Origin of the sequence: Mycobacterium sp. M23085, from assembly GCF_045343915.1 — a bacterium.
Classification (GTDB): Bacteria; Actinomycetota; Actinomycetes; order Mycobacteriales; family Mycobacteriaceae; genus Mycobacterium.
In genome coordinates this window covers 4096737-4152858 of sequence record NZ_CP174280.1, presented here as the reverse complement: position 1 = coordinate 4152858, position 56122 = coordinate 4096737, and the positions used below count along the sequence as shown (strand labels likewise).

54 protein-coding genes, 1 tRNA gene and 3 pseudogenes (2 of these 58 only partly in view) are annotated in these 56122 nt (G+C 67.2%); 30 read left to right on the top strand and 28 right to left on the bottom strand.

All coding sequences use genetic code 11. The features are described 5' to 3' along the window. Positions 1-204, top strand: partial view of an LLM class flavin-dependent oxidoreductase gene (locus ACIUM1_RS19640; RefSeq protein WP_406814261.1) — the final stretch only. 663 nt of this gene lie to the left of the window's left edge; 204 of the gene's 867 nt are visible here — the last part of the coding sequence; the start codon falls outside the window, past its left edge; it ends in the stop codon at positions 202-204. Positions 205-207: 3 nt separating this feature from the next. Here the strand turns inward: ACIUM1_RS19640 and ACIUM1_RS19635 are convergent, their stop codons facing one another. Then, positions 208-1014 (bottom strand): enoyl-CoA hydratase/isomerase family protein, encoded by an 807-nt coding sequence (locus tag ACIUM1_RS19635; RefSeq protein ID WP_406814260.1) that lies wholly within the window; start codon positions 1012-1014, stop codon positions 208-210. Positions 1015-1089: 75 nt separating this feature from the next. Here ACIUM1_RS19635 and ACIUM1_RS19630 point away from each other — a divergent pair, with 75 nt between their 5' ends. Further along, positions 1090-2007, top strand: coding sequence for a class I SAM-dependent methyltransferase (locus ACIUM1_RS19630; RefSeq protein WP_406814259.1), 918 nt, complete (start codon positions 1090-1092; stop codon positions 2005-2007). Between the two features lie 33 nt (positions 2008-2040). Here ACIUM1_RS19630 and ACIUM1_RS19625 read toward each other — a convergent pair whose 3' ends face one another. Together ACIUM1_RS19625 and ACIUM1_RS19620 are read right to left on the bottom strand one after the other, a co-directional pair. Beyond that, positions 2041-3990 (bottom strand): fumarylacetoacetate hydrolase family protein, encoded by a 1950-nt coding sequence (locus tag ACIUM1_RS19625; RefSeq protein ID WP_406814258.1) that lies wholly within the window; start codon positions 3988-3990, stop codon positions 2041-2043. Further along, a complete protein-coding gene (locus ACIUM1_RS19620; protein WP_406814257.1) occupies positions 3987-6254 on the bottom strand; it encodes an ATP-dependent DNA ligase in 2268 nt (755 codons plus the stop codon). The genes ACIUM1_RS19625 and ACIUM1_RS19620 overlap by 4 nt, the downstream gene beginning before the upstream one ends. Positions 6255-6382: 128 nt before the next feature. Here ACIUM1_RS19620 and ACIUM1_RS19615 point away from each other — a divergent pair, with 128 nt between their 5' ends. From ACIUM1_RS19615 to ACIUM1_RS19595, 5 genes are all read left to right on the top strand, one after another. Continuing rightward, complete coding sequence (locus ACIUM1_RS19615) at positions 6383-7909, top strand: mannitol dehydrogenase family protein (protein WP_406814256.1); 1527 nt, start codon at positions 6383-6385, stop codon at positions 7907-7909. Further along, complete coding sequence (locus ACIUM1_RS19610; RefSeq protein WP_406814255.1) at positions 7906-8763, top strand: HAD family hydrolase; 858 nt, start codon at positions 7906-7908, stop codon at positions 8761-8763. The genes ACIUM1_RS19615 and ACIUM1_RS19610 overlap by 4 nt, the downstream gene beginning before the upstream one ends. A 34-nt stretch (positions 8764-8797) precedes the next feature. Then, positions 8798-10210: a mannitol dehydrogenase family protein gene (locus tag ACIUM1_RS19605; RefSeq protein ID WP_406814254.1), complete on the top strand. Its 1413-nt coding sequence runs from the start codon at positions 8798-8800 to the stop codon at positions 10208-10210. Then, a complete protein-coding gene (locus ACIUM1_RS19600; RefSeq protein ID WP_406814253.1) occupies positions 10207-11115 on the top strand; it encodes a carbohydrate kinase family protein in 909 nt (302 codons plus the stop codon). Before ACIUM1_RS19605 ends, ACIUM1_RS19600 begins: the two co-directional genes overlap by 4 nt. Positions 11116-11211: 96 nt before the next feature. Beyond that, positions 11212-12117, top strand: a complete 906-nt coding sequence (locus ACIUM1_RS19595; protein WP_406814252.1) for a Ku protein — start codon at positions 11212-11214, stop codon at positions 12115-12117. Positions 12118-12123: 6 nt separating this feature from the next. Here ACIUM1_RS19595 and pstA read toward each other — a convergent pair whose 3' ends face one another. The 4 genes and pseudogenes from pstA to pstS form a co-directional block, all read right to left on the bottom strand. Next, a complete protein-coding gene (pstA, locus tag ACIUM1_RS19590) occupies positions 12124-13026 on the bottom strand; it encodes a phosphate ABC transporter permease PstA (protein WP_406814251.1) in 903 nt (300 codons plus the stop codon). Next, positions 13023-13097: pseudogene (locus tag ACIUM1_RS19585) on the bottom strand (16S rRNA (guanine(966)-N(2))-methyltransferase RsmD); the annotation flags it as partial. The gene pstA and the pseudogene ACIUM1_RS19585, both read right to left, overlap by 4 nt. Before the next feature lie 31 nt (positions 13098-13128). After that, positions 13129-14103 carry a phosphate ABC transporter permease subunit PstC gene (gene pstC / locus ACIUM1_RS19580; RefSeq protein WP_406817759.1) on the bottom strand — a complete coding sequence of 325 codons (975 nt, stop codon included), beginning with the start codon at positions 14101-14103 and terminating at the stop codon, positions 13129-13131. 30 nt (positions 14104-14133) lie between these two features. Beyond that, positions 14134-15246, bottom strand: a complete 1113-nt coding sequence (gene pstS / locus ACIUM1_RS19575; protein ID WP_406814250.1) for a phosphate ABC transporter substrate-binding protein PstS — start codon at positions 15244-15246, stop codon at positions 14134-14136. A 596-nt stretch (positions 15247-15842) separates the two neighbouring features. Here pstS and ACIUM1_RS19570 point away from each other — a divergent pair. The 6 genes from ACIUM1_RS19570 (at position 15843) to ACIUM1_RS19545 (ending at position 21088) form a co-directional block, all read left to right on the top strand. Continuing rightward, positions 15843-16634 carry an SDR family oxidoreductase gene (locus ACIUM1_RS19570; RefSeq protein ID WP_406814249.1) on the top strand — a complete coding sequence of 264 codons (792 nt, stop codon included), beginning with the start codon at positions 15843-15845 and terminating at the stop codon, positions 16632-16634. 24 nt (positions 16635-16658) lie between these two features. After that, positions 16659-17735, top strand: a complete 1077-nt coding sequence (locus tag ACIUM1_RS19565) for a diacylglycerol kinase (protein WP_406814248.1) — start codon at positions 16659-16661, stop codon at positions 17733-17735. 80 nt (positions 17736-17815) lie between these two features. After that, positions 17816-19057: an Nramp family divalent metal transporter gene (locus ACIUM1_RS19560; protein ID WP_406817758.1), complete on the top strand. Its 1242-nt coding sequence runs from the start codon at positions 17816-17818 to the stop codon at positions 19055-19057. After that, positions 19058-20134: a poly-gamma-glutamate hydrolase family protein gene (locus ACIUM1_RS19555; protein ID WP_406814247.1), complete on the top strand. Its 1077-nt coding sequence runs from the start codon at positions 19058-19060 to the stop codon at positions 20132-20134. A 7-nt stretch (positions 20135-20141) separates the two neighbouring features. Beyond that, positions 20142-20966, top strand: a complete 825-nt coding sequence (locus tag ACIUM1_RS19550; RefSeq protein WP_406814246.1) for an LLM class F420-dependent oxidoreductase — start codon at positions 20142-20144, stop codon at positions 20964-20966. A 49-nt stretch (positions 20967-21015) separates the two neighbouring features. After that, positions 21016-21088, top strand: a tRNA-Arg gene (locus tag ACIUM1_RS19545). Positions 21089-21369: 281 nt separating this feature from the next. Here the strand turns inward: ACIUM1_RS19545 and ACIUM1_RS19540 are convergent. Next, the gene (locus ACIUM1_RS19540) at positions 21370-21627 is read right to left on the bottom strand and encodes a hypothetical protein (RefSeq protein ID WP_406814245.1); all 258 of its coding nucleotides are present in this window, start codon (positions 21625-21627) and stop codon (positions 21370-21372) included. Positions 21628-21950: 323 nt separating this feature from the next. Here ACIUM1_RS19540 and ACIUM1_RS19535 point away from each other — a divergent pair, with 323 nt between their 5' ends. Beyond that, positions 21951-22142 carry a hypothetical protein gene (locus tag ACIUM1_RS19535; protein WP_406814244.1) on the top strand — a complete coding sequence of 64 codons (192 nt, stop codon included), beginning with the start codon at positions 21951-21953 and terminating at the stop codon, positions 22140-22142. 197 nt (positions 22143-22339) lie between these two features. Next, positions 22340-22558 (top strand): hypothetical protein, encoded by a 219-nt coding sequence (locus ACIUM1_RS19530; protein WP_406814243.1) that lies wholly within the window; start codon positions 22340-22342, stop codon positions 22556-22558. A 24-nt stretch (positions 22559-22582) separates the two neighbouring features. Here the strand turns inward: ACIUM1_RS19530 and ACIUM1_RS19525 are convergent, their stop codons facing one another. Together ACIUM1_RS19525 and ACIUM1_RS19520 are read right to left on the bottom strand one after the other, a co-directional pair. Further along, entirely contained in the window at positions 22583-22969 is a 387-nt protein-coding gene (locus ACIUM1_RS19525) for a hypothetical protein (RefSeq protein WP_406814242.1), read from the bottom strand. 44 nt (positions 22970-23013) lie between these two features. After that, positions 23014-24549 carry a DUF4185 domain-containing protein gene (locus ACIUM1_RS19520; protein WP_406814241.1) on the bottom strand — a complete coding sequence of 512 codons (1536 nt, stop codon included), beginning with the start codon at positions 24547-24549 and terminating at the stop codon, positions 23014-23016. 829 nt (positions 24550-25378) lie between these two features. Between ACIUM1_RS19520 and ACIUM1_RS19515 the strand changes: the two genes are divergently transcribed. Together ACIUM1_RS19515 and ACIUM1_RS19510 are read left to right on the top strand one after the other, a co-directional pair. Then, complete coding sequence (locus ACIUM1_RS19515) at positions 25379-26893, top strand: carotenoid oxygenase family protein (protein ID WP_406814240.1); 1515 nt, start codon at positions 25379-25381, stop codon at positions 26891-26893. Then, entirely contained in the window at positions 26893-27372 is a 480-nt protein-coding gene (locus ACIUM1_RS19510; RefSeq protein WP_406814239.1) for a VOC family protein, read from the top strand. Before ACIUM1_RS19515 ends, ACIUM1_RS19510 begins: the two co-directional genes overlap by 1 nt. 4 nt (positions 27373-27376) lie before the next feature. Here the strand turns inward: ACIUM1_RS19510 and ACIUM1_RS19505 are convergent, their stop codons facing one another. From ACIUM1_RS19505 to ACIUM1_RS19475, 7 genes are all read right to left on the bottom strand, one after another. Next, positions 27377-27811, bottom strand: coding sequence for a hypothetical protein (locus ACIUM1_RS19505; RefSeq protein ID WP_406814238.1), 435 nt, complete (start codon positions 27809-27811; stop codon positions 27377-27379). 81 nt (positions 27812-27892) lie between these two features. Further along, entirely contained in the window at positions 27893-28366 is a 474-nt protein-coding gene (locus ACIUM1_RS19500; RefSeq protein WP_406814237.1) for an SRPBCC family protein, read from the bottom strand. A 3-nt stretch (positions 28367-28369) separates the two neighbouring features. After that, complete coding sequence (locus tag ACIUM1_RS19495) at positions 28370-28558, bottom strand: antitoxin (RefSeq protein ID WP_406814236.1); 189 nt, start codon at positions 28556-28558, stop codon at positions 28370-28372. A 66-nt stretch (positions 28559-28624) separates the two neighbouring features. Beyond that, positions 28625-31012: a cation-translocating P-type ATPase gene (locus ACIUM1_RS19490; protein WP_406814235.1), complete on the bottom strand. Its 2388-nt coding sequence runs from the start codon at positions 31010-31012 to the stop codon at positions 28625-28627. Then, complete coding sequence (locus ACIUM1_RS19485; protein ID WP_406814234.1) at positions 31009-32592, bottom strand: serine hydrolase; 1584 nt, start codon at positions 32590-32592, stop codon at positions 31009-31011. The genes ACIUM1_RS19490 and ACIUM1_RS19485 overlap by 4 nt, the downstream gene beginning before the upstream one ends. A gap of 40 nt (positions 32593-32632) precedes the next feature. Beyond that, positions 32633-33742 (bottom strand): MBL fold metallo-hydrolase, encoded by a 1110-nt coding sequence (locus ACIUM1_RS19480; RefSeq protein WP_406814233.1) that lies wholly within the window; start codon positions 33740-33742, stop codon positions 32633-32635. 5 nt (positions 33743-33747) lie between these two features. Next, positions 33748-34479: an enoyl-CoA hydratase gene (locus ACIUM1_RS19475; protein WP_406814232.1), complete on the bottom strand. Its 732-nt coding sequence runs from the start codon at positions 34477-34479 to the stop codon at positions 33748-33750. A 27-nt stretch (positions 34480-34506) separates the two neighbouring features. Between ACIUM1_RS19475 and ACIUM1_RS19470 the strand changes: the two genes are divergently transcribed. The 3 genes from ACIUM1_RS19470 (at position 34507) to ACIUM1_RS19460 (ending at position 38141) form a co-directional block, all read left to right on the top strand. Further along, positions 34507-35979: a carboxyl transferase domain-containing protein gene (locus ACIUM1_RS19470; RefSeq protein ID WP_406814231.1), complete on the top strand. Its 1473-nt coding sequence runs from the start codon at positions 34507-34509 to the stop codon at positions 35977-35979. Positions 35980-36077: 98 nt separating this feature from the next. After that, entirely contained in the window at positions 36078-36788 is a 711-nt protein-coding gene (gene prrA, locus ACIUM1_RS19465; RefSeq protein WP_007777113.1) for a two-component system response regulator PrrA, read from the top strand. Between the two features lie 15 nt (positions 36789-36803). After that, positions 36804-38141: a sensor histidine kinase gene (locus tag ACIUM1_RS19460; RefSeq protein ID WP_406814230.1), complete on the top strand. Its 1338-nt coding sequence runs from the start codon at positions 36804-36806 to the stop codon at positions 38139-38141. A 4-nt stretch (positions 38142-38145) separates the two neighbouring features. On the opposite strand, the gene ACIUM1_RS19455 is transcribed toward ACIUM1_RS19460, so the two are convergent. The 3 genes and pseudogenes from ACIUM1_RS19455 to ACIUM1_RS19445 all read right to left on the bottom strand — a co-directional run bounded on the left by ACIUM1_RS19455 (position 38146) and on the right by ACIUM1_RS19445 (position 39638). After that, positions 38146-38616, bottom strand: coding sequence for a hypothetical protein (locus ACIUM1_RS19455; RefSeq protein ID WP_406814229.1), 471 nt, complete (start codon positions 38614-38616; stop codon positions 38146-38148). Positions 38617-38645: 29 nt separating this feature from the next. Next, positions 38646-38726 (bottom strand): annotated as a pseudogene (locus tag ACIUM1_RS19450) (hypothetical protein); the annotation flags it as partial. Between the two features lie 9 nt (positions 38727-38735). Continuing rightward, a complete protein-coding gene (locus ACIUM1_RS19445; protein ID WP_406814228.1) occupies positions 38736-39638 on the bottom strand; it encodes an OmpA family protein in 903 nt (300 codons plus the stop codon). 95 nt (positions 39639-39733) lie between these two features. Here ACIUM1_RS19445 and ACIUM1_RS19440 point away from each other — a divergent pair, with 95 nt between their 5' ends. Both ACIUM1_RS19440 and ACIUM1_RS19435 read left to right on the top strand, forming a co-directional pair. After that, the gene (locus ACIUM1_RS19440; protein WP_406814227.1) at positions 39734-39997 is read left to right on the top strand and encodes a DUF2630 family protein; all 264 of its coding nucleotides are present in this window, start codon (positions 39734-39736) and stop codon (positions 39995-39997) included. Further along, a complete protein-coding gene (locus tag ACIUM1_RS19435; RefSeq protein WP_406817757.1) occupies positions 39994-41568 on the top strand; it encodes a phytoene desaturase family protein in 1575 nt (524 codons plus the stop codon). The genes ACIUM1_RS19440 and ACIUM1_RS19435 overlap by 4 nt, the downstream gene beginning before the upstream one ends. 30 nt (positions 41569-41598) lie before the next feature. Here the strand turns inward: ACIUM1_RS19435 and ACIUM1_RS19430 are convergent, their stop codons facing one another. Together ACIUM1_RS19430 and pdxH are read right to left on the bottom strand one after the other, a co-directional pair. Then, a complete protein-coding gene (locus tag ACIUM1_RS19430) occupies positions 41599-42897 on the bottom strand; it encodes a citrate synthase (protein ID WP_406814226.1) in 1299 nt (432 codons plus the stop codon). A 157-nt stretch (positions 42898-43054) separates the two neighbouring features. After that, complete coding sequence (gene pdxH / locus ACIUM1_RS19425; RefSeq protein WP_406814225.1) at positions 43055-43717, bottom strand: pyridoxamine 5'-phosphate oxidase; 663 nt, start codon at positions 43715-43717, stop codon at positions 43055-43057. A gap of 71 nt (positions 43718-43788) precedes the next feature. On the opposite strand from pdxH, the gene ACIUM1_RS19420 reads away from it, so the two are divergent. Beyond that, positions 43789-44910 (top strand): citrate synthase 2, encoded by a 1122-nt coding sequence (locus ACIUM1_RS19420; protein WP_406814224.1) that lies wholly within the window; start codon positions 43789-43791, stop codon positions 44908-44910. A gap of 131 nt (positions 44911-45041) precedes the next feature. Continuing rightward, the gene (locus ACIUM1_RS19415; protein ID WP_406814223.1) at positions 45042-45500 is read left to right on the top strand and encodes a VOC family protein; all 459 of its coding nucleotides are present in this window, start codon (positions 45042-45044) and stop codon (positions 45498-45500) included. Positions 45501-45552: 52 nt separating this feature from the next. Here ACIUM1_RS19415 and ACIUM1_RS19410 read toward each other — a convergent pair whose 3' ends face one another. Further along, positions 45553-47241 carry an FAD-dependent oxidoreductase gene (locus ACIUM1_RS19410; protein ID WP_406814222.1) on the bottom strand — a complete coding sequence of 563 codons (1689 nt, stop codon included), beginning with the start codon at positions 47239-47241 and terminating at the stop codon, positions 45553-45555. A 17-nt stretch (positions 47242-47258) separates the two neighbouring features. Then, positions 47259-48284: a diiron oxygenase gene (locus ACIUM1_RS19405; protein WP_406814221.1), complete on the bottom strand. Its 1026-nt coding sequence runs from the start codon at positions 48282-48284 to the stop codon at positions 47259-47261. Positions 48285-48529: 245 nt separating this feature from the next. Here ACIUM1_RS19405 and serC point away from each other — a divergent pair, with 245 nt between their 5' ends. Together serC and sepH are read left to right on the top strand one after the other, a co-directional pair. Then, the gene (gene serC, locus ACIUM1_RS19400) at positions 48530-49648 is read left to right on the top strand and encodes a phosphoserine transaminase (protein WP_406814220.1); all 1119 of its coding nucleotides are present in this window, start codon (positions 48530-48532) and stop codon (positions 49646-49648) included. Between the two features lie 122 nt (positions 49649-49770). Continuing rightward, positions 49771-50544, top strand: a complete 774-nt coding sequence (sepH, locus tag ACIUM1_RS19395) for a septation protein SepH (RefSeq protein WP_406814219.1) — start codon at positions 49771-49773, stop codon at positions 50542-50544. Positions 50545-50694: 150 nt separating this feature from the next. Here the strand turns inward: sepH and ACIUM1_RS19390 are convergent, their stop codons facing one another. From ACIUM1_RS19390 to ACIUM1_RS19380, 3 genes are read right to left on the bottom strand one after another with little or no spacing between them, the layout of a single operon-like run. After that, positions 50695-50973 (bottom strand): DUF2537 domain-containing protein, encoded by a 279-nt coding sequence (locus ACIUM1_RS19390; RefSeq protein ID WP_406817756.1) that lies wholly within the window; start codon positions 50971-50973, stop codon positions 50695-50697. 10 nt (positions 50974-50983) lie between these two features. Continuing rightward, positions 50984-51841, bottom strand: coding sequence for a TrmH family RNA methyltransferase (locus tag ACIUM1_RS19385; RefSeq protein ID WP_406814218.1), 858 nt, complete (start codon positions 51839-51841; stop codon positions 50984-50986). Then, entirely contained in the window at positions 51838-52269 is a 432-nt protein-coding gene (locus ACIUM1_RS19380; RefSeq protein WP_406814217.1) for a MarR family transcriptional regulator, read from the bottom strand. The genes ACIUM1_RS19385 and ACIUM1_RS19380 overlap by 4 nt, the downstream gene beginning before the upstream one ends. 197 nt (positions 52270-52466) lie before the next feature. Between ACIUM1_RS19380 and ACIUM1_RS19375 the strand changes: the two genes are divergently transcribed. Together ACIUM1_RS19375 and ACIUM1_RS19370 are read left to right on the top strand one after the other, a co-directional pair. Beyond that, positions 52467-52742, top strand: a complete 276-nt coding sequence (locus tag ACIUM1_RS19375) for a DUF2530 domain-containing protein (protein ID WP_406814216.1) — start codon at positions 52467-52469, stop codon at positions 52740-52742. A 20-nt stretch (positions 52743-52762) separates the two neighbouring features. Beyond that, positions 52763-53218 carry an SRPBCC family protein gene (locus ACIUM1_RS19370; protein ID WP_406814215.1) on the top strand — a complete coding sequence of 152 codons (456 nt, stop codon included), beginning with the start codon at positions 52763-52765 and terminating at the stop codon, positions 53216-53218. Positions 53219-53481: 263 nt separating this feature from the next. Here the strand turns inward: ACIUM1_RS19370 and ACIUM1_RS19365 are convergent. Continuing rightward, positions 53482-54294, bottom strand: a pseudogene (locus ACIUM1_RS19365) (DUF3027 domain-containing protein); the annotation flags it as partial. 112 nt (positions 54295-54406) lie between these two features. Between ACIUM1_RS19365 and ACIUM1_RS19360 the strand changes: the two are divergent. Further along, positions 54407-56053, top strand: a complete 1647-nt coding sequence (locus ACIUM1_RS19360) for an MFS transporter (RefSeq protein ID WP_406814214.1) — start codon at positions 54407-54409, stop codon at positions 56051-56053. Beyond that, positions 56050-56122: the 5' portion of a DUF2771 domain-containing protein gene (locus tag ACIUM1_RS19355; protein ID WP_406814213.1), read on the top strand. It continues 428 nt past the right edge of the window; 73 of the gene's 501 nt are visible here — the first part of the coding sequence; it begins with the start codon at positions 56050-56052; the stop codon falls past the right edge of the window. The genes ACIUM1_RS19360 and ACIUM1_RS19355 overlap by 4 nt, the downstream gene beginning before the upstream one ends.

Sequence of the window (56122 nt, the reverse complement as noted above, 5' to 3'; positions counted from 1 at the left end):
GGCAAGACCGGGCCGTTCGAGATCCACGTCATCTCGGCCGACGCCTACACCGCGGACGGCATCAAGCGGCTGGAGGACAAGGGCGTCACCGACGTCATCGTCGGCTTCCGCATCCCCTACATCAAGGGCAAAGACACCGAGCCGCTGGACAGCAAGATCCGCAACCTGGAGATGTTCGCCGAGAACGTGATCGCGAAAGTCTAGCCGTTACAGCACATCCCATTTCGGGGCGCGTTTTTCGCGGTGCGCCATGGCGGCCTCGACCGGATTGTTCGTGAAGCCGCTGAGGATCTGGGTGCGGTTCTCGATCTCGATGGCATGGCGCAGGCTGGGCGCGTCCAGTGCGGCGTTGAGCCCGATCTTGGTCTGCCACACGCCATATGCGTTGTTCTCGGCGATCGAGCGGGCCAACTTGAGCGCGGCCGGCATCAGCTCATCGGGGGCGACGACCTCGTGCACCAGCTTGATCCGGTAGGCCTCGGCCGCGTCGATGATGCGACCGGTGAGCATAAGTTCGCGCGCCACCCCGGCGCCGACGATCTTCGGCAGCAGGTAGCTGGTGCCCATGTCCATCGACGAGAACCCCGCCTTGATGAACACTGAACCGAACCGGGCCCGCTCGGAAGCGACCCGGATGTCGCAGACCAATGAGAACGCCAGACCACCCCCGACGGCGACACCGTTGATGGCGCCGATCACCGGAAGGTCCATCTCGTAGATCCGGGTGTACAGGTTGGCCAACCGGACCTGGGCGTCGTAATTGACCTTGAACGCGGGAGTGGTCGGTTTGTTCTGCGTCCACGGCTGCCCGGTGCCGCTCAGATCGGCCCCGGCGCAAAATCCGCGCCCGGCACCGGTCAGGATCGCCACCCGGTAGTCCCCCTTGTCGAGCACGTCCAGCGCCTCGTGGACGCCGTCGATCAACGACCCGTCGATGGCGTTGAGGCGCTCGGGCCGGTTCAGGGTGATGCAGGCGATGTCGTCTTCGAGCGGTTCCAGGGTCACTGCAGGCATAGGGGAACCGTAGGCGACGGCGGTGTTTACCGATGAGGCATACCGTGGTTCTGCCACCACATCGAAGGAGCAGCCATGGCACGAACCGAGGGCGACAGCTGGGACCTGGCCAACAGCGTGGGCGCCACCGCCACCATGGTCGCCGCGGCCCGCGCAGCCGCCACCAAACGCCCGCAACCGGTCATCACCGACGAGTTCGCCGAGCCGCTGGTGCGCGCCGTCGGGCTGGACGTGTTCACCAAGCTGGCGGCCGGCGAGCTCGATTCACAAGACCTGGAGGAGGGCGTCGGATTCTCCCGGATGGTGGACACCTTCGCCGCCCGGGCCCGGTTCTACGACGACTATTTCGCCGCGGCCGGGCAGGCCGGATTGCGCCAGGTGGTGATCGTGGCCTCGGGCCTGGATTCACGGGCCTACCGGCTGCGGTGGCCGGCCGGCACCACGGTGTACGAGATCGATCAACCCGAGGTGATCGCGTTCAAGACCGCGACGCTGGCCGAGATCGGCGCGGCCCCGACCGCCGAATTGCGCACCGTGGGTGTCGATTTGCGCCAGGACTGGCCGGCGGCATTGCAGTCGGCGGGCTTCGACCCGAATCAGCCGACGGCGTGGCTCGCCGAGGGAGTGCTGATCGGATTCCTTCCGCCCGAGGCCGAAGTTCGGTTGCTGGACGCCATCATTCCGTTGTCCAGCGAGGGCAGCCGGTTCGCCGCCGATTTCGGGACCGTGGCAGCGGCGACGCCCGAGGGACAGGAACAGGCCCGGCTCATGACCGAGGGCTGGCGACGGCAGGGGCTCGATCTCGACATCGCCGGCTTGGCCTACCCGGGCGAGCACACCGACGTCGCCGCGCACCTGGCGGCAAACGGGTGGGATACCACCACATTCCGGCTCACCGACCTGTTTTCCGCCGCCGGCCTTCCAGAACTGGGGGCCGCCGAACATCAGGTCCCCGCCACCACGATCACCTTCGTCCGGGCGGTGCGGCCCTAGCCGGTGCGCCGGCAGCGGTCGAAGGCGTAGTCGTTACGCGGCCCGCTTGGCCAGCCATTCGGCCTGCATCACCAGCAGGGCCATCACCGCCAATTGCGGTGTGTGCGGGTCGAGTTCGCGGTATCGCTGATAGACGTTGACGACGACGCGCTCGGCGTCCAGCCAAGCGGCGTACTCGCCGAGATCGATGGTGTCGGCGGCCTCGGCCCACGACAGGCCCCGGCGGTACGCGGCCTCGGCATGCTCGGCGACGTGCACGAGATAGCCACGCACCGCACGGATTCCGTCCGGGTCGGTGACCGGTCCGTGGCCGGGTACCACCGTCGGTGCGTCCAGCGCGATCATCGCGTCGCACGCCGCGACCCAGTTGGCGATCGGACCCGCCCACACGATGGGCGTGCAGCCGATGAACAGCAGGTCGCCGCCGAACAGCACCCCCGCGTCGGGCACGTGCACCACCGAGTCCGCGGCGGTGTGCGCGGGGCCCAGATTCAGCACGTCGATTGCCCGCCCGCCTACCTCGACGCGCAGGTTGCGCTCGAAGGTCTGGTCGGCGTTGCGCAGCGTGATGTTGCTGAAGTCGAAGTGCCCGAAGCGTTCTCGTGTGTACGGGGTTGCCACCGGCCCGAGGTTGGCGGTTTGCGCCATGGCCAGCATCTCGGGCGCCATCCCGTGCTGGATCTCCGCTGCGGTGCCGTGCGCGGCGATGATCCGCACCGACGCGTCGAGCAGTTGGTTGCCATGCGTGTGGTCACCGTTGGAGTGGGTGATCACCGCGTCGGTGATCGGCGCCGACTCGGTGACGGGCCGCATCGCGGTGAGCATCTCGCGGGTGAGTGCCAAGTCGAACAGGGTGTCCACCAGCAGGGAGGCGCCTTCGCCGGCGATCAGCCCGGCATTGCTCCACCCGTAGCCCCCGTCCGGCAGCGTCCACGCCCACACCCGGTCGCCGACCCGATGCAGCCCGCGGGTGTAAGGCACCCTGGCCGGCGCCCGGTTGACTCGCGGCGCGGCCGGCGCGGCGTCCGGATTGGGCCGCGCCGCCAACGGGTGTGGCGCACCGCTCGCACGGACGGTTTGCCGCGTCTCCCCCAGCCCCTGGACGCGGAGCGTGACGACGTCGCCGTCGTGCAACCAGCCGGGAAATGATTCCAGCGCAGCGGGATTGAGATGCTCGACCAGCGTGCAGGTGGGCACCGTGCCCGAGCCGATGACGTCGCCGGGATTGAGGGTGACCCCTCGCGAGGCGTACGAGATGACTTCGCCGAAGGACCAGTCCATTTGGGCCGTCGATCCCGTACCGATCACGGTGTCGTTGACCAGGGCGGTGACCTGCAGGTCCAGCTTGCCAGGATCGGAGGGGTGGCGGTGCGGCTCGAGCTCGTCGGGGGTCACCAGGTAGGGGCCCAGGGTGACGCCGCTGTCCTTGCCCTTGGCCTGTCCGATTCCCAGTTGACTTTCCAACTGCTGCAGGTCACGCGCGGACCAGTCGTTGAAGATGGTGTAGCCGATGATCGCCTGTTCGGCCTGCTCGACGGTGAGATCCTTTCCGCCCGTGCCGATCACCGCCGCGATCTCCAATTCGAAGTCCTGCCAAGCACTTCCGGGTGCCGTCGGGGCATCATCGTAGGGACCCAAAACGGTTGAGGGGCAGGCGAAGTAAAACGCGGGAATGCGATACCAGGTGTCGGCGAGCACCCGTCCGGCACCCAGCGCGGCCTGGCAGTTGCGCATGTGGTCGAGGAAGCACAGGGAATCCCGGATCGACGGCGGACGCGGGATGGGCGCCTGTAGTCGCACGCCCGCAAGCGGTGCCGTCGCCGCCGGGGAGCGCTGCACCTCCTCCCCAGCTTGCCGCAACCCCTCAGAGCCACGCGCGATGAGGTCGAGCATCGTCACGCCGGGCGGCATCGCATAGATGGTGTCGCCAGTCAGGACCCCGACGCGCTCGCCGTCATCTCCTTGGTAGGTAACCCATTTCACTCGCGCACCACCTCGCTCGCCTCCTTGTCCGGCCGTAGCCCGCGCCAACTTGATTGGCGCAACCGATCGTCCGGGGTCCACTCGCTGTAGCGCACCTCCCCGACCAGAACCGGCTCGACATACGTCACACCACGGGCTTCGCTGCGGGGCAGCGGTGGGTGGAACGGGGATTTGTCGGTGTGCAGGGGCGCCAGCGTCTTCTTCAGGCTGGCCAGGTCGCGTTCGGTGAACCCGGTGCCGACGCGCCCGGCGAAGTGCAGACCGTCGGCGGTGGGGATGCCCATCAACAGTGAGCCGATGCCGCTGCTGCGCCCGCCCTCCCCGGCCTTCCAGCCACCGATCACGACTTCCTGGGTGTTCCAGTGCTTGTCCTTGATCCAGGACGACGAGCGCCGGCCGGGCTGGTAGGTGGAGTCGCGCCGCTTGGCGATCACCCCCTCCCAGCCGCGCTTGCCGGAGTGCTCCAGCGCCTGCGCGCCGTTTCCGGGCAGCAGCTCTGGAACGATGAGACCGCTTCCGGCGCCGAGCATTTCCAGTACCTTACGCCGGTCTGAGTAGCTGGCCCGCAGCAGCGATCGGCCGTCGAGGTAGAGCACGTCGAATGCCCAGAATTCGACGCGCGAGCCTCGGCCCCGGTTCTGCATCTGATGGAAGTTGGGCACACCGGAGGAGTCCAGGACGACGGCCTCACCGTCGAGGACCACATGGTGCTCAGCGAAAGCTTCTGCCAGCGAACGCAGTTCGCGATACTCCTGAGTGACTTCGCGGCCGCGTCGTGACCGTATCCGGATGGCGCCGTGGTCGGCCTCGATCAACAAACGATAGCCGTCCCATTTGCCTTCGAACGCCCATTGGTTTTCGTTCAACGCCGTCACCGAACCATGGGTGGCCAGCATGGGGGCGATTGTGTCGAACTCGAAGACCTTCTGGTCTTTCATCCGGTGTGCCAGCCACTGGTCACCGTCGGTTTGAATCAGTGCATAACGTCCGGAGATCCTGTTGCCGTGCAGGTTGACGATGACTTCCCCTTTTTCGGTGGAGTCGTTGAACTTTTCGGCCTCGTACGTTCCCGAGTCCCAGATGACCACCTTCCCCGCGCCGTACTCCCCTTTGGGGATGATGCCCTCGAACCCGCCGTATTCCAGTGGATGGTCCTCGGTGTGGACGGCCAGGTGGTTGACCGAGGTCGTGTCGGGCAGGTTCTTCGGCACCGCCCACGACACCAGCACCCCGTCTCGCTCCAGCCGGAAATCGTAATGCAGCCGACGGGCGTGGTGCTCTTGGATGACGAAGCTATTGCCTTTTCCGACAGCGGGTTTCGTCGCAGGCACTGGCTCGGGGGTCTTCGACGCGTCGCGCATGCTGCGGTATTTACTCAGGCGATCCGGCAGCGGCGCATCTTCGTCCAGCGGTGCCAGCAGATCGCCGTCGCGGGCAACCCGGTCCAGCACCTCGTCGTAGCGAAGCTGACGCAGCGACGGATCGTCGAGTTCCTCCCAGGTACGCGGCGCCGCGACGGTGGGTTGTTCGCGTCCGCGCAGCGAATACGGCGCGATGGTGGTTTTGGCACCGTTGTTCTGACTCCAGTCCAGAAAAATCTTTCCGGCCCGCAGGCTCTTGGTCATGGTCGACGTCACCAGTGTCGGCATCGTCTTTTCCAGTTGTTGCGCAACACGTTTGGCCAGCACCGTGGCGCCCTTACTGCTCACCGGCTCCTGCAGCGGCGTGTAGAGGTGCAGGCCCTTGCTGCCGCTGGTGAGGGGAAACGTGGTCAGCCCGATTCCGGTGATCAGTTCGCGGACCGCACGGGCCACCTCGGCCAGCTGGGCCATCGTGACGCCTTCGCCGGGGTCGAGATCGAACACCAGGCGAGTCGCCGGGCCGGGTTTCAGTTCTTCGGCCCGGCTCCGCGTCCACTGGGCGACGAAGCGCCACTGCGGTACGTGGACCTCCAGCGCGGCCTGTTGGGCGATCCAGGCCAGCCCGTCGACACTGTCGATGATCGGATACGTCGTCGTCCCGGATCGATGGGTCACGCTGGCGCGCGGCAACCAGTCGGGCGCCGATGCGGCCAATTGTTTCTCGAAAAACGATTCCTGCTCAACCCCGTTGGGCCAGCGCTTGCGGGTGGCCGGCCGCCCGGCGATGTGCGGGATCATCACCTCGGCGATGCGGGTGTAGTAGTCGAAGATGTCACTCTTCGTGGTCCCGGTCGCGGGGTACAGCACCTTCTCGGCGTTGGTCAGTTTCACCCGCGGTGCCATGTTGTCAACCTACGCGTTTCGCGCGTGTTAACCGTTTTGACCACCACTAATCGTGTCACAGTCGATTTTTTTTGTGACATGACTAACGGAGGCGTATACCTCCGTACAGACCGGGGCACAGACACACAATGTTTGACGTAATCCCCTCCCCCTGGCGTCGAAACAGCGGCGTCCCACTCAGCGACGCGACCCTGCGACTGCATTCACGACGGGTCGACGTCCCGACCTACGACCGCTCGGCCCTGGGCCGCGGAGTCGTCCACATCGGCGCGGGCAACTTCCACCGCGCACACCAGGCCGTCTACTTCGACGACCTGGCCCGCACGGGCGTTTCGGGACGTTGGGGAGTGACCAGCGTCAGCCTGCATTCCCCCGACGTCAAACATCTGCTGTCGGCCCAAGACGGGCTGTACACGGTGGTACAGCGCGGCCATGACCGCCAAACCGCTCGCGTGGTCGGCTCGATCGGCGCGGTCCACTACGCACCGAACGACAGCGCGGCCGTTCGTGCCGCCCTGGCAGATCCCGAGACCCGCATCGTCAGCCTGACAATCACCGACAACGGATACTTCCTGAATCCGGTCACCGACGAGTTCGACGCCGACAATCCCGACGTGCGCGCCGACCTGGTCGCCTCGGACAGCTATGCCACCGCCTGGGGATACCTGGCCGAAGCTCTCGACCGGCGTCGCCGCGCCGGTTTGGCGCCGTTCACCGTGCTGTGCTGCGACAACGTTCCCGGCGACACACAGCCCGCGAGAACCGCGCTGGTGTCGTTCGCCGCGTTGAAGGATCCCGCGCTCGCCCGCTGGATCGACACGCATGTCGCGTTCCCATCGACCATGGTCGACCGCATCACCCCGCAAACCACGAAATCGGAACGCAAATTCGTTGAGCAGACGTTCGGCGTGGCCGACAAATGGCCGGTGGTGACCGAGCCGCATCGCCAATGGGTGATCGAGGATTCGTTCAGCAACGGGCGCCCGCCGCTCGACGAGGTCGGTGCCGAATTCGTCGCCGATGTCAGCGACCACAAGCTGATCAAGACCCGTCTGCTCAACGGAACCCACATCGCGCTCGCGTGTTTGGCGATCTTGGCCGGCTACCAGCGCACCGACGAAGCGATGCGGGACAGCATCATCGTCGATTACGTCGAGAAGTTGCTGCGCGACGAGATTCAGCCGCTGCTGCCCCCGGTCCCCGGAATGAACACACCCGAATACCGGAGCACCTTGCTCGATCGGCTCAGCAACCCCCGAATGACTGACCAGCTGTCTCGGTTGGCCCGACGGGGAACGAGCAAGATCGCGACGTTCGTGCTGCCCTCCCTGCAGGAGGCGATCGCGCAGGGTAGGCCGCACACGCTGCTGATGTTGGCCGTCGCAGGATGGGCCCGCTACATGCGCGGTCACGACCTGAACGGGCGCAAGCTGCGGCTGGAAGACTCGCAGGCGATACCGGTGGCTAGGTTGGCCAACATGGCACACAGCAACCCAGATCCACTGCTGGGGCATGAGATGTTCGCGGAGATCCGCACGGTTCCCGGTTTTTCCCAGCGGCTGGGCGCCATGATCTCCGATATCGACCGGCGCGGCGTGGCGCCCACCCTGCGCGACGCGCTGCGCAACGACGAGCGGGAGTTGGTGTCGCGATGACCGGCGAGCTGACCCTGATACGCGCCTTCGACCCGGCGCCGATCACCACCTTGCTGTGTGACGCCGACGACAACCTGTTCGGATCGGAACGGCCGGCGTTCGACGCTTCGACCGAGGTGACCAACCGTTTCCTGGCCAGGTTCGGGGTGACCGCGCCGCTCAGCTCCGAGGAATTACGGAAGCGGGCCGTCGGCAAGAACTTCCGTAACACGGCTCTCGACCTGGCGGTGCAGTGCGAAGTGCCGCTCGAAGAGGCGTTGGTCCAGGGCCGTCCCGCAGCGGTGGTCGCTTCGGCCGGTGACCTTGCGAGCGGCGACGCGTTGTCCGCCGACGAACTCGAGCGGTGGGTGCTCGAGGAACGCGAGCGGGTCACCGCTCATCTGGCGAACACCCTGACCCCCGACCCGGAGGTGCTCGAGCCGTTGCGCAGCCTCGCGGCGCGCTACGCGCTCGCGGCCGTGAGCTCCAGCGCCACCAAGCGCCTGCGGGCCTGCTTCACCGCCACCGGTCTGGATGCGCTGATATCGGAGGCGGTGACTTTCAGCGCGGAGGATTCTCTGCCGGTGCCGACAAGCAAACCCGACCCGGCGGTGTACCTGCATTGCGGCCAGGTGCTGGGCGTGGCGGCCGAGCAAGGGCTGGCCATCGAAGACTCGGTGGCCGGCGTGACATCCGCGGTCGCTGCCGGCTATGCCACCGTCGGCAACCTGATGTTCGTGCTGCCTGACGAACGGGATTGCCGCCGTGAGGAATTGATCAATGCCGGCGCGGTCGCGATCACCGATTCGTGGCGCGCTCTCGCCGATATGCTGTTGCCGTCGGCCATGCCGGCTGGAGGTTCCCGAGCCCGGTGACAATCCGGGCGCTGACCCGGGGAGGAGTTGGCCAATGGAGGCTGGCGGAATCAATCTGAACAATGCGGCGCTGGCGATGCTGCCGATCGATGCACCCAAATACGACCGCAGCAGCGTGACCGTCGGCATCGCCCACATCGGTGCCGGACACTTCCATCGCGCGCATCAGGCCGCGTACCTCAACCTGCTGCTACAGCAGGGTCTGGCGCGGGAATGGGGCATCTGCGGTGTGGGCGTGATGCCGGCCGACTGGACCATGCGCGACGTTCTTGACGGTCAGGACGGGCTCTACACACTGATTTTGGAAAATCCCGACGGCAGCCGCGACGCCCATGTGATCGGCTCGATCATCGACTACCGTTACGCCCCTGACGATTCCGAGTCGGCGCTGGAGGTGCTGGCCGCGCCGTCCACCCGGATCATTTCGCTGACCATCACCGAGGGCGGTTATCGCGACCCGGACGGGCCCGCATTCGCGTTGATCGTTGAGGCCCTGGACCGGCGTCGCGGGCGTGGGATCGCCGCGCCGACGATCGTGTCGTGCGACAACATCGAGAACAACGGCGAGATCGCCCGGCGAGCCGTCCTCGCGAACGCCGAAAGCCGCGATCCGGCGCTGGCGCGGTGGATCGATGAGAGCGCCCGGTTCCCGAGTTCGATGGTCGACCGGATCACGCCGGCCACCACCCTGCAGATGGCGGCGGAAGTGCGGCGCGACTTCGGCATCAACGACCGGTGGCCGGTGGTGGCGGAGCCATTCACCGCCTGGGTGCTCGAAGACGATTTCGCCGACGGCAGGCCACCGCTGGAACAGGCGGGCGTCCTGCTGGTCGACGATGTCGCCCCGTACGAGTTGATGAAGCTGCGGCTGCTCAACGCCGGGCATCAATGCCTGGCCTACTTCGCGCATCTGTGCGGCTTCAAGTTCGTCCACGAGGCCGCGAGCGATCCGCTGTTCGCCGAATTCCTGCTCGCCTACTTCGAATCCGAGGCCATCCCAACCCTGCCACCGGTGCCCGGTATCGACCTGCACGACTACACCCGCACGCTGGTCGAGCGGTTCTCCAACCCGGGCGTGCGCGACACCGTGCCCCGGTTGTGTGCCTACACCTCTGACCGCATCCCGAAATGGCTGATCCCGGTGATCTGTGACAACCTCGCCAGCGACGGCCCGGTCCGAGTGGCGGCGGCGGTGGTGGCGAGCTGGGCCCGCTACGCCGAGGGCACCGACGAATGGGGTAAGCCGTACGAGGTGGTGGATCAGCTCGCGGATTCGCTGATCCCGATCGCGCGCTCGCAGTACGAGAATCCCACCGCGTTCATCGAAATCGCCGGGGTGTTCGGCGATCTGGCGCACCAGCCGCGCTTCGTCCAGGCATACTGCTGGGCGCTGGACTCGTTGCACCACAAGGGAGCTCGCGCCACGCTGGAGGCGTTGGTGCGATGAGCCGCGGGCTGGTGATCGGCGAGTCGCTGATCGACATCGTCGACAACGACGAGCATGTCGGGGGCAGTCCGCTCAACGTCGCCGTCGGGCTTGGCCGGCTGGGCCGTGAGGTCGATTTCCTGACCTCGATCGCCGACGACGCGTACGGCCGGCGCATCGTCGACTATGTCGAAGCCGCAGGGGTGCAACTGGTTTCGGAAGGCCGAACGGCGGAGCGCACGGCTACTGCGCGGTCAACCATCGCGGCGGACGGGTCGGCCGCCTACGCCTTCGATCTGGACTGGCGGCTTTCCGGAACGCCGCCGGTCGCCCCGCCGCTTTTCGTCCATACCGGATCGATTGCGGCCGTGCAGGATCCGGGCTGCCTGGCGGTCGCGGCGCTGATCGATACCTATCGCGTCTCGGCCACCGTCACCTTCGACCCCAACGTGCGGCCGTCGCTGATCGCCGACCGGGACCTGGCCGTGGCGCGCGTCGAGCACCTCATCGAGCGCAGCGACATCGTCAAGGTCAGCGAGGAAGACCTGCGCTGGATCGACCCCACTCGCCCGCCCGAGCGGATCGCCCAGACGTGGCTGCGGCTGGGCCCCGCCATCGTGGCGGTGACGATGGCCGACCGGGGCGCGGTGGCTTTTTGCGCGGCAGGGGTCGCCCGGGTGCCGACCCGCGCGGTGCGCGTCGTCGACACCGTCGGCGCCGGCGACTCCTTCATGGCCGGTCTGCTCGACGCCCTATGGGGTTTGGGATCGTTGGGCGGCGACCGACGTGCCGAGTTGCACGCGATCGACCTGGACGCGCTGACGACGGCGCTCGAGGCGGCGAGCCTGTCCGCGGCGCTCACCATCGCCCGCGCGGGAGCGGACCTGCCGGATCGGGCTGCGCTGGACGCGGCTTCGCGGCGCTAGGCGCACCCCGGTGCGTCGACCGGCCGGGGCGGACAATCCCAGGTCGTAGCCCTGTCGTGCTGTTTTGCCACCGGCCCTACGGGCATACTGACTTGCATGCGCTCCATCTGGAAGGGTTCCATCGCGTTCGGGCTGGTGAATGTCCCGGTCAAGGTGTACAGCGCCACCCAGGACCATGACATCAAGTTCCACCAGGTGCACGCCAAGGACAACGGCCGCATCCGCTACCAACGCGTGTGCGAGGTGGACGGCGAAGTCGTCGAATACCGTGACATCGCCCGGGCCTACGAATCCGATGACGGCCAAATGGTCATCATCACCGACGACGACATCGCCACCTTGCCCGAGGAACGCAGCCGCGAGATCGAGGTGCTGGAGTTCGTGCCGGCCAGCGAGGTGGACCCGATGCTGTTCGACCGCAGCTACTTCCTGGAGCCGGACTCCAAGTCGTCGAAATCCTATGTGCTACTTGCCAAGACGCTGGCCGAGACCGACCGGATGGCGATCGTCCATTTCACGCTGCGCAACAAGACTCGACTGGCGGCGTTGCGCGTCAAGGACTTCGGCAAACGCGACGTGATGGTCATTCATACCTTGCTGTGGCCCGACGAGATCCGCGACCCGGACTTCCCTATCCTGGACAAGAAGGTCGACATCAAGCCGGCCGAACTCAAAATGGCCGGTCAGGTGGTGGAGTCGATGGCCGAAGACTTCAATCCCGACCGCTACCACGACACCTACCAGGAGCAGCTACAAGAGCTGGTGGAGGCCAAACTCGAAGGCGGCGAAGCGTTTACCACAGAGGAGAAGCCGAAGGAGCTGGACGAGACCGAGGACGTCTCCGATCTGCTCGCCAAGCTGGAGGCCAGCGTGAAGGCGCGCTCGGGTAACGGCAAGGCACCCGCGAAGAAGGCCGCGGCGAAAAAGGCGCCCGCCAAGAAGACGGCCGCCAAGAAGGCGCCGGCCAAAAAGGCCGCGTCGAAGGCGTCCTCGAAATCCTGACCCGGGTCAGCGTCTGCGGGTTGCCAGGAAGCGGGTCAGCGCCGCGACGATGTTGATCACGGCGACGATGATGATCAGGGCAAGCGCCGCACCCCAGATGCGCAGGAAGCCGGCGTGTTCGGGATTGGTGAGCTCGGTGTAGATCAACAACGGCAGCGAGGCCATGTTGCCGTGGAAGATGTCGACGTTGATCGAACGGCTGTAGCCGACCAGCACCAGCACCGGCGCGGTTTCGCCGATCACCCGCGCGACGGACAACAAGATCCCGGACACGATGCCGGGTGTCGCGATCGGGAAGACGATGCGCACGATGGTCTTCCACTTGGACACGCCGAGCGCGTAACTGGCCTCGCGCAGGTCGTCGGGCACCAACCTGAGCATCTCCTCGGCGGAGCGCACCACCACCGGCAACATCAGCAGGACCAGGGCCAACGACACCGCGAACGAACTCTGCTGGAAGCCCAGGGTGGCGATCCACAGGCTGAAGACGAACAGGGCCGCCACGATCGAGGGCACACCGGCGAGCACGTCCACCATGAATGTGGTCAGCCGCACCAGCCGTCCGGACCCGTATTCCACCAGGAATACCGCGGTCATCAACCCCAACGGCACGGCCAGGGCCGCGGCGACGCCGGCCTGCACCAACGTGCCGTAGAGCGCGTGGTAGACGCCGCCGGCGAACTGTTCCGGCAGCACGCCGTGCAGCGAGTGGGTCCACCACCCCGGCCGCGTCACCGCATACCAGCCGCGCTCGACCACGATCGACAACACCCAGAACAGCGGCACCAGCGCGACGCCGAACGACCCGAGGAAAAACACCGTCGCGGCGTTGTTGGTGATCCGGCGCCGGAAACTCAGCGGCCGGAATACCTCGACCTTGACCGGCCGGTCCAGCGCTTCAACGCTCATAAGCGCCGTTCCTTCTCATCGCTTCGTCCCCCGCAAGCGGGTGGTGCCCCCACTGCATCGTCACCGGCGCGGCTCATACGCGCCGTTCCTTTTCATCGCTTGTCATCCGTTGACCTTGCCGCCGGCGATCGCACGGGCCAGCGCGTTGACGACGAACGTCAGGACAAACAGCGCGAATCCCGCCGAGATGTAAGCGCCCGTGGGCAACGGCGCGCTGAACTCCGCTGCCGCCGACGCGATCTTCGAGGCGAACGTGTAGCCGCCGTCGAACAGCGACCAGTTACCCGGGCGGGCGGCCGAACGCAGGATGATCAGCACCGCCACCGTCTCGCCCAGCGCGCGGCCCAACCCCAGCATCGACGCCGCGATGACACCGCTGCGGCCGAACGGCAGCACGGTCATCCGCACCACCTCCCATTTGGTGGCGCCCAGCGCCTGCGCCGCCTCCATCTGGATGTGCGGGGTCTGCCGAAACACTTCGCGCGAGACGGAGGTGACGATCGGCAGGATCATCACCGAGAGCACGACGCCGGCGGTGAAGATGGTGCCGCCGCCGGCGAGCGAGACGTTGCCCTGCTTGAACAGGAAAAACCAGCCCAGGTGGCGGTTGAGAAAGGCGGCCACCGGCTCGATCTGGGGTGCGAGCACGAAAATGCCCCACAGTCCGAAGATGATCGACGGCACCGCGGCCAGCAGATCCACCACCGCGCCGAACGGGCGCGCCAGCCGCTTCGGCGCGTACTGGGTGAGGAACACGGCAATGCCGACAGCGACGGGAACGGCCAGCACCAACGCGCTGAGCGAACTGAGCACCGTGACCATGAGCAGGTCGCGGATACCGAACGCGAGCTTCCCCGAGTCGCTGGTGTTGAACATGGCGCTGGTGAAGAAGTTCGCGTGGTTGGCGCGCAACGACGGGACGGCGCGCAGCAACAGGAAGACCGCGATCAGCACGATGGCGACCACGATCGTCGAACCGGCCGCGGCGGCCACCAACTTGAACAGGCGATCAGCCCGTCGCCCCACGTGCGCACTCAGCGTCGTGAGTGCGGGTTTTTCCGTGGTCGACGGGCTGATTGCTGTTCCTCGTGTCACGACCACCTCAGGTTAGGTGATGGCGTTGATGGAAGTAGACAGTCTCGACTTGAACGCGTCGGGGATCGGGATGTAGCCGTTGTCGGCCAGGCCATTCTGCCCGGCGCCGACGGTGCTCTGCAGGAAGGCCTTCACCGCCGTACCGACCTCGGCGTCGGGGTACTTCGAGCACACAATCTCGTAGGTGGCCAACACGATCGGGTAGGAACCGGGCTGGGTTGGCTTGTAGAAGGAGAGCGTGTCGAGCACCAGGTCGTTACCCTGGCCGGCGATCTTGGCCCCGGCGATCGTCTTACCCACCGAGTCGGTACTGATCGACACCGCGTCCGGGCCTGCCGAGGTGACGATCTTGGCCATGTTCAGTTTCTGCGCCTGAGCGAACGACCATTCGTTGTAGGTCACCGATCCCTCGGTCGCCTTGATCGCCGCCGAGGTGCCGTCGTTGCCCTTGGCGCCCTCGCCGACACCGCCCTTGAACGTCTTGCCGGCGCCCTTGCCCCACGCGCCGTTGGAGGCGGCATCGAGGTACTTCTGAAAATTGTCCGTGGTGCCGGACTCGTCGTTGCGGAAGACGACGTGAATCGGCTCGGCGGGCAACGTGACGCCCGGGTTCAACGCCTGGATCGCGGGGTCATTCCACGTCGTGATCGCGCCGTTGAAGATCTTGGCGGCGGTGGGGCCGTCCAGGCTCAGTGAATTGAGACCCGTGACGTTGTAGGTGATGGCGATGGGGCCGAACACCACCGGCAGATTGAGCGCCGGCGAACCGCAACGTTGTTGCGCCGCGGCGTATTCGTTGGCCGCCAGCGGCGAATCCGAACCACCGAAATCGGTTTGCTTACCATTGAATTCACTGATTCCCGCACCGGATCCGTTGGCGGTGTAGTTCAGCGTCTGACCGGGGCAGGCCTGCTCGAACGCGTTGACGAACCGGGTCATCGCGTTGGCTTGGGCCGTCGAGCCGCTGGCCTTGAGGGCCTTCTTCCCGCCGCAGCTGACCTTGGCCGACGAGGAGCCGCTGGGCGCACTCGCGCCGGACCCGTTGTTATCGCTTCCACATGCCGACAACGCCAGCGCGCCGGCGCTCAGGACACTCAGCACGGCGCCAAATCGGTTGAGTTTCAATTCGCTTCCTTACGGTAGGGATGAAACAGGATCGCCGCCGGCCAATGGCTCTGCGCCCCGACCAGCCCGTCTCGCAGCCACGAAGCTAACAGTAACAAGGTAAACGTTGAGCAAATTGTTCGGCGCCCGCCGTTGAACGGCTGGCTCCCGGCGGCGACGTCGACGGTAGCCGAACGCTGCCGGGTTCCGGCGCGTGTGGCAGCAAAGGAACCGCCTCGGTTGTCCTGTCGCGGCGCGCGCATCACGAGATGGCGTTGACGGACTCCGCCGGCCGGGACCGCAATGACGCGGGCACTGGGATATAGTCCGCCAAGCCGTTCTGTCCGTCGCGAATGGCGCTCTGCCGGAAGGCCGTTACCGCCGGCCACACCAAACCGGTTGCGCCGCAAGTCAGTTCCGCACGACGAAGACCAGACATGATCGTCGCCCCAGGGCAGGCGAATGGCGGTATTCCGGCGCCACACGCCGGCCAACCTGTACGACAAGCTGCATCGCCCCGCCCGTGTGCAAAAGTAGAACCTGTTCCAGAAATGTCCGATCCGAGGCGGCGCGACTTGCTACCGTGTCGGCTGACACCGAAAAGAAGAGAGGCCGCCATGATCCTTGACAGGTTCCGTCTCGACGACAAAGTCGCCGTCATCACCGGTGCGGGCCGGGGCCTGGGGGCGGCCATCGCGCTGGCCTTCGCCGAAGCAGGTGCGGATGTTCTCATCGCCTCGCGCACGCAGTCCCAACTAGACGCCGTCGCCGAACAGGTCCGCGCCGTCGGACGGCGGGCCCACGTCGTCGCCGCCGACCTCGCGCATCCCGAGTCCACCGCCGAGCTGGCCGGCAAGGCCGTCGAGGCGTTCGGGAAACTAGACATCGTCGTCAACAACGTCGGCGGGACCATGCCCAACACGCTGCTGACCACCTCGACGAAGGATCTGAAGGACGCCTTCACCTTCAACGTCGCCACGGCGCACGCGCTGACGCTGGCGGCGGTGCCGTTGATGCTGGAGCACTCCGAGGGCGGCAGCATCATCAACATCACCTCGACCATGGGCCGGCTGGCCGGGCGTGGTTTCGCCGCCTACGGCACCGCCAAGGCCGCCCTGTCGCACTACACCCGGCTGACCGCCCTGGACCTGTGCCCTCGCATCCGGGTCAACGCGATCGCACCGGGATCGATCCTGACCTCCGCCCTGGACGTCGTCGCCTCCAACGACGAGCTGCGCGCGCCGATGGAGAAGGCCACACCGATGCGCCGCCTCGGCGATCCCGTCGACATCGCTGCTGCCGCAGTCTATTTGGCCTCTCCGGCCGGCAACTTCCTGACCGGTAAGACCCTCGAGGTCGACGGCGGTCTCACCTTCCCCAACCTCGACATCCCCGTCCCGGACCTGTGACCCCCGACCGCTGAGGAGCCCGTCATGCCCATTCCCGTCGTCCAATTGGGCACCGGCAACGTCGGTATCCACGCCCTGCGGGCGCTGATCACCAACCCGGAGTTCGACCTGAAAGGCGTCTGGGTGTCCTCTGACGCGAAGGCCGGCAAGGACGCGGCGGAGCTTGCCGGACTCACCGAGTCGACGGGTGTGCTCGTCAGCACCGACCTGGATGCCGTGCTCGCCACCGGGCCGCAATGTGCGGTGTACAACGCACTGGCCGACAACCGGTTGCCCGAGGCGCTCGAGGACTACCGGCGCGTCCTGGCGGCCGGAATCAACATCGTGGGCAGTGGTCCGGTCTTTCTGCAGTATCCGTGGCAGGTCATCCCCGAGGAGCTCATCAAACCCCTGGAAGACGCAGCGCGCGAAGGTAATTCGAGCCTGTACGTCAACGGTATCGATCCCGGCTTCGCCAACGACCTGCTGCCGCTGGCGCTGGCAGGCACGTGCCAGAGCATCCAGCAGATTCGATGCATGGAGATCGTCGACTACGCCACCTATGACAGTGCCGCCGTCATGTTCGACGTGATGGGCTTCGGTAAGCCGCTGGACGACCTTCCCATGCTGCTGCAGCCCGGCGTGCTCAGCCTGGCGTGGGGATCGGTGATCCGCCAAATGGCTGCGGGCCTGGGTATTTCGCTCGATGAGGTGACCCAGGACTACATCCGCGTACCCGCCCCCGAGGATTTCGACATCGCGTCGGGTCATATCGCCAAGGGCACCGCCGCGGCGTTGCGCTTTGAGGTGTTCGGCAAGGTCAACGGCGAACCCGTCGTTGTCCTCGAACACGTCACCCGGCTGCGCGAGGACCTGTGCCCGGACTGGCCGCAGCCCGCCCAGGAGGGCGGTTCCTACCGCATCGAGATCACCGGCGAACCGTGCTACGCCATGGACGTCTGCCTGAGCAGCCGCAAGGGCGATCACAACCACGCCGGCCTGGTGGCCACCGCGATGCGCGTCGTCAACGCGATCCCCGCGGTGGTGGCCGCCCGGCCGGGCATCGTGACCACCCTGGACCTGCCGCTGGTCACCGGGAAGGGGCTGTACCGCCCACAGTGAGGCGCGGGGCGAAACACCGTAGCCGCTGGGGACCGCGCCGAGATGTTCGACTAACCTCACTTTCTTATTCGGTGAAGTGAATCGAGGTCGCCACGTTGGGGCAGCGCACCCAGGGCTCACTCAAGGGCAACTGGTATTTGCTCGGGCCCGCATTCGTCGCCGCAATCGCCTACGTCGACCCCGGCAACGTCGCGGCGAACGTCAGCGCCGGCTCGCAGTACGGCTACCTCTTGCTGTGGGTCATCGTGGCGGCCAACGTGCTGGCGGGCCTGGTCCAGTATCTGTCCGCGAAGCTGGGACTGGTCACCGGACGCTCCTTGCCCGCGATGATCGGCAAGCGGATGGGCCGCCCGGCGCGCTTGATCTACTGGGCTCAGGCCGAGCTCGTCGCGATCGCGACCGACGCGGCCGAAGTCGTCGGCGGGGCCATCGCCCTGCACATCCTGTTCAATCTGCCGCTGCTGGCCGGCGGGCTGATCACCGGCCTGGTGGCGTTGCTGCTGCTGGGGATCCAGGACCGGCGCGGGCAGATCATCTTCGAGCGGGTCATCACCGGCTTGCTGCTGGTCATCGCGATCGGGTTCGCGGCGAGCTTCTTCGTCAAGACGGCGCCGCCGGAGGAGGTAATCGGGGGGTTGGTGCCCAGGTTCAGCGGCACCGAAAGCGTGTTGCTGGCCGCCGCCATCCTGGGCGCCACCGTGATGCCGCACGCGGTGTACATGCACTCGGGGCTGGTCCTGGACCGGCACGGGCATCCCGAGGAGGGACCTCATCGGCGCCTGCTGCTGCGCGTGACCCGCTGGGATGTCGTGCTGGCGATGACGGTGGCCGGCACGGTCAACGCCGCGATGCTGCTGATCGCCGCGGTCAACCTGCAACACCGCGACGTGAGCGCCTCCATCGAGGGCGCCTACTCCGCGATCCACAACACGCTGGGCGCCACCATCGCGGTGCTGTTCGCGGTCGGGCTGCTCGCGTCGGGCCTGGCGTCGTCGTCGGTGGGCGCCTACGCCGGCGCCATGATCATGCAGGGACTGCTGCACCGATCAATTCCCATGGTGGTGCGCCGGGTGATCACGTTGGTGCCCGCCCTGGTGATCCTGGCGGTGGGATTCGATCCCACCCGCGCGTTGGTGCTGTCGCAGGTGGTGCTGTCGTTCGGAATACCATTTGCGGTGCTGCCTTTGATCAGGCTTACCGGCGATCGCGGGTTGATGGGTGGGGACGCCAATCACCGCATCACGACGATCCTTGGCTGGGCCGTCGGCGTATTGATTACTCTGCTTAACGTGGTGCTCATCTGGCTGACGGTGACCGGCTGAATGCCGGGCCGCCGGCACCTCTATTTCGCATACGGATCGAACCTATGCGTGAAGCAGATGGCGCACCGCTGCCCCGACGCCGCGCATCCGCGCCCGGCGGTGCTGGCCGATCACGACTGGCTGATCAACCAGCGCGGCGTGGCCACCGTCGAACCGCTCGCCGGTAACCAGGTGTACGGGGTGGTCTGGCAGATCTCCGACGGCGACTTGGCGACGTTGGACAGCGCCGAGGGGGTGCCGGTGCGCTACCGGCGCGACGAGATGACCGTGCACACCGACGACGGGCCGCGACCGGCCTGGGTGTACATAGACCACCGGGTGACGCCGGGCCCACCCCGCCCGGGCTACCTGCCGAAGATCATCGACGGCGCCACGCAGCACGGGTTGCCGCAACGCTGGGTCGACTTCCTGCGCCGCTGGGACCCCGCCGGCTGGCCCCGCCCGAAATCGTCGTCGGCGTCCGGGCCTGGGCCACAGTCACTTTCGGCATTGCTGAACGAGCCCGGGGTGGCCGAGAGCAGCCAAATACGTTCGCGTTTCGGGTTTTTCGCGATCCACGGCGGCGGGCTGGAAGAGATGACCGATGTGATCGCCGAGCGCGCCGCCGAGGCCGCCGGCGCATCGGTGTATGTGGTGCACCATCCGGATCGCTACCCGCACCATCTGGCGTCGGTGCTGTTCGACCCGGCCCAGTCGCCACGGCTCGCCGCGTTCCTCGACCACGTGGACGTCGCGGTGTCGCTGCACGGGTATGGCCGCGACGGTCGCAGCACCCAGCTGCTCGCGGGCGGCGGTAACCGGGCGCTGGCCTCTCACCTGGCCCGGCACATCCAGCTGACCGGCTATCAGGTGATCACCGACCTCGACGACATCCCGCCGGAATTGCGCGGCCTGCACCCGCGCAACCCGGTGAACCGGGTGCGCGACGGTGGAACCCAGCTGGAGCTCTCGGCGCGGGTCAGGGGAATCAGCCCGCGCAGCCCGCTGCCGGGTGAGGACGGTTTGTCGTCGGTCACGAGCGCCCTGATTCAGGGGCTGGCAGAGGCGGCCCGTAATTGGTCAATGTCGGATCGGTGAACGGAGATTGTTGGTGGCCAAGGACTTTCGCTTTGGAATGAGCATGCGGTTCTTCAAGTCGCGCGAGGCGCTGCTGGACAAGGCCAAGCGCGCCGAGGACGCCGGCTTCGACATTCTTTGTGTGCCCGACCATCTGGGGGCCGCGGCACCATTCCCGACGCTGACCGCGGTCGCAATGGTCACCACCACGCTGCGGCTGAGCATGTACGTGCTCAATTCGGCGTTCTACAAGCCGGCCCTGCTCAGCCGCGACATGCAAGCCCTGGATCTGCTCAGCGACGGCCGCCTGGAGATCGGGCTTGGCACCGGCTACGTCCGCGAGGAATTCGAAGCCGCGGAGATCCCGTATCCCAGCGCCGGCGCCCGGGTCGACTACCTCGAACACATGACCAAGTATCTGAAGGAGCACCACCCGTCAACGCCGCTCATCATCGCCGGCAATGGTGACCGGGTGCTGACCATCGCGGCCCGCAACGCCGACATCATCGGGCTGACCGGCTCCAAGGTGCGCGCCGTCGAGGATCCGTTCGCCGAGCGCGTCGATTTTGTCCGCAAGGCCGCGGGAGACCGGTTCGACTCACTCGAGCTGAACCTGGCGATCACGGCGATGCCGCGCGACGGCGAGACCGAACCCGACCTCAAGCTGACCCGCGCTTATTCGCCGGACCTGTCCGACGAGGAGATCCTGTCCCAACCCTCGGTACTGAGCGGCTCCCCCCGCGAGATCGCCGACACGTTGCTCGCATACCGGGAAAAGTACGGCGTGTCGTCCTTTACCGTGCAGGACAACCACATCGACAACTTCGCGAAGGTGATCGCCGAACTGCGCTGACCGCCGTGGCGCTTAACCGGCCGGCCTGCCGGTAAGCTCAGGCCCGTCCGCCCCCGTAGCTCAGGGGATAGAGCACGGCTCTCCTAAAGCCGGTGTCGCAGGTTCGAATCCTGCCGGGGGCACTGTTTGTATGTATGACGTCGGGTGATGCTTGACAGTTACTTCGGTTGATCCTTGACACTCCGCGGATGAGGGAGGTTCAGACCTGATCAGCGATGGGTTGCGATTTCGCAAGTCGGAATGTCAGCGCCACGCTGCACGCCCGGTTGGCCCGCTACGAGACTGAGAGGAACCCAGCGGTAGGACCGGTCGATTCGTTCTCGGTCTCCGGTCGGCACGCCGACGTCTTCAGTCCGGCGGCACGCACTTCGACGAAGAGGATCGGTGGCAGGTGCTTCGAGTCCTAGGCGACCGCGCTCGGGTTGCCCTCTTCAACTTTCGTGCAAGCCACGAGCAGCCCTGTTGCGATCCGCTCGAATTGGCAGTCGTGGCATAACACCACATCAATCCCGGGCAACTGCCGGATGACGGCAGTTGCCTTGGTGGTCAGTCGTTGGCAGTGACCACATTTCAAATACGCGGCAGGGTTTTCCACGGGGTGGACTGCGACGAGATAAGAGGAGTCGTGCATGAAATGATCGTCCACCCCGTCGCTTGCCATCTGCTGAGAGGCAACATAGCAATTTCCCAAGAATCTCCTGAAAATCTGCCAAGTGCGAAGCTAAACCCCAGACGGCGATGTCCACTGGCTGAGGTTGACATGGCTGCGATGTCGAACCCATTGTGCGTCAACGGCTGACAAGAACCAAAGGTAACCAACGTTGGTACCGCCGGTAAAGGCGATGTGGCATTTTCGGATCCGGCTGGCATAAGCGGTGGTGACTTCAGTCACCTCGACTCCGGCAGCGGCAGCCTTTGTGCCGCCCAGCTGTTGCACAGTGCAGTCATTGGTTCAGACGGTGGCCCTCATTTAGCGAGGCTGACATGCGCCAGACCATCCTTCGCCGACGCTCGGATGTCCGCTTTCCCGTGGCCGAGACGCTGTGGGTCATCGCGAGCGTTATCCTGCTGCTCGCTTTGGGAGACGTCGTGATCGTGTTGGTCCTCGCGCTGGCCGCCGCGACCATGGCGACCACGTGGTGCATGCGTCGCAACGCCGGGCATCGCGCGGCGTAGGCACCGTTTCACCCGCGACGCGTCGTCATTCCCAGGTAGCCGGCGGCGGTGTGGCCTTGGATTTGTCGGCCCAGGATCGGGACGGATCCATCTCCCACAAAAGCAGGAGAATGAGGTCTAGCATCTATACCGTGGGTGTGAGGAAACAAACGTAGCGCCCGTCGCTTCGTCAAGGCATAAGACCTGCCGGGCCTGCGATGCGGAAGTTAGTCGCGACACTGATGGCCGTTGGGGCCGTGCTGCTCAGCGGGGCTGTCGCCCGCGCCGGGAACCAGGCCCCACCGCCTCCTCCTCCGGCGCCCTCCTTCTATGCACCGAAGTGCCTGAGCTTCGACCCCAATCCGCCGGCGCACTGGAACTGGCTACCGTGCGGATGGACAACGGACGGCAAGCAGTGGTTTCCGCCGCCGCCGTAGCCGCGAAAAGCCCTCAGCTGCTGGCTAACTCGCTTTGAGGTGTCCACTTCCCCGGCAACTAACGCCGCAGACGCCCGCATCCCCCCGGGCGTCTGCGAGCGAAAGCGCCTGGTCGATCGGGACACCACTGCAATCGAGGCCGTTGACCACAAGGCCCAGGCTGATCGCGCCGTCGGCGCGGGTGCCTTCGATGCATACCTCGATGTCCCGGAGCCCCGGCCTGCCCGCGGTCCAGAAGTCCGGACGGTGGCCGTCGAACACCGTGTGAGCGTCCGCACCGTCCACGTCTTGCCGCGGGGAAAGCTCTGCTGCCGACGACACCGGCACATCGTCGGGCAAGGCCGCCGCCGCGAGAGGAGTGAGCGGATCGGCGAGGCCGCAACAATTGTCGTGATATTTCAAGGCGATCATCGTCGCCTCCTCTCTTCAGGCCATCGTTGTTCGATGGCAACGGCTTACGGCAGCACGGTGTGCATCAGCATCACGTCGTATGCCGACCACAACGACAAGTTGAAGTACAGGTCTCGTCCCGACGACCACGGATGGATCATCGGCGCATAGATACCGCCGGGCATTTGGAACGAGGACACCAGCGGTTGCTCGGGACTCCACGGCCCTTGCGGCGTCGGTGCGGTCCGGGCCACGACGTCGTTGCTTCCGCCGTCGGTGTAGAGCACCAGGTATTGCTTGAGATAAGTGTTGTACTGGGCCGACATTTCGCCGACCGGCCCCGGGAAGATCGGCGTCGCCGCGCCCGGATTGTTTGCGACCCAGTGGCCGCCGTTGTCGCCGTTCCAGTACTGGTACTTGGTCAAGTCGGGCAATTGATTCGGTGGGACGCGCGACAAAAATGCCGCGCCGCCACGTCCCGACGGGGTGCCGAACTGGTAGAGGTAACCGTCGTTCCCCTTCAGGAACGCGCCCATCTGGAAGTTCTCATTTCCCGGCGTAAAGCCCGCCCCCGGAATGGCATCCGGCGAGGCCGTGCGAATGGTGGTCGGGAAGATCCCCCAGTTCTGGCCGTTGTCGGTGGACCGGGCGATCGCCGAGTAGTTCGTGGACCATTCGCCGTCCCGGCCCCACTGCCGGATGGACATGTAGCTCATGTACTGGGTCCTGCCCATGGACATCGCCGCGGTCGGAATGATGCCCGTCTCGTGCGCCGCCTTGTGAATGGTGTTGACGACCTGCTTGGAAAGTCCGGGCGCCCACACCGGCGAGCCGGAGTACCGGTCGTTGGGCACACCGTCGGCGATGTGAATCCCCTTGGACAGATCGTGATCGTTGCTGCGGAACAGGGTGTTGTACCGCCACTGCTGGCCATGCACCTTGCAGTAGCCGAAGGTGTCACCGAAGGCCATCAGGACCTGACGGTTGGCGGGATCCCCGTTATCCCAGGCGATCCCGAGGTCGGTACCGGAGATGCTGAACCGTTGCAGGGTCTTGTTGGGGCCGTTCGGTCCGGTCACCCAGTCGACCAGTGACGTCGGAGCGCCCGCGATCGACGGGGGCGGCGGCCCGGGTTCGGGCTGCGGCTGCGGCATCGGCGCGGCGTTCGGGCGCAGCTGGTTGGCATTGGGCGGGACCGGGACCCCGGGCGCGGGCGGATTGGGTCCGGGCGGCAGCACCGCGGCTTGCGGGTACATCGGTGCAGATGGGTCGGTTCCGGGCGTCGGCCCCTCGGCTCGCGGATGCGCCGGCGCGGAGTACTGACGGCCGGGAGCGGATGGCTTGAGCAACGACGAGATCAGCGGACCCAGCCTGGGGAGCGGCGCCTGGTCATTCGTGTGGGTGGGCCTGCGCCCGGTGGGCGGTTGGACGACCGGCTGGGGCGCGGGCATGGCCGGCGGTGCGGCGGGCGGATCAACGTTGGCCTCTGGCGCCCCGCACGGTGTGGCGTTTGCAACTGGCGCCGGTCCCACCACGAGGACGAATCCGATAGCGGCCGCCGACGCCATCGATAGCGACACACTTCGCAGAAACGCCGACATGTAGCACCTTTCGAGGGGTAGGACACCGCGTTGACGTCCTTCAGCTGGCAGATGTGACGATAGTGATCTGCGGGGCAAATGTGATCAGTGATGAGCTGATAGGTATCCATCCGTGACCGTGTCGCAACGCAGCGATCCCCGTCCACCACGCACCCTTCGGACGATTAGCTCCACGGCTATATCAGCAGCTGGAACGCGTTGCCAGATTTGCCGCAGCCGCGACCACACCCGGCCGCCCGGCTTTCGACACGGTGTCAGGATGGACCCCGGAACCGCCCAACCAGCGCAAGGGCGAGCGTTCCCCCGAAGCCGGGCTTGTCGCTCCGAAGTGGGCATCCCATCACCCGGTTCCGTCGCAGCGGCGCGGGGGTGGCAAGGTCCGGGAGGAAGCGACACCGACTTTGCTGGCGGCAGCCGGAGACACCACCGAGGAGGGCGCGAGCCGCCGATCCTCGTTCGGTACGGGCGCACCACCTTGCCGCAGCTCAGCCTGGCGCCAGCGGAACCCTCGAACGCTTTGTTGCACACGCGAGCAACAAGATTTGCGATTCGCACGGCGTAACGCGAAAGCCGTGTCACACTCAAACAGATTGGGTCAGCATGTTTGTCCACCCCGCTCGGTGGCAATGATCCAACAGAGGCGAGCACGTCGGCCGGCCTTCGTGCCCGCCTAGGTCCCGTCGGTTCAGCCCGAGAGCCGACGGGGCCGCCCTTTTTCGAAGCCATTCACCGCCTTGCGGCGGCGGCGCCCCTCGCCGATAGGGCTCAACAACGCCGCCGTGCGGGAGTACCGTCGGCGTATGTATGGGTCGGGCGAAGGCGTGTGACCATGAATGTTGAGATCGTCGGCAAGTTCCTGTCCACCCTTCCCGAAGACGACGACCACCCGTACCGCACCGGGCCGTGGCGGCCCCAAACCACCGAGTGGGACGCCGACGACCTCGTCGCCGTCGAGGGTGACATCCCGCGCGATCTGGACGGCGTATACCTGCGCAATACCGAGAATCCGCTGCATCCGGCGCTGAAGACCTATCACCCGTTCGACGGTGACGGGATGGTGCACGTGGTCGGCTTCCGCGACGGAAAGGCTTTCTACCGCAACCGGTTTATCCGTACCGACGGTTTCCTGGCCGAGAACGATGCGGGCGAGCCGCTGTGGCCGGGTCTGGCCGAGCCCGTTCAACTGGCCCGGCGCGAGCAAGGGTGGGGCGCGCGCACCAAGATGAAGGACGCATCGAGCACCGACGTCATCGTTCACCGCGGCGTCGCGCTGACCAGCTTCTACCAGTGCGGGGACCTGTACCGAATCGACCCCTATTCGGCCGCCACGCTCGGCAAGGAGTCGTGGAGCGGCGGCTTCCCGGCCGATTGGGGGGTGTCCGCACATCCCAAGGTAGACAACAAAACCGGCGAACTGCTGTTCTTCAACTACAGCAAGCGAGAGCCCTACATGCATTACGGCGTGGTCGACGACCGCAACGCGCTGGTGCACTATGTCGACATCCCGCTACCCGGACCGCGGCTGCCCCACGACATGGCGTTCACCGAGAACTACGCCATCCTCAACGATTTCCCGCTGTTCTGGGATCCACAGCTGCTCGAGCACGACGTACACCTGCCGCGCTTCTATCCCGACATCCCGTCGCGCTTCGCGGTGATCCCGCGCCGCGGCGACACCGGTGACATTCGCTGGTTCGAGGCCGACCCCACGTTCGTGCTGCACTTCACCAACGCCTACGAGGACGGCGACGAAATCGTGCTCGACGGCTTCTTCGAAGAAGACCCGTCCCCACTCGATACCGGGGGAACCAAGTGGGAGAAGCTGTTTCGCTTCCTCGCCCTGGACCGCCTGCAGGCCCGGCTGCACCGGTGGCGCTTCAACCTGGTCACCGGCGCGGTGCGAGAAGAGCGGCTCTCGGAGTCCATCACCGAGTTCGGCACCATCAATCCCGAGCATGCCGGCGACGACTACCGCTACACCTATGCCGCCACCGGCAAGCCGGGCTGGTTCTTGTTCGACGGCCTGGTCAAACACGACTTGCGCACCGGAACCGAACAGGGGTTCTCGTTCGGTGACGGTGTCTACGGCAGCGAGACCGCCATGGCCCCGCGCGTGGGAGCCACCGGTGAGGACGACGGCTACCTGGTCACCCTCACCACCGACATGAATACCGACGCCTCCTACTGCCTGGTCCTCGACGCTGCCCGAGTCGGCGACGGCCCGGTGTACAAACTTCAACTACCCGAACGCATTTCCAGCGGTACCCACTCGACATGGGCAGCCGGTGCTCAATTGCGACGCTGGGCCACCGCCGACTCCGCCGCCGGTGCGATCGGACTGTGATGAGCGCCCCGAAGCACCACCACACGCACTGGCCGCTGCGGCTGGCGCCGATCGGCGCCATCCGTTTCGCGCGCCGCTCCGCGCACTTCACCGAAACCGTGCAGTTCTACCGCGATCTGGTGGGGCTGCCGCTCTACGAGACGTTCGGGGACAGCTACGGAAGCAACGGCGCCATCTTCGGACTGCCCAGCTGGAACCTCACCATGGAGATCGTGGAGGCCGTCGAGGACGTCTCGGTGGATCAGCACGAACAGCTGTGTCTGTATTTCCCCAACCAAGAGACCCAACACGCCGCCCTCGCGCGGCTGCGGGAGGCGGGCGTGAAACCCGTCGACCAGCACCCCTACTGGGCGGCCACGGGTGCGGTCACCTTCCGCGACCCGGATGGACGCGAAATCGTGTTCGCGCCCTTCGTGTTCGGCGTCAACGAACCCGATGTCAGCGGCGCCTCGGGAACGCACGAGTTCCCGTCGACCTGACGGTTCAGCGGCCGGACCGACCGGAAGCCAGGGCGGCGACGACGGCCACCAGCGAGCACGCCACCGCGCCGACCGCGGCGCCCGCGCCGACGTACAGTCCGTATTCGGCCGACACCGGCGGGTTGACGTTGAGCTTGTAGTACCACATCGTCAGCGCCGTGATCAGTGACGAAATCAGCAGCGCGGCAATCGAAGCGAGCCTCACCGACAGACCACGACCCATCATCGCGCCCGCCACCAGCAGCGTCGAGGCCAACAGCACGATGAGCTGGCCGGCGCCGAAACCAGGGGGCAGTTCCAGATTGCCGTGAGCGCCGCCGATGGCGTTGGCCCAGCCCCCGCCGTTCACTGTCGTCCGCAACCACGGCAGCCATGCGCTGGCCGACACCACCACGGCGAAAAATGCCACCAGCCAACCGGAGCGCAGTCGGCGAGTCATGGTAGCGAGATTAACGGACGCAAAGAGCCGCCCGCGGGAGCGAGCGTGAGGCTCGCCGTACGGGGGCCGCTACGCCGGCGATCAGCGGTGAGCCCCACCATCTCCGTTCGTGCTGGGGTCCGCTCGGGTGAACACCGTGACGAAGTTCTCCAGCGACTGGTTGATGTCGCCGCGCAGGGCGGCGGCCACCACCATGCCGATGGGACCGAACAACGCCGGGCCGCCCAGGTGAACGTCGAAGCTGACGGTGGAGCCGTCGTCCTTCGGGGCGACCTTGGCCATCAGCTTCACCTTGACCCCGCCGACGCCGTCACCGTTGAGCGTCATGCCCTCGGGCGGCTTGTAGCGCACCACCGTCCACTTGATCCGGTTGTACATGCCCTTGACCTCGACGATCGACTCGACGACGGTGCCCTTTTCGATCTCGTCGGGCAAGGTGCTGCGCCACACCCGGTGAATGGTCAACCAGTCCTTGTACCGGGACAGGTCCGAGGCGTGCTGCCAGGCCACCTCGGGTGGCAGCGGGACATCGATGGATCCGGAAAGCTTCGCCATGACTCAGTTCTGCTGGTCGTCGTGGTCCGCGGTGCCGGCGGCCTTTTTGGCCTGCTCCTGCACCTGGTGGATGGTGTCGGTGTACTTGCCCTGCGTCTTCTGGTCGACGAACTCGCCGGCCTTGTCGATCGCCGTCTCGACCTTATCGGCGTTCTGCGACAACAGATCCTTTGCCTTGTCCAGGAAACCCATACGCCCCTCCTTTTCCCGGCATCGTACTTGGCCCGTGACGACCCGCTGCGGCTGAGTTCGGGGCGCTCAGCGCCACAACCGCGGCTGCACACCCAGCATTTTGGCCCGGATCCACCAGGTGGCCTCGACACCGGCCGCGCCCAGCACACCGACGCCCACCGCGGTCGAGGTCACCGCGACATTGGACGGATCGAGCAGGAACTCCTTGCGCGCCAGCGGCAGGCTGAAAATCACCACATACGCCAGCCCGGAAGCGATCACCAGCGCCACCCGCCACCACTCGTAGGGGCGGGCCACCACCGCCAGCACCCACAGCGCCGTCATCAGCAACGTGATCAGGGCCGCGGTGGACGCCTGGTCCTGTTGGGCAAAACTGGCGTGACGACCGTGGTAGGCGAGCAGATAGGAGGCGAACGTCGCGGCGCCGACGATCAGCCCGGACGGCAGCGCGGACGAGAGCACTCGGCGCACGAAACCCGGATGGGCGCGTTCGTTGTTGGGCGCCAGCGACAGGATGAACGACGGTATGCCGATGGTGAACCAGGCCGCGATGGTGACGTGGATGGGTTGGAAGGGATACAGCAGCGGGTCGGCTTTCAGCGGTTTGGCGAGCAGGCATTCGATGCCCACCAGCAACGCCAGCAGCACCGAGTACACCGTTTTGGTCAAGAACAGGTTGGCGACGCGCTCGATGTTGCCGATCACCCGACGGCCCTCACCGACGACGTAGGGCAGCGTCGCGAATCTGTTGTCCAGCAGCACGATCTGCGCGACGGCGCGCGCCGCCGGACTGCCGGCTCCCATCGCGACCCCGATGTCGGCATCCTTGAGCGCCAGCACGTCGTTGACGCCGTCGCCGGTCATCGCGACGGTGTGCCCGCGCGATTGCAGCGCCTGCACCATGGCGCGTTTCTGGTCCGGCCGCACCCGGCCGAAGGTGGTGTGGGTGTCCAGCGCGTCGGCCAACTGTGCGGGTTCCGAGGGCAATTGACGCGCGTCCATCGTGTCGCCCCGAAGGCCGAGCCTGCCGGCGACGGCGCCGACCGAGACGGCGTTGTCACCGGAGACGACTTTGACCGAAACACCTTGATCGGCAAAGTAATCCAGTGTATCGCGGGCGTCCGGACGCACCCTCTGCTCGAGGACCACCAGCGCGACCGGAGTGACACGACCCGGCGCGTTCGGGTGATCGACGGCGACGTCACCGGCGCCGACCAGCAAGACCCGCAACCCCTGCGCCCCGATCCGCTCCGCCTGCCTTGCCGCCGCCGACGCGGGCTCGAGCAAGACGTCCGGCGCCCCCATCACCCAGTTGCCGTGATCCTGAAACGAGACGCCGCTCCACTTGGTGGCCGACTTGAAAGGGGCTGTCGCCGTGACGGTCCAGCCGGGCGGTTCAGGAAAGGCCTCGGCGATGGCCCGCATGCTCGCGTTGGGTCGCGGATCGGCGGCGGCCAATGCGGCCAGCACGTCGGCGATCCGATCCCGCTCGCCCGACCGGTCGAGTTCGTCCACCGTCGCGACCCGCATGCCGCTTTCGGTCAGCGTGCCCGTCTTGTCGGCGCAGACCACGTCGACGCGCGCGAGTCCCTCGATGGCGGGCAGCTCCTGCACCAGGCACCGGCGCTGACCGAGCCGCACGACCCCGACCGCGAACGCGACCGATGTGAGCAACACCAGCCCTTCGGGGACCATGGGCACCAGTGCGCCGACCGTGCGCAGCACCGCCTGCCGCCAGCCCGCGTGGGTGGTGAACAGCTGGGTGTAGATGGTCAGCAGGCCGGCCGGCACCAACAGGTAGGTGATGAACTGCAGGATGCGGTTAATGCCGTTGCGCAGTTCGGATTTCACCAGGGTGAACTTGCTGGCCTCCTCGGCGAGCTTGGTCGCGTAGGCGTCTGGCCCGACCTTGGTGGCGCGATATGCGCCGCTGCCCGCGACCACGAAACTGCCCGACATCACCTGGTCGCCGACGGCCTTGCCGATCGGGTCCGCCTCGCCGGTCAGCAGCGACTCGTCGACTTCCAGGTTCACCTCTTCGACGATTTCGCCGTCGACGAAGACCTGATCGCCGGGACCAAGCTCGATGATGTCGTCGAGCACCACCTGGCCGGGCGGCACCGCCCTGGTCCCGGATTGCCTGCGCACCAGGGGTTTCGCCTGCCCCACAATGGCGAGCTTGTCCAGCGTCTGCTTGGCCCGGATTTCCTGGACCATGCCGACGACACTGTTGGCGATGATCAACAGCCCGAACATGCCGTTGATCACCGAGCCGGTCGCCAGCACGATCAGCAACAGCACCCCGAGGATCGCGTTGATCCGGGTGAATACATTGGCGCGGACGATATCGGCGATGCTGCGCGTGGCGCGTTCACGTACCGCGTTGCTCCTGCCGTCGGCGACCCGTTGCGCGACTTCGGCGTCGGTCAGACCGGATGTGGGAGCAAGAGTCATCGCGTGAAGATTCCCAGCTTGTTCGAGTCGTAGTACTCCAGGTTCAGTGCGTTGCCCGCAAAGCTGGCCTTGGAAACCGTTCCGGGTGGGGCGTTTTCGTCGGTCAATGCGAAGGTGAAGGTGTCACCGTCCCAGTGGGTGAGGGTGACCGTCCGATTTTTCGGCCCCATCGCCAGCTGCAGTGCGCCGTCGTGTTCGGTGACGACGGCCGGGCCCCAGTAGTCGCTGGCGTAGCTGCCGGCGTAGTCGCTGAGCGGTCGGGCCGGCGCGGGGTGGGCCGGGGGCTGCTTGCCGACCAGCGATCCCAGCGGGTTGTTCAGCCAGCCGATCGCCTTCTTGTACAGCGACCCCCAATCCTCGCGGATCTGCCCGTATTGGACGAGGTCCATGAATTCGGCGGTCAGTGTTTCCGGGATCCCGTATGGCGCGGCGTTGGTCAGCGCGATGATGCCCAGATCCTCCGACGGCAGCACCACGAAGTTGGTCGCCGCGCCCAAATCGAAAGCGCCGGAATGGCTGTACTCGGTGCGTCCCGAGGAATCTACCGAGGAGTTGAAGCCGTATCCGTAAAACCCGGTGCGGGCCTGGGGCGATTTCGCGGGCGCCGACACCATCTGTGGACTGATGGCGGGCAGCAGGGCTTCCGGCGAGCTGATCCGCCGGCCGTTGTAAGTTCCGTTGCCCAGCAACATCAACAGCCAACGCGCCATGTCGTTCACCGACGAACTCACGCCGCCCGCGGGCGACTGGGGATCCGGGTCGCGCTGGAAACGGGCCTGCCAGTTGTCGTCGATCTTGATGTGGTTGACCGCATGGTTGGGGCGGGCGAGGAAGTCGGCGAACCGGGAACTGGTCGACGTCATTCCCAGCGGGCGGTAGAGCACCTCGTCGGACAGATCCTCCCATGATCTGCCCGCCGCGGCGGCCACCGTCTCGGCGCCGACGGTGACCCCATAGTTGGTGTAGGCGTAGCTGATTCGGAACGGATCCAGCGGCAGATACTTGAGGCGCTCCAGCGTCTGCCGCCGGTCGTAGCCCAGGTCTTCGAGTTTGTCACCGGCGTGGTCGGGCAGGCCGGAGCGATGAGAATACAGGTCGCCGACGGTCACGTGGCTGCTGACGTAGGGATCGCTCAGCGTGAACCACGGCAGCTTGGCGGCGACGGGCATATCCCACGCGACGACCTTGTCGCTGACCTCGTGCGCGATCACCGTCGCGCCCACCGATTTGGACACCGAGGCCAACTGGAAGATGGTGTCGGCGTCAACCTTGTTCTCCCGGCCTTGCCCCTTGCTCACATCCTTGACGCCGAAGCCTTTGGCGTACAACACCTTTCCAGCATGGACGACGGCTACGGCCATGCCCGGGATGCCGGTGCTCTTCATCAGCTCGTTGACCAGACCGTCCACCTTGGCGACGGCCTCGTCGATGCGGCCGGCGGGGATCGCCACGCCGGAGACCTGGTTGGGCGGGGCGTCGGACCGGGTGGACGGCGGACCGGCCGTCGGCTGGTCGGAGCCGCATCCCGTCAACCCGAGCAGCGCCGCGGCCATGGCGGCCGCGGCCGCGCGTTTGGTCATGCGCGAACCCTAGCGCGGTGACGATGCGCGCCGCGTGAATCTACAGCTGCCACCAGGGGTGGGATTCCGCCAATTTCGCCGGGTCGATGCGCTGACCGGGCTGCGGCACCGCCACGCTCACCCGCTCGGGCGCGGCCGCGGCGAGCAGTCGCTCAACCGGTTCGGCCCACGGGTGCGGGGCCAACCGGAAAGTACCCCAATGGATCGGCACCAGCAGTCCACCGTCGGTGACGTCCAGGTGCGCCCGCACCGCCTCCTCGGGATTCATGTGCACGTCGGGCCACGCCGTGTTGTAGGCCCCGATGGGTAGCAGGGTCACATCGAACGGCCCGTGATCGGCGCCGATCTGCTCGAAGCTCTTGGTGTAGCCGGTGTCGCCGCCGAAGTACGCGCGATGCGTCGGGCCGACGAACGCCCACGACGCCCACAGCGTGGTATTGCGGTCCAGGAAGCGACCCGAGAAGTGCCGGGCCGGCACGCACACCACGGTGAGCTCGTCGACCTTGGCGCTCTGATGCCAGTCGAGCTCGACGATGCGGTGCTCGGGTATCCCCCACCTGCGCAGGTGGGCCCCGATGCCGAGCGGAACGAAGAATGGGGCCCGCTGAGTGCGGGCCAGCGCCCTGACCGTGTCGATGTCGAGGTGGTCGTAATGGTCATGGCTGATCACCACCGCGTCCACGGCCGGCAGGGCCTCGAGTTGGATCGGCGGCGGATGCAGCCGCTGCGGGCCGACGACGTCCGACGGCGAACACCGGTCACTCCACACCGGATCGGTGAGCACCCGGTAACCGTCGATCTCCAGCAGCGCCGTGGAATGGCCGAACCAGCTGACGGCCAGCCGGCTCGGGTCGGCGTCGAGAATCCCGGGCGACGCGAGCGGGATCGGCCCCTTCGGCCGGCTTCCGCCGCGGTTCCCGATCAGCTCCCATGCGATGAGTTGCAACTGCTCGCGGTCCATCTTGATTTCGGACGCGGGCTCGAGGTTGACGAAGACGCCGTCGCGGTAGTGCGGCGACCCGGCCGCCACCGCCGCGATCGAGGCGGGGTGCGCGCCGAGCGCGTCCGGGGCGCCGTGCAACGCCCGCACCAGCCAACCTCCGGCCGCCAGCGACGCCGTACCGGCGACCAACCGTAGCGTCCCCCGCATGTGTGTCAGGCCCCCTGGAACTTCGGTGGCCGCTTCTCGATCCTGGCGACCTGGGCTTCGATGACGTCCTGGCTGCTCCAGGCTTTGTCGAAGAGTTCCTTGTGCACGGGGTCGGCCTCTTCGATGGCCCCGTCGTCGTTGAGCACCCGCTTGGCGTGCTGGATCGCCAGGGGTGCCAGCCCGGCGATCTCGGCCGCCCAGGCCTGCGCGTCGGCGAGCGTCCCGATGCGGTTGGCCATTCCGGTTTGCAGCGCCACGTCGGCGCTCAGCTTCTCCGCCGCGAGCAGCATCGCCCGGGCCCGGCCGTGGCCGACCAGCGAGGACAGTCGCCGGATGCTCCAGTTGTCAAGGGCCAGGCCATATTTCGAGGTCGGGAACTGGAAGAACGCCTCGGGTGCGACGACCCGCAGATCGCACTGCATGGCCAGCTGCAGGCCGGCACCGATGGCCGGACCATTGATGGCGCCGATCACCGGGATCAACGTGGCATCGAGCACTTTGTGCAGCTCGATGAGACGGTCGGGGTAGTCGGCGGCGAAGGCGTCACCGCTGAGGTCGGCGCCGGCGCAGAACACCGTGCCCTGACCCGTCAGAACGATCGCGCGGGTGGAGCCGTCGCCCGCCTTCAGCACGGCCTCGCGCAGCTCCTCGACCAGCTGGGAGTTCAACGCGTTGCGGCGCTCGGGACGCTGCAACTCGATGGTCATAACGGCTTCGTCCTGGGTAACACCGATCATGGCAGCCACCCTATATAGCCTCGTCTCGTGGGTCGTATCACGGCTGGTCAACTACGCGATGCGGTGCTGGACGAAAATTCCTTCCGCCGCTGGGACAGCGAGCCGCTCACCGTGCCGGTCAGCTCGTCCTACGCCCAAGAACTGGCCGACGCCCGGGCCGCGACGGGTCTGGACGAAGCGGTGCTGACCGGCGAGGGGCGCGTCTTCGGGCGGCGGGTCGCGGTGGTGGTCTGCGAGTTCGGCTTCCTGGGCGGGTCGATCGGGGTCGCCGCGGCCGAGCGGATCACCGCCGCGGTGCAGCGCGCGACGGCCGAGGGATTGCCGCTGCTGGCCTCGCCGAGCTCGGGCGGCACCCGCATGCAAGAGGGCACGGTCGCGTTTCTGCAGATGGTGAAGATCGCCGCGGCCGTCCGGCTGCACAAACAGGCGCACCTGCCCTACCTGGTCTATCTGCGCAACCCGACCACCGGCGGGGTGTTCGCGTCGTGGGGTTCGTTGGGCCATGTGACGGTCGCCGAGCCGGGCGCGTTGATCGGCTTCCTCGGCCCCCGGGTGTACCAGCTCCTCTACGGCGAACCCTTTCCCGAGGGCGTGCAGACCGCGGAAAACCTACACCGGCACGGCGTGATCGACGGCGTCGTCCGGCTCGATGAGCTGCGCCGGCTGCTGGACCGCGCCATGACCGTCCTCGCCGATGCGCCCGGGCCGCTGCCCGCGCCGCTGCCCCGCGAACCGACGCCGGACGTCGCGGCGTGGGACTCGGTGGTGGCCTCGCGACGGCCCGACCGGCCCGGGGTGGGGCTGTTGCTGCGGCACGGCGCCACGGATCGGGTGCTGCTATCCGGGACCGGCCAGGGAGAGGCCGCGACCACGCTGTTGGCGCTGGCCCGATTCGCCGGCCAGCCCGTGGTGGTGCTGGGCCAGCAACGGCTGACGGGTGGTTTGGTGGGGCCCGCCTCGCTGCGCGAGGCGCGGCGCGGCATGGCGCTGGCCGCCGAGCTGCGGCTGCCGCTGGTACTGGTGATCGACACGGCCGGGCCGGCACTGTCGGCCGAAGCCGAACAAGGTGGGCTGGCCGGGCAGATCGCGCAGTGCCTGGCCGAGCTGGTGACGCTGGATACCCCGACGGTGTCGGTGCTGCTGGGCCAGGGCAGCGGCGGCCCGGCGCTGGCGATGGTGCCCGCGGATCGGGTGCTGGCGGCGTTGCACGGCTGGCTGGCTCCGCTGCCGCCGGAGGGCGCCAGCGCGATCGTCTTCCGCGACACCGATCACGCCCCGGAACTTGCTGCGGCGCAAGGCATCCGATCGGTCGATCTGCTGAAGTCCGGAATTGTCGACGTGATCGTGCCCGAGCACCCGGATGCCGCCGACGAGCCGGTCGAGTTCGCGCAGCGCTTGTCGCGCGCGATCGCCGCCGAGGTGCACGCGCTGCGTGAGCTCCCCGCCGGCGAGCGGCTGGCCGCCCGGTTGCGGCGCTACCGCAACATCGGGTTGCCCTGAGACCGGTCCGCGGCGAGGCCACGGTCGGTGGCGGGCGACAGGCCGCCGGGCAATACAGCGGTGTCGCCTCCCACAGCCATAGTCGACAGTCAGGCAAAATGGGCGGCATGGACACTGGAGCTAGCTCGCCGCGGGTCTTGGTCGTCGACGACGATTCAGATGTACTCGCGTCGCTCGAACGCGGTCTGCGGCTGTCCGGGTTCGAAGTGTCGACGGCGGTCGACGGCGCCGAGGCGTTGCGCAGCGCCACCGAGACGCGCCCGGATGCGATCGTGCTCGACATCAACATGCCCGTGCTGGACGGCGTCAGCGTCGTCACGGCGCTGCGCGCCATGGACAACGACGTCCCGGTCTGCGTGCTGTCCGCCCGCAGCTCGGTCGACGATCGGGTGGCCGGCCTGGAGGCCGGCGCCGACGACTACCTGGTCAAGCCCTTCGTGCTGGCCGAGCTGGTCGCGCGGGTCAAGGCGCTGCTGCGTCGCCGCGGCGCCACCGCCACCTCCTCCTCGGAAACCATCACGGTGGGCCCGCTGGAGGTCGACATCCCCGGCCGGCGTGCCCGGGTCAACGGCGTCGACGTCGACCTGACCAAGCGGGAATTCGACCTGCTCGCGGTGCTGGCCGAGCACAAGACGGCGGTGTTGTCCCGCGCGCAACTGCTCGAGCTGGTGTGGGGTTACGACTTCGCCGCCGACACCAACGTCGTCGACGTGTTCATCGGATACCTGCGCCGCAAGTTGGAGGCGAACGGTGGCCCCCGGCTGCTGCACACCGTGCGCGGAGTGGGATTCGTACTGCGCATGCAGTAAGCAGGTCGACCGGCCATGAACTTCCTGTCCCGGAGCCTGACCCGTACGCCGTCGCTACGGGCCAGGGTCGCCGTCGCGACGGCCATCGGCACCGCGATCGTGGTGGTCATCGCCGGAGCGGTCGTGTGGTTCGGCATCACCAGCGCCTGGAAGGAACGCCTGGATCGCCGCCTGGACGAGGCGGCGGGTTTCGCCATCCCCTTCCTGCCGCGGGGACTCGACGACATCCCGCGGACCCCCAACGATCAGGACACCGTCATCACGGTCCGGCGCGATGGCCAGGTCAAGTCCAACTCGGACGTCACGCTGCCGCCGCTGGATGTGGGCTACGCCGACACTTACATCAACGGGGTGCGCTATCGGGTGCGGACCCTGGAGGTCCGCACACCGCAGCCGGCGATGGTGGCGGTGGGTGCGACCTATGACGATACGATCGCCCAGACCAACAACCTGCATCGCCGGGTGATCCTGATCTGCGCGCTTTCGATCGGCGCGGCGGCCGTGTTCGCTTGGCTCCTGGCGGCTTTCGCGGTGCGACCGTTCAAAAGGCTGGCCCAGCAAGCCCGCTCGATCGACGCCGATGAAAGGCCGCAGGTGGCGGTGCGCGGCGCCAGCGAGGCCGTCGAGATCGCCGAAGCCATGCGGGGAATGCTGCAGCGCATCTGGACCGAGCAAGACCGGACCAAGGACGCGCTCGCGTCGGCCCGCGATTTCGCCGCCGTGTCCTCGCACGAACTGCGCACCCCGCTGACCGCGATGCGCACCAACCTCGAAGTGCTGGCCACCCTGGACATGCCCGACGAACAGCGCAAAGAGGTGCTGAGCGACGTGATCCGCACCCAGTCGCGGATCGAGGGCACGTTGACCGCCCTCGAACGGTTGGCCCAGGGCGAACTGTCGACGGCCGACGATCACGTGCCCGTCGACATCACCGAGCTGCTCGACCGCGCCGCCCACGACGCCGCCCGAATCTATCCCGGGGTCGACGTCTCGCTGGTGCCGTCGCCCACCTGCATCATCGTCGGGATGCCGGCCGGGCTGCGCCTGACCGTCGACAATGCGATCGCCAATGCCGTCAAACACGGCGGCGCCACCAAGGTCCAGCTGTCGGCGGTCAGCTCGCGCGCCGGCGTGGAGATCGCCATCGACGACAACGGCCGCGGCGTGCCCGAGGATGAGCGCGAGGTGGTGTTCGACCGGTTCTCCCGCGGATCGACGGCCTCCCATTCCGGGTCGGGCCTGGGGCTGGCCCTGGTTGCCCAGCAGGCTCAGCTGCACGGCGGGACGGCGGGACTGGAGAACAGCCCACTGGGTGGGGCGCGGCTGGTGCTGCGACTCCCGGCTCCCAGCTAGCGCTCTATGGCCGCCGGGGGCTGTCCCGCCAGGGCGTGAAACCGGCTTGTTGCGCGGACTTCTCGTCGGTGAACCAGAGCTGGGCGGTGGTCGAGTCATAGGTGGCGTCGTCGGGCGTGAAGTACACCCTGCCGTCGGCACGGGCTTTGACCAGGTATCCGGCCGGGCCGCCGCCGTCGGGGTCCGCGTCGGCGGAGCCGGGACCATACGGCGCACGCGGTGACACCGGCATCTTGGTGGTCGGCGACTCTTTGGCGACCGGGATTTTGGTGGTGCGCCGTTCGGTGACCGGGATCCTCGTGGTGCGCTTCTCGGTGACCGGGATCGTGGTCGTGGCGGGTTCGGGGGTCGCCGGCTTGTTCGGCGACTTCTTTACCGGCGCTTGGCTTTTGGCGGATCCGATGGTCAGGGTCAGCGTCAGCACCAATCCCAGGCCGAAGGACAAGCCGAACAGCCACCAGTGCACGTGGTTCATCGCCCCGGTCCCTTTCCCGGGCGATTGAGCAGTGCGGCAATCCCCCAGGCGACGGCCGAACCCGCGACGAAAGCGAGGAGATACCACAACCATTGGATGACGAAGTCCACCGAATCTTCCTAACTGACCACGATTTCGACGCGGCGATTCTGGGCGCGACCGTCGTCCGTGCCGTTGGGGGCGACCGGGTTGGCCGAGCCGAACCCGTTGGTGCTCAGGCGGTCACCGGGCACGCCGTGGGCCTGCAGGAACTGCGCGACGGCTTGCGCGCGTTCCTCGCTCAGCGGAACGTTCAGGCTGGTGTTTCCGGTGTTGTCGGCGTAGCCGTTGATGGCCGCGTGCGCGTTCGGACAGGCCTTGAGTTTGTCGGCGACGCGCGTCAGGAGCTGCTCATCGGAGGCGGTCAGGTTGCCGATGTTCGTGTCGAAGGTGAGTGCACCATCGGTCAGCGTGTTGATCGCCGACTGCAGGTTGTCACACGGCGCGGCGGCGGTGGGCGACGGCGACGCCGTTGGTGCGCTAACGGCAAGATTGTCAACGACATTCAGGTGGGACCAGATGCGCTTGACGTCGGCGTCGATGCTGTTCTTCTGATCCGGCGAGGCCGCGGTCCCCGCCAGCGTGATGGTGTCGCCCGCGACCGTGAACGCGAAATCGGCGATCGACGCGCTGTCGGCGAATACGGGCTTGGCCTTGCCGAAATCGAGTGCGTCTACGGCGGGATTGACGCCGATCTGGTCAACGATGTCGACGCCGGCGGGCAGTGCGCCCTTGAGCACCTTCAGCAACGCGCCCTTGGCGGACTCGTCGGGAAACTCGCCGGACAGGGTGACGCTGTTGCCGTTGCGCACCATCGCAAACGCCGCCAACGAAAGCTTCGGCGCACCAGCGCCGGTCGACGATGCCGACGACCCGCGACCGGACGGGGAGCGTGCCGACATTTCATAGCCGATCGCGGCGATCAGCAGCGGGATGATCACCATGGCGATCAGCCAGGGCACACCGAGCCGTTTGATGCTCACGACGGCCCTCCCTCACCCGCCCGCCCGCGTGGTCCGCTTGCCCGGCGATATGCAGCCTACCGATTCACTTCTCCCGAGTCGGGCACACTGGAGCGATGGCCAACGGCAGAAAACCGACCGACAACGACACTCTGGCAGTCATCCGTGACCTGGTCGCCGAGGAGAAAGCGCTGCGGGCCCAACTGCAGCGCGGCGACATCGACACGTCGGAAGAGCAGGCGCGCCTCCGGCGGGTGGAGATCGAACTCGACCAGTGCTGGGACCTGCTGCGGCAGCGCCGGGCGCTACGCGAGACCGGCGGCGACCCGCGAGAAGCGGAGGTGCGCCCGCCCGACGAGGTCGAGGGCTACCTGAGCTGAGCGATCACGCGACCGAAGTCGACGCCGTCGTCATCGGGGGCGGCCACAACGGCCTCGTCGCGGCCGCCTATCTGGCCCGTGCCGGACTACGAGTGCGCCTGCTGGAACGGCTGGACCACACCGGCGGCGCCGCCGTCTCGGCGCAGGCCTTCGACGGAGTCGGCGTTCGGGTGTCTCGCTACTCCTATCTGGTCAGCCTGCTGCCCGCCCGCATCGTCGAGGAGCTGGGAGCCGACGTGCGGTTGGCCCGGCGGCCGTATTCGTCGTACACACCCGACCCCGCGACCGGTGGGCGCAGCGGATTGCTGATCGGGTCGCCCAACGACACCTTCGCCGCCATCGGGGCGGCCGGGGATGAGCAGGGGTTCGCCGAGTTCTACCAACGCTGCCGGCTGGTGACCGAACGACTCTGGCCGACGATGCTCGAACCGCTGCGCACCCGCGACGGCGCCCGCCGGCACGTGGTGGACGGTGGCGACCGTCGCGCGGCGGCCGCATGGCGCGCCGTCATCGAGGAACCGATCGGCCACGCCATCGCCGACGCGGTGCGCAACGACGTGGTGCGCGGGGTGATCGCGACCGACGCGCTGATCGGCACGTTCGCCCGACTCGACGACCTATCGCTGACGCAGAACGTCTGCTTCCTGTATCACGTGCTCGGCGGCGGCAGCGGAGACTGGGACGTCCCGATCGGCGGCATGGGCGCGGTGACCACGGCCCTGGCGGCGGCTGCCGTCCGCCACGGCGCCGAAATCATCACCGGCGCAGAGGTTTACGCTGTCGAACCCACCGGCGAAGTGCGCTATCGCAGCGGCGACGAAGACCACCTCATCCGGGCCCGGTTCGTCCTGGCCGGGATCACACCGACGGCCCTGGCCGGGCTGCTCGGCGAGCGACCCGCGGCCTCGGCCCAGGGCGCGCAGGTCAAGGTCAACATGGTGTTGCGGCAGCTGCCCCGGCTGCGCGACCAGAACCTCAGTCCCGAGCACGCGTTCGCCGGGACCTTCCACGTCAACGAAACCTGGACCCAGCTGGACGCGGCGTATTCGCGGGCAGCGGCCGGGCAGATCCCGAATCCGCTGCCCTGCGAGGCCTATTGCCACTCGCTGGCCGACCCGAGCATCCTGTCGCCCGGCCTACGCGATGCGGGCGCCCACACGATGACGGTGTTCGGTTTGCACACCCCGCACTCGCTGTTCGACGGCAACTACTCGGGCGCCCTGCGCGACCGACTGGCCGACGCCGTACTGGCGTCGATGAATTCGGTTCTGGCCGAACCGATTCAAGACTTACTGATGAGCGACGCGCACGGCCGGCCCTGCATCGAGACGACGACCACGCTGGACTTGCACCGCACCCTGGCGATGACCGCGGGCAACATCTTCCACGGCGGGTTGTCGTGGCCGTTCGCCGAAGACGACGACCCGCTGGACACCCCGGCGCGGCAGTGGGGCGTGGCCACCGCGCACGAACGGATCATGCTGTGCGGCTCCGGCGCTCGCCGCGGCGGGGCGGTGTCGGGCATCGGCGGGCACAACGCCGCGATGGCGGTGCTGGCGTCGCTCGACTAGCGGATGGTTGCCGCCCCCGGGCGGATCCGGTTACTTGCGTGCGTCGATGGTGACGTAGTCGCGCTCGGTGTAGCCGGTGTAGATCTGGCGCGGGCGGCCGATCTTGCTGTCGCCCTCGTCGTGCATCTCACGCCAGTGCGCGATCCACCCGGGCAGCCGCCCCAGCGCGAACAGGACGGTGAACATCCGGGTCGGGAAACCCAGCGCCCGATAGATAAGGCCGGTGTAGAAGTCGACGTTCGGGTAGAGCTTGCGCTCGATGAAGTAGTCGTCGGTGAGCGCGGCCTCTTCGAGTTGCTTGGCGATGTCCAGCAGGTCGTCGTCGCCGCCGAGCTTGGCCAGGATCTTGTCGGCCTGCTCCTTGACGATGCGGGCGCGCGGGTCGTAGTTCTTGTACACGCGGTGACCGAAGCCCATCAACTTCACGCCGGCTTCGCGGTTCTTGACCTTGCGCACGAATTCGCTGACGTCGTCGTCGCTTTGGCGGATCTTCTCGAGCATCTCGAGCACCGCCTGGTTGGCGCCGCCGTGCAGCGGGCCCCACAGCGCGTTGATGCCGCCGGAGATGGAGGTGAACAGGTTGGCCTGCGAGGACCCCACCAGCCGGACCGTGGACGTCGAACAGTTCTGTTCGTGGTCGGCGTGCAGGATGAGCAGCATGTCCAGCGCCCGAACGATTTCGGGGTCCGCCTCGTAGGGCTCCGCGGGCAGCCCGAACGTCATCCGCAGGAAGTTCTCCACCAGCGACAGCGAGTTGTCCGGGTAGAGGAAGGGCTGGCCGACCGACTTCTTGTAGGCGTAGGCCGCGATGGTCGGCAGCTTGGCCAGCAACCGGATCGTCGACAGCTCGACGTCCTCGGTGTCCATCGGATCGAGCGAATCGGGGTAGTAGGCCGACAGCGCGTTGACGGCGCTGGACAGCACCGGCATCGGGTGGGCGTTGCGTGGGAAGCCGTCGAAGAATCGCTTCAGATCCTCGTGCAGCATGGTGTGCAGCTGGATCCGCTTGGTAAAGTCGGCCAGCTGCTCCTTGCTGGGCAGTTCGCCGTAGATCAACAGGTAGCTCACCTCGATGAAAGTCGACTTCTCGGCGAGCTGCTCGATCGGGATGCCGCGATAGCGCAGGATGCCGGCGTCGCCGTCGATGTAGGTGATGGAGCTCTTGCACGCCGCGGTGTTGACGAAGCCGTTGTCGAACGTGGTGTAGCCGGTCTTGGACAACAGCGAGCCCAGCGCAATGCCGTCAGCGCCCTCGGTGGCGTGGACGATCTCCAGGTCGGTCTCGCCGCCCGGGTACTTCAAAGTGGCGGTGTCGTCGGTGTCTGCCACGAGAACCCCTTTGCGCTCTGGCTGATAAGGCTGCTGACTTGGTACTTACTGCAAAAGGTAGTCGTTATGAAGATGGGGCGCCTGCCCGGGGTCGAGTCCGCTGGTCACGCCAGCAATCGATCCCGTCACGCCGCCGTGCGACGTGCAGCATCAGCGGTCAGGGCTGCAGGCGCTCCACCCGATCTCCGGTTATGCGGATGCGGTTGTGCAAGCGGTTTTCCCGGCCCTGCCAGAACTCGACGAGTTCGGCGGCAATGAGATAGCCGCCCCAACCCGGGGGGACCGGAACCTGCTCGCGGTCGGCGAAGCGGGCGGTTACCTCGTCGAGCTGGTCGAGCAGGGCCGCTCGTGACGCGATCGGTTGCGATTGGTGCGACGCCCAGGCGCCGAGCTGCGAACCGCGTGGCCGCTTAGACCAGTAGTCCTGGGTTGCCTGTGCGGTGACTTTGCGCACCGGCCCTCGAACGTGCACCTGACGGCCGAGCTGGTACCAGGGAAACGTCGCCGACGCGTACGGCGTCGCCGCCAGATCGTCGGCCTTAGCCGAGTCATAGTTGGTGAAGAAAGTGATCCCGGTCTCGTCCACGCTCTTGCACAGCACCGATCGGCTCGCCGGCCTGCCGTCGGCGGTGACCGTGGCCAGCACGAAGGCGTTGGGTTCGGCCACACCCAAGCGCTCGGCGTCATCGATCCATCTGCGCAGCAACGAAACCCAGCCGTCGCGCAGCCAATCCGCGTCGAGATCTGGACTGCCGTCTTTTTCCACTGACCCGTACTCCACACGCATTCTTTGCAGGTGCTCTTGATCTGGTCCTGCCATCGCGTCAACGCTACCGGCGCTTGCTACCGGCCGGTAGCATCAACCCGATCCTGGGGTGCGAGAATCTCGGCATGACTGTGGTACCCGAAGACTTTGTCCCCGGCCTCGAGGGCGTGGTCGCCTTCACCACCGAAATTGCCGAACCGGATAAAGACGGCGGTGCGCTGCGCTATCGCGGTGTCGACATCGAAGACCTGGTGACTCAGCAGGTCACGTTCGGCGACGTGTGGGCGCTGCTGGTCGACGGCAAGTTCGGCCGTGGGCTGCCGCCCGCCGAACCGTTCCCGCTGCCCATCCACACCGGCGACGTCCGCGTCGACGTGCAGGCGGGCCTGGCGATGCTGGCCCCGATCTGGGGCTACAAGCCGCTGCTGGACACCGAGGACAGCGTCGCGCGCGACCAGCTGGCCCGGGCATCGGTGATGGCGCTGTCCTACGTCGCGCAGTCCGCTCGCGGCATCTATCAGCCCGCGGTCCCGCAACGGATCATCGACGAGTGCGACACGGTCACCGCCCGTTTCATGACGCGCTGGCAGGGCGAGCCGGACCCGCGGCACGTCGAAGCGATTGACGCCTACTGGGTCTCGGCCGCCGAGCACGGCATGAACGCCTCGACGTTCACCGCCCGGGTGATCGCATCGACCGGCGCAGACGTGGCGGCGGCGTTGTCCGGGGCGATCGGGGCGATGAGCGGCCCGCTGCACGGCGGGGCGCCGGCCCGGGTGCTGCCGATGATCGAAGAGGTCGAGCGCACCGGCGACGCGCGTGGTCTGGTGAAGAAGATTCTGGACAGCGGCGACAAACTGATGGGCTTCGGCCACCGGGTCTACCGCGCGGAGGACCCGCGGGCCCGGGTGCTGCGCGCCACCGCCGAGCGGCTGGGCGCGCCGCGCCACGAGGTCGCCGTCGCACTGGAGCAGGCCGCCCTGGCCGAGCTGCGCGAGCGCCGTCCGGACCGGGCGATCGAGACCAACGTCGAGTTCTGGGCCGCGGTGATACTGGACTTCGCGCGAGTACCGGCCACCATGATGCCGGCGATGTTCACCTGCGGCCGCACCGCCGGATGGTGCGCACACAGCCTCGAGCAGAAGCGGCTGGGCAAGCTGGTCCGGCCGTCGGCCATCTACGTGGGCCCCGGCCCGCGCAGCCCGGAATCCGTCGAGGGCTGGGACCGCAGTCTCACCAACGCCTGAGCCGCTCCGGTTGTCGGTACCCGGCGATTCAATGGTTGCCGTCGCGATGAGTTTTCGTCGCTGACGCAGTCATAAGTCGTGGACCTGCCCACGCTGGGCAGGAGAGGGAATCGACAGCAAGGAGAACCAGCATGGCGATCAACATCCAACCCGCACTGTCCCCGCACCTGGTGGTCGACGATGCCGCAGCGGCGATCGACTTCTACGTCAAAGCTTTTGGGGCCCAGGAGATCGGGCGGGTGCCGCGTCCCGACGGCAAACTGGTGCACGCCGCGGTGCGCATCAACGGCTTCACGGTGATGCTCAACGACGACTTCCCGGAGGTGTGTGGCGGCAAGTCGATGACGCCGACGTCGCTGGGCGGCACCCCCGTCACGATCCACCTGACGGTCCCCGACGTCGACGCCAGCTTCCAGCGGGCGCTGGATGCCGGCGCCACCGTGGTGACTCCCCTCGACGACCAGTTCTGGGGCGACCGCTATGGCATGGTCGCCGACCCGTTCGGCCATCACTGGTCGCTAGGGCAGCCGGTCCGCGAGGTCAGCATGGAAGAGATCTCGGCGGCGATGTCCGGCCAGGGCGCCGGTTAGTGGCGGTCGCGAGCGCGGCGAAGCCGGGCGCTGCGGGTCGCCACCATTGGCCCTAGCCAAGCAGCCGATCCAGCAGCCGGCGTCGTTGCGGCGGTGCCGGCTGCGCGGCGGCAGCGGCCGCGAGCATGGCCGATACGTCGGTGAACTTGTTGCGGGGCCGGCCGTCATCGCTGCCGCGCGCTATCTCGGCCGCGTCGATCGCGCGCCACCCGGCCGCGTCGATCGCGTCGGGCTGACGATCGCGCACCAGGCCGGCCAGCGCCTCGGGTTTGGCCACCGGATCGGTCAGCTTGCCGGCATTGAAATCGGCGACCAGGGACTGCACGGTCTCGAACGAGCAGGACTTGTTGGTGCCGATGAATCCGCTGGGCCCCCGTTTGATCCAGCCCGCCACATACGCGCCCGGCACCGGTTCACCGGAGGCAGGGTCGACGACGCGACCCCCGTCGTTCGGCACGACGGCCGACGATTCGTCAAAGGGCAGATCGCGAATAGGCTTGCCGCGGTAGCCAATCGACGTCAGCACCAGGCCCGTTTCCAGCAGGCGTGTCTCGTCGGTCCGGGTGACCGAGAACTCGATGCCGGTGGCGCGTTGGTCCCCCAGCACCCGGTTCGGGGTGAGCCGATACGCCAGCCTGATCCTGGGACGGTCCGACGGTGTCGAATCGTCGGCGAGCGTGCTCAAGATCTCCAGCTTGCGCCTGGTCAACGGGTCCGAAGCGGTCGTGAGGTCGGCTGCCGCCAGCTGATGGTCCGCCGCGCTGAGCACAACTTCGGAGCTGCCGGTGAGCCCGATCAGCTCGGGCAGCGTGAACGCCGAGTGGGCGGGGCCACGCCGGGCGGCGACCACCACCTCGCGCACTGCCGAGCCTCGGAAGGCGGCCAGCGCGTGATCGGCGATGTCGGTGCGGGCCAGATCGTCGGGATCCGCGGTGAGCAGCCGGGCGACATCCAGGGCGACGTTGCCGTTGCCCACGATCACCACCCGCTCGTGGCTGAGATCCACTGGCAGATCAGCGAAGTCGGGGTGCCCATTGATCCATGCGACCAATTCGGTCGCTGTTCCCGTGCCCGGCAAGCCCATGCCCTCGATGTCCAGCCGACGGTCGTCGGGTGCACCGACGGCGTACAGCACGGCGTGGTGGTGAGCCAGCAGCTCGGCGTGGCTGAGCTGCTTGCCGACCTCGACATTGAGATAGAACCGGAACCGGCGATCACCGGCGACCTTGTCGAAAAGCCGGGTGACCCGCTTGGTGTTCTGGTGATCGGGCGCCACTCCCGCCCGCACCAAACCGTATGGAGTTGGCAGCTTCTCGAAGACATTGACGCAGACACCCTGCTGAGTCAGCAGTTCGTCGGCGGCATACATCGCCGCGGGTCCCGATCCGACGATGGCCACCGTTAGCGGCCTGCGGCGGGCGTGCACCTCGGCGGCCGGGATCACCGGTGCCAGCTTCGACGTCGGCGGCAGCTTCTGGTCCTTCGGCCTGTCCGGGTAGAACGACGCGTTGATCTCGATGAACGGCAGCTGCTTGGAATCCAGCCGAGTGTCGGGCGCGATCGCGCCCACGGGGCAGGCGCTCACGCAGGCACCACAGTCCACGCACGCCACCGGATCGATGTAGAGCATCTCGGAGGTGGCAAAGCCGGGCTCATCGGGTGTGGGGTGAATGCAGTTCACCGGGCATGCGAAAACACAGGACCCGTCGTTACAGCACGACTGGGTAATAACGTGCGGCATAAACGAACTCGCAGTGGCTAGGCGGCCGGGACGGCGGCCAGGTGCTGGCGCTGCGGCTCGCTGCGGTAACGCGACGGCTTGCCGTTGATCTTGCACAGCCGCCACATCAACCGCGCCGACCGCGTTTCCATCAGGCCGGTGTCGTACGCCAGCATCCGCACGTCACCAAACATGTCGCTGAGCCACTTCCGCGATTCCGGCGACCGGAAGAAGAGTTCTTTCTTGACGTCACGCGGGATGTCGAATTCGCGCCAGAACGCCTTGGGCGGCACCACGATCGCGCGACACAGCACCTTCATGGTCAGCGGCAGGTACAGCGCGGTCCAGAACCGCTGCCGTTTGGTCAATTCCGGCACCCGCTTGCGCAGGAACTCGTGGGCGAACGAGATGTGCCGGGCTTCCTCGGCCACGTGGATCGCCATCACCCGTTCCATGATGGGGTGCAGCGACTTACCTTCGCGCAGAACGTTTTTCTGCGTGTGGTCAATGGGCTCCTCGCCGGCCAGGACGCCGATGAAGAACGCCACCGGCAGCGGGCCGGCCACCAGCGGAACCAGCGGTGAAAGCCACTTGAGCACCCGCGGCATGCCCGGCACGTCGGCGCCGATGCGGTTGACCATCTCCTGGAACATCATGGTGTGGTTGCACTCTTCAACCGACTCGTGCAGGCAATACCGGTATTCCGGCGATCCATTGGGCACCCAGAACGTGTAGTTCATCAGGCCCCGGATCAGGATGGATTCGAAGTGCAGACCCACCTTGGCCACGTTGGCCTGGCGCCACATCCCGATCTTGATCTTGCGCTCGTCGGACTGGGCCAGATACCAGGGATGACGGCCCAGCGGGTCGGTCGTCGGCAAAATCCACCGCGGATCGTTTTCCGTGACAGCGAATTCTGGCGAATCCCAGTCGATGTCGGTGTACGGATTGAAGTTACGCCGCACCGACCCCTCGGACAGTGTGGCAAGCATGTTGACGTATTCGGCGTCGTCGCGCACTTCCATGTTGCTTCGCCAACGCCGGACTAATCGCGTCCTAGCCATATCCAGGCCTCCCCAACGAGGTTTACATTTGGACGTGCTATGTCCAGACAGTACCGCAGGTACCGGATATTTTCCAGACCCCTGCCGGGCACTGTGACCTGACCGGCGGTCATCGGATTTTTATGCCCCAGATCACACACGGCCAAACGCCGGGACGTTCCGAGCAGGCCTTTTGCCCCAGCGACGGCGGCCCGTGAGCGGGCCGCCGCACCGACCCTTCAGGTCGGCTCACTACCCTGATGAGCATGGCTGACCAGCTCGAGATCCCCGCTGACATCAAACCCCGCGACGGCCGCTTCGGGTGTGGCCCGTCGAAGGTCCGGCCCGAGCAACTCCAGGCGCTGACCACGACCGCCGCCCCGTTGTTCGGCACCTCGCACCGGCAGGCGCCGGTGAAGAATCTGGTGGGCCGGCTGCGGTCCGGCCTCGCCGATCTGTTCAACGTGCCCGAGGGTTACGAGGTCATTTTGGGCAACGGCGGCGCCACCGCGTTCTGGGATGCCGCGGCCTTCGGCCTGATCGACAAGCGATCGTTGCACCTGTCGTTCGGCGAGTTCAGCTCCAAGTTCGCCTCGGCGGTCGCCAAGAACCCCTTCGTCGGTGATCCCGTCGTCATCAAGGCGGACGCCGGCAGCGCACCCGAGCCGCAGAGCGACCCCTCGGTGGACGTGATCGCCTGGGCGCACAACGAGACGTCCACCGGCGTGGCGGTGCCCATCAGCCGGCCGGCCGATTCCGGCGATGCGCTGATCGTCATCGACGCGACCTCCGGCGCCGGCGGGCTGCCGGTCGACATCGCCGCGACGGATGCCTACTACTTCTCCCCGCAGAAGAATTTCGCCAGCGACGGCGGCCTGTGGCTGGCCTTCATGAGCCCGGCCGCGCTGGCCCGGGTCGAATCCGTCGCCGCCTCCGGCCGCTGGGTGCCCGACTTCTTGTCGCTGCCCATCGCGGTGGAGAACAGCCTGAAAGACCAGACCTACAACACCCCGGCGATCGGCACCCTGGCGCTGATGGCCGAGCAGGTCGACTGGCTGCTGGGCAACGGCGGGCTGGACTGGGCCGTCAAACGAACCGCTGACTCGTCGGGCCGGCTGTACGCCTGGGCCGAGGAGCGGCCCTACACCACGCCGTTCGTCACCGACCCGAAGCTGCGCTCACAGGTGGTGGGCACCATCGACTTCGCCGACGACGTCGATGCCGCGGCCGTGGCGAAGATCCTGCGGGCGAACGGCGTCGTCGACACCGAGCCGTACCGCAAACTCGGCCGCAACCAGCTACGGGTGGGAATGTTCCCGGCGGTGGATCCAGATGACGTCAGCGCACTCACCCAATGCATCGACTGGGTCGTCGAGCGCTTGTAACCGACTGGCAATCAGCGCGCAACCGCACAGCGTGTCAGCACACGTGACGGGCGGTTGCTGGACTAAAGTGCGCACGTGACGGGTCCGTCGCTGACCTGCACGGAGCCTGCGAGGAGATAACCATGCGGGAACTCAAAGTGGTTGGGCTGGACGCCGACAGCAAACATGTCATCTGCGAAGGTGGCGATCCCGCGGAGCAGTTCAAGCTGCCGGCCGACGACCGCCTGCGAGCCCTGCTGCGCGACGCAGCCCTGTCCTCAGAGCAACCGCAGCTCGAGATTGAAGTCACCAACATGCTGAGCCCCAAAGAAATTCAGGCGAAGATCCGGGCGGGCGCCTCAGTCGAGCAGGTCGCCGCGGCGTCCGGCTCGGAGGTGTCACGGATCCGTCGCTTTGCTCACCCGGTGCTATTGGAACGGTTCCGCGCCGCGGAGCTGGCAACCGCCGCCCATCCGATGCTGGCCGATGGCCCCGCCGTGCTGACCCTCTTGGAGACGGTCAGCGCCGCGCTGGTGACCCGGGGCCTCAGCCATGACAAGCTCAGCTGGGACGCCTGGCGCAACGAAGACAACCGCTGGACGGTGCAACTCGCGTGGAAGGTCGGCCGTTCGGACAACCTCGCGCATTTCTGCTTCTCACCGGGGGCCCACGGCGGAACGGTCACCGCGATCGATGACGCGGCCAGCGCGCTGATCGACCCGAATTTCGAACGTCCGCTGCGGCCGGTGGCCAGGGTCGCTCATGTCGACTTCGAAGAGCCCGCGAAGCCGCCCGCCGCGGAAGCACCGCCGGTCGCCGAGCCGGACGAAAAGCCCGTGCACACCCGCCGCGGCAAGCCGGTCATCCCCGCGTGGGAAGACGTGTTGCTGGGGGTCCGCTCGGGCGGCCAGCGCTAGTTCCCCGATAGTGGCGGCTCCGCCGCGCTCGCGATCACCACTAACCCGATGGTGGCGACCCGCAGCGCCCGGCTCCGCCGCGCTCGCGATCACCACTAACCCGATGGTGGCGACCCGCAGCGCCCGGCTCCGCCGCGCTCGCGATCACCACTAACCCCGGCCCGCGGCCGTCAACGCGAGTAACACCGTCCACGCCGCCACCACGCCCACTCCGGCGCCGAGCACGAACCAGCGCAGCACCGGGGTCCGCCGCCACCCCCACAAGGTCGGCGCCAGTCCCCCGGCCGCCACGACATTGAGCGCGACGGCCAGCAGCGCGTTGACCCGAACCAGTCCCAGACTGAGCACCACGATCGCGGCCGCGGTGACCGCCGCAACGAATGCGGTCACCGTCAGACCAGTCGCCCAGGGAACGGGCTCCTCTCGCATCAGCCGGAGCTTAGTCTGACTGTCCATCGCCACCTCTCGCCGTCGAGCGGGCCCGCTCGTAGAACGCCAGCGCCGCCGCCGTCGCGACGTTGAGCGAGTCGGTGCCCCGCGACATCGGGATGCGCACCCGCACGTCGCTCAACCGCAGGGCGGCCGGGGTCAGCCCCGGCCCCTCGGCACCCACCAACACCGCGACGCGTTCGTCGCGCACGGCCGCCATCGCGTCCGGTAACGCGCACGCAGTCCCTTGCGGAGTCATCGCCAGAATCCGAAACCTGTTGTCCTGCAACGTTTGAAACTCGGCCGGCCAACACGTTGCGCGCGCGTACGGCACCAGCAGTGCGTGACCCATCGACACCCGGACCGCGCGGCGATACAGCGGATCGGCACAGCCGCTGCCGAAGACCACCGCGTCGACACCCAGGCCCGCCGCATTGCGGAAGATCGAACCCAGATTCTCGTGGTCGTTGACCCCCTCGAGCACCGCGACGGTGCGGGCCCGGGCGATCACCTCGTCGACGCTGGGTTCGGGCACCCGCCGGGCAGCGGCCAGCACGCCACGGTTGAGGTGGAAGCCGACCACTTGGGCCATGACGTCGGCGGAGGTTCGGTAGAACGGCACGGCACTGCCGGTCAGGTCGGCCTCCAACTCGGCAAGCCGGCGATCGGTGCCCAGCAGGGCATGCGGAGCGAAGCGTGACGCGAGCATGCGTTGCACCACCAGCACGCCCTCGGCGATCACCAGGCCCTTGCCCGACGGCAGATCGGGACGACGGTCGACGCTGTTCAGATCGCGGAAATCGTCGAGCCTCGGATCGTCGGGATCATCAACGTCCTGGACATTCAGGGCTTCGGTCCGCCGGCTCACGGGCCTTCGTCGACCAGCGCCAGCATCAGATCGGCAGCGTGGCGCAGGGTGTCGCGTTGTTCGCTGTCCAGCGTCGCCAGCCGTTTGGCCAGCCACTCCTGGCGGGCTCGCCGGTTGGCCTTGACCAGCTCGGCGCCGGACTCGGAGACCGAGACGAGCACCTGCCGTCCATCGACCGGGTGCGGCGTGCGGTCCACCAGGCCCATCTCGGCCAGCGACGCGATCACCCGGGTCATCGACGGCGGCCGGACCCGTTCTCGAATCGCCAGGGCACCGGGTGTCATCGGGCCTTCATTGGTGAGCATGGCCAGCGCCGACAGCTGGGACAACGACACCGGCGACGACGGGTTGCGAAAACGCAGTTGGCGGGCCAGCCGCATAACAGCCAGTGACAGGTCGCTGGCGAGCCGCGCATCGCTGTCAGGCATGGCGCGAGGTTACACGGAAGCCTGAGAGCCCGGGACACGAACCGGTTAACGACGTGGTGTCGATCCCTTTCGCTAAGCTCCGGGTCTTTCATCGATGCGCTTGTCTGCCGGTGCGTCCCGCTTTGCTCCGACGATCACCCGCTGTCGGTAGCTGGTTGTGCCGCGGTGGGCACCGGCGACGGGCTATGTTGATCGCGATGCCCGCCGAACCCGGTCACGACCGCACCGCACCGCCGCTGCCGTCCGCGCTGCTGCACGTGTGGCCGTTCATCGCGCTCGGTGCGTTGGGTTGGCTGATCGCGGTGGCCGCCGCTTTCCTGGTACCCGCCCTGCAGGGCTGGCGCCCGGTGGCGCTGGCCGGTCTGGGCGTCGGGGTCCTCGGCACCAGCATCTTCTTGCTGCAGCTCGCCGGGGCCCGTCGCGGCGCACGCGGTGCTCAGGTCGGGCTGGAGAATTATCTCGACCACAAGTGATTCGTAGACCTGGAGGAGCGATGGTAGCCCCGCTGTTGCAAGCGCACGTCGACATCAACGCGCCGGTGGCCACTGTGTGGGGATTGATTTCCGACCTGCGGCGAATGCCGCAGTGGAGTCCGCAGTGTCGGTGGATGAAGCCCTTCGGCCCCGTGCGTCAGGGCACCCGGACGCTCAACCTCAACCGCCGCAAGCGGATGTTCTGGCCGACCACGTGCACGGTCGTCGAGATCGTCCCGGACCGCAAGCTCGCGTTCCGGGTCGACACCAACAACACCATCTGGAGTTACGAACTCGAGCCCGACGGCGAAGGCACCCGGCTGATCGAAAGCCGGCACGCCGAAAACGGCGTCACCGCATTCTCGAACCTGTCGGTGAATGCACTCTTCGGCGGGACCGCCAACTTCGAGAAGGAATTGCTCGACGGCATGAACGCCTCGCTGGCACGCATCAAGGCCGCCGCCGAAACAGGCTAGTCGGGCGTCTCGGCCTGCGGCTGCTGTGCTGACTCCGGCGGCTCGGTGACGGCTTCGGCTTCGACTTCCGCCGTCTCGGTGACGGCTTCGGCTTCGACTTCCGCCGTCTCGGTGACGGCTTCGGCTTCGACTTCCGCCGTCTCGGTGACGGCTTCGGCTTCAACTTCCGCCGTCTCAATCGGTGCGTCGGGCTGGGGCTCCGCGGCCTCGCTCTCCGGCTGCACTTCTGGGGCCTCCGAGGACTCCGACGGCGGCGCGGACGGCTCGACCGGCGCTTGAGTGACGTCCAGCAGCCCATCGTCGTACGGCTGGTAAGCGGGCGAGCCGGTGCCCGCCGGGGCCGGAGTGTCCGAGTGCGCACCGCAGCCGTACAGCTTGTCGACGATGTGCCCGTCGGCCGACAATTCGTTGCCGCACACCCCGAACAGCGCGCCCAGGGATCCCGACAGCGGCAGGAAGAAGCCGCAGTCGCGGCACACCCGCTTGGTGGACCGCGCCATCGAGGAGTCGGGGCCGTAGTCGCCGGTGCGCCAACGTTCGGCCGCCTCCGCGCGGCCCTCGGCGCTCATCACCCAACGCCGGCCCAGCCCGATTTCCGCGGCGGTCTCGTCGACCTCGGGGTCCCCGCTGGCGGTGTAGCCGGGAACCAGCCGTGGATCGTCGGCGGCGGGCGCCAGCAGGTCACCGGGGCTGAGGTCCCCGGGCCGGACCCGTTGCTCCCACGGCACCCATTCGGGGGCCAGCAATGCCGTCGGCCCCGGCACGAGCACCACCTCGCTGATGGTGGCGTGCTCGGCGCCGGGATAGGCGGCCACGACGACCGCCCATTGCCATCCCTGGTAACCGGGCAGATGCGCCAGGAACCGGTGAGTGGCGGTGTTCGGGTCTTCGTAGCCGACGCCCAGATAGTCGCCGACCATCTCCGGCCCGCTGAACTCCACGACCGCGGCCCTGGCCTGGTCTGCCGCGCCCACGAGCACCGTCGTCAGCCCCTCGGGCCAGTCGGCCACGGTTGCCGGGGCGTAGTCCACGGTGGGCTCCTGGATTGGTCGGGTCACGCTGTCTTCTTTCTGCATTGCGTTTCCAATACTAGGTTGACGAGCCACGCCCCGTTACCTGCAGACGCATCGAGTCGACATAGGGGAGAATCGGGACGTGTCTGGACGGCGGCAAAACGATCCGGGTCGGATGGCCTCTCAGCCGGGCCGCCGGCCCCGCAATGCTGCTGCCGCACAACATCCGGGTGCGGCGAACTACCCCGCCGGCGGGGCCGCCGACCGGCGCGGCCGTCGCCCATCGATGCCGAGCGCCAACCGCTACCTACCCCCGCTGGGCCACCAGCCGGAGCCGGAGCCCCATAGTGGCGCGGCCCCTCGGGGACCGGCCGCCGGCGAGCGGATCACCGTCACCCGCGCGGCGGCGCTGCGCAGCCGGGAGATGGGTTCGCGGATGTACTGGATGGTGCAGCGCGCCGCCACGGCCGACGGCGCGGACAAGTCCGGCCTGACCGCGCTGACGTGGCCAGTGGTGGCCAACTCCGCGGTGGACGCCGCGATGGCCGTCGCGCTGGCCAACACGTTGTTCTTCGCCGCGGCCACCGGCGAGAGCAAGGGCCGGGTCGCGCTGTACCTGTTGATCACCATCGCGCCGTTCGCGGTGATCGCGCCGCTGATCGGTCCGGCGCTGGATCGGCTGCAGCACGGCCGCCGCGCCGCCCTGGCCGCCTCGTTCGCCTTGCGCACCGCGCTGGCGGTGCTGCTGGTGATGAACTACGACGGCGCCAGCGGCAGTTTCCCGTCCTGGGTGCTCTATCCGTGCGCGCTGGCGATGATGGTGTTCTCCAAGTCGTTCAGCGTGCTGCGCAGCGCGGTGACACCGCGGGTGATGCCGCCGACGATCGACCTGGTGCGGGTGAACGCCCGGCTGACGATGTTCGGTCTGCTGGGCGGCACCATCGTCGGCGGTGCGATCGCCGGTGGCGTCGAGTTCGTGTGCACCCACCTGTTCAAGCTGCCCGGCGCGCTGTTGGTGGTGATCGCGGTGACGATCGCCGGCGCCATGCTGTCCATGCGGATACCGCGCTGGGTCGAGGTGACCGCCGGTGAGGTTCCCGCCACCCTGAGCTATCGCCAGGACAGCGAACCGCTGCGACGCAGCTGGCACAAGGAGGTCAGCGGGGCGCTTCGACAGCCGCTGGGCCGCAACATCATCACCTCGCTGTGGGGTAACTGCACCATCAAGGTCATGGTCGGCTTCCTGTTCCTGTATCCCGCGTTCGTCGCCAAGGCCCATCAGGCCAACGGCTGGGCCCAGATCGCCATGCTCGGCATGATCGGCGCCGCGGCCGGGATCGGCAACTTCGTCGGCAACTTCACCAGCGCACGCCTGAAGCTGGGCCGGCCCGCCGCGTTGGTGGTGCGCTGCACGGTGGCGGTGAGCGCCGTCGCACTGGCCGCCTCGGTGGCCGGCAACCTGATGCTGGCCGTGATCGCCACCCTGGTCACGTCGGGCGCCAGCGCCATCGCGAAGGCGTCTTTGGACGCGTCGCTGCAAAACGACCTGCCGGAGGAATCCCGCGCATCGGGGTTCGGCCGCTCGGAGTCGACACTGCAGTTGGCCTGGGTCCTCGGCGGCGCGGTGGGGGTGTTGGTGTACACCGAGTTGTGGGTCGGTTTTACCGCGGTCACTGCGCTGCTCATCCTGGGCCTGGCGCAGACCCTGGTCAGCTTCCGCGGCAACTCACTGATTCCCGGCCTGGGAGGAAATAGGCCAATCATGGTCGAGCAGGAAGGCAAGCGCCGCGGAGTCGGTGCCGCGGCGGTGGTTGCCGAGTGAAACCCGGAAGCAAGCGGGGCGTGGCCGTGCTGCTCGCCTGCGTGGTGGCTGTGCTGTGTATCGGCGCCG

Bases quoted from the DNA above. Each gene is read 5' to 3' on its own strand.
- ACIUM1_RS19635 (WP_406814260.1), bottom strand. From the start codon at position 1,014: ATGCCTGCAGTGACCCTGGAACCGCTCGAAGACGACATCGCCTGCATC.
- ACIUM1_RS19630 (WP_406814259.1), top strand. From the start codon at position 1,090: ATGGCACGAACCGAGGGCGACAGCTGGGACCTGGCCAACAGCGTGGGC.
- ACIUM1_RS19620 (WP_406814257.1), bottom strand. From the start codon at position 6,254: ATGGCACCGCGGGTGAAACTGACCAACGCCGAGAAGGTGCTGTACCCC.
- ACIUM1_RS19615 (WP_406814256.1), top strand. From the start codon at position 6,383: ATGTTTGACGTAATCCCCTCCCCCTGGCGTCGAAACAGCGGCGTCCCA.
- ACIUM1_RS19610 (WP_406814255.1), top strand. From the start codon at position 7,906: ATGACCGGCGAGCTGACCCTGATACGCGCCTTCGACCCGGCGCCGATC.
- ACIUM1_RS19605 (WP_406814254.1), top strand. From the start codon at position 8,798: ATGGAGGCTGGCGGAATCAATCTGAACAATGCGGCGCTGGCGATGCTG.
- ACIUM1_RS19600 (WP_406814253.1), top strand. From the start codon at position 10,207: ATGAGCCGCGGGCTGGTGATCGGCGAGTCGCTGATCGACATCGTCGAC.
- ACIUM1_RS19595 (WP_406814252.1), top strand. From the start codon at position 11,212: ATGCGCTCCATCTGGAAGGGTTCCATCGCGTTCGGGCTGGTGAATGTC.
- pstA (WP_406814251.1), bottom strand. From the start codon at position 13,026: ATGAGCGTTGAAGCGCTGGACCGGCCGGTCAAGGTCGAGGTATTCCGG.
- ACIUM1_RS19570 (WP_406814249.1), top strand. From the start codon at position 15,843: ATGATCCTTGACAGGTTCCGTCTCGACGACAAAGTCGCCGTCATCACC.
- ACIUM1_RS19565 (WP_406814248.1), top strand. From the start codon at position 16,659: ATGCCCATTCCCGTCGTCCAATTGGGCACCGGCAACGTCGGTATCCAC.
- ACIUM1_RS19555 (WP_406814247.1), top strand. From the start codon at position 19,058: ATGCCGGGCCGCCGGCACCTCTATTTCGCATACGGATCGAACCTATGC.
- ACIUM1_RS19540 (WP_406814245.1), bottom strand. From the start codon at position 21,627: ATGGCAAGCGACGGGGTGGACGATCATTTCATGCACGACTCCTCTTAT.
- ACIUM1_RS19535 (WP_406814244.1), top strand. From the start codon at position 21,951: ATGCGCCAGACCATCCTTCGCCGACGCTCGGATGTCCGCTTTCCCGTG.
- ACIUM1_RS19530 (WP_406814243.1), top strand. From the start codon at position 22,340: ATGCGGAAGTTAGTCGCGACACTGATGGCCGTTGGGGCCGTGCTGCTC.
- ACIUM1_RS19525 (WP_406814242.1), bottom strand. From the start codon at position 22,969: ATGATCGCCTTGAAATATCACGACAATTGTTGCGGCCTCGCCGATCCG.
- ACIUM1_RS19520 (WP_406814241.1), bottom strand. From the start codon at position 24,549: ATGTCGGCGTTTCTGCGAAGTGTGTCGCTATCGATGGCGTCGGCGGCC.
- ACIUM1_RS19515 (WP_406814240.1), top strand. From the start codon at position 25,379: ATGAATGTTGAGATCGTCGGCAAGTTCCTGTCCACCCTTCCCGAAGAC.
- ACIUM1_RS19510 (WP_406814239.1), top strand. From the start codon at position 26,893: ATGAGCGCCCCGAAGCACCACCACACGCACTGGCCGCTGCGGCTGGCG.
- ACIUM1_RS19505 (WP_406814238.1), bottom strand. From the start codon at position 27,811: ATGACTCGCCGACTGCGCTCCGGTTGGCTGGTGGCATTTTTCGCCGTG.
- ACIUM1_RS19500 (WP_406814237.1), bottom strand. From the start codon at position 28,366: ATGGCGAAGCTTTCCGGATCCATCGATGTCCCGCTGCCACCCGAGGTG.
- ACIUM1_RS19495 (WP_406814236.1), bottom strand. From the start codon at position 28,558: ATGGGTTTCCTGGACAAGGCAAAGGATCTGTTGTCGCAGAACGCCGAT.
- ACIUM1_RS19490 (WP_406814235.1), bottom strand. From the start codon at position 31,012: ATGACTCTTGCTCCCACATCCGGTCTGACCGACGCCGAAGTCGCGCAA.
- ACIUM1_RS19485 (WP_406814234.1), bottom strand. From the start codon at position 32,592: ATGACCAAACGCGCGGCCGCGGCCGCCATGGCCGCGGCGCTGCTCGGG.
- ACIUM1_RS19480 (WP_406814233.1), bottom strand. From the start codon at position 33,742: ATGCGGGGGACGCTACGGTTGGTCGCCGGTACGGCGTCGCTGGCGGCC.
- ACIUM1_RS19475 (WP_406814232.1), bottom strand. From the start codon at position 34,479: ATGATCGGTGTTACCCAGGACGAAGCCGTTATGACCATCGAGTTGCAG.
- prrA (WP_007777113.1), top strand. From the start codon at position 36,078: ATGGGCGGCATGGACACTGGAGCTAGCTCGCCGCGGGTCTTGGTCGTC.
- ACIUM1_RS19460 (WP_406814230.1), top strand. From the start codon at position 36,804: ATGAACTTCCTGTCCCGGAGCCTGACCCGTACGCCGTCGCTACGGGCC.
- ACIUM1_RS19455 (WP_406814229.1), bottom strand. From the start codon at position 38,616: ATGAACCACGTGCACTGGTGGCTGTTCGGCTTGTCCTTCGGCCTGGGA.
- ACIUM1_RS19440 (WP_406814227.1), top strand. From the start codon at position 39,734: ATGGCCAACGGCAGAAAACCGACCGACAACGACACTCTGGCAGTCATC.
- pdxH (WP_406814225.1), bottom strand. From the start codon at position 43,717: ATGGCAGGACCAGATCAAGAGCACCTGCAAAGAATGCGTGTGGAGTAC.
- ACIUM1_RS19420 (WP_406814224.1), top strand. From the start codon at position 43,789: ATGACTGTGGTACCCGAAGACTTTGTCCCCGGCCTCGAGGGCGTGGTC.
- ACIUM1_RS19415 (WP_406814223.1), top strand. From the start codon at position 45,042: ATGGCGATCAACATCCAACCCGCACTGTCCCCGCACCTGGTGGTCGAC.
- ACIUM1_RS19410 (WP_406814222.1), bottom strand. From the start codon at position 47,241: ATGCCGCACGTTATTACCCAGTCGTGCTGTAACGACGGGTCCTGTGTT.
- ACIUM1_RS19405 (WP_406814221.1), bottom strand. From the start codon at position 48,284: ATGGCTAGGACGCGATTAGTCCGGCGTTGGCGAAGCAACATGGAAGTG.
- serC (WP_406814220.1), top strand. From the start codon at position 48,530: ATGGCTGACCAGCTCGAGATCCCCGCTGACATCAAACCCCGCGACGGC.
- sepH (WP_406814219.1), top strand. From the start codon at position 49,771: ATGCGGGAACTCAAAGTGGTTGGGCTGGACGCCGACAGCAAACATGTC.
- ACIUM1_RS19390 (WP_406817756.1), bottom strand. From the start codon at position 50,973: ATGCGAGAGGAGCCCGTTCCCTGGGCGACTGGTCTGACGGTGACCGCA.
- ACIUM1_RS19380 (WP_406814217.1), bottom strand. From the start codon at position 52,269: ATGCCTGACAGCGATGCGCGGCTCGCCAGCGACCTGTCACTGGCTGTT.
- ACIUM1_RS19375 (WP_406814216.1), top strand. From the start codon at position 52,467: ATGCCCGCCGAACCCGGTCACGACCGCACCGCACCGCCGCTGCCGTCC.
- ACIUM1_RS19370 (WP_406814215.1), top strand. From the start codon at position 52,763: ATGGTAGCCCCGCTGTTGCAAGCGCACGTCGACATCAACGCGCCGGTG.
- ACIUM1_RS19360 (WP_406814214.1), top strand. From the start codon at position 54,407: ATGGCCTCTCAGCCGGGCCGCCGGCCCCGCAATGCTGCTGCCGCACAA.